Origin of the sequence: Streptomyces virginiae (assembly GCF_000720455.1) — a bacterium.
Lineage (GTDB): Bacteria > Actinomycetota > Actinomycetes > Streptomycetales > Streptomycetaceae > Streptomyces > Streptomyces virginiae.
The window spans coordinates 55,141-112,811 of sequence record NZ_JOAK01000019.1 but is presented as its reverse complement, the minus strand read 5'-3'; the positions used below and the strand labels follow the sequence as shown (position 1 = coordinate 112,811).

Sequence of the window (57,671 nt, the reverse complement as noted above, 5' to 3'; positions counted from 1 at the left end):
GCCGGTTCGTCTCGGACGTCAGCCACGAGCTGCGGACCCCGCTGACGACCGTACGGATGGCCGCCGACGTCATCCACGACGCCCGCGTCGACTTCGATCCGGTGACCGCGCGCTCCGCGGAGCTGCTCGCCGGCCAGCTCGACCGCTTCGAGTCGCTCCTCGCCGACCTGCTGGAGATCAGCCGCTTCGACGCCGGGGCGGCGGCCCTGGAGGCCGAGCCGATCGACCTGCGCGAGGTGGTGCGCCGCGTCATCGACGGGGCGGAGCCGCTCGCCGAGCACAAGGGCACCCGGATCCGGGTCCTCGGCGACTCCCAGCCGGTGATCGCCGAGGCCGACTCGCGGCGCGTCGAGCGGGTGCTGCGCAACCTCGTCGTCAACGCCGTGGAGCACGGCGAGGGCCGGGACGTGGTGGTGCGGCTGGCGTCCGCGGGCGGGGCCGTCGCCGTCGCCGTACGGGACTACGGCGTCGGGCTCAAGCCCGGCGAGGCGACCCGCGTCTTCAACCGCTTCTGGCGGGCCGACCCGGCGCGGGCGCGTACGACCGGTGGGACGGGCCTGGGCCTGTCCATCGCCGTCGAGGACGCCCGGCTGCACGGCGGCTGGCTGCAGGCGTGGGGCGAGCCGGGCGGCGGCTCGCAGTTCCGGCTGACGCTGCCGCGCACGGCCGACGAGCCGCTGCGGGGCTCGCCCATCCCGCTGGAGCCCGAGGACTCCCGGGCGAACCGGGCCAGGGCCGCGGCGGACGCCGCGGCGGCCTCGGGCAGTGCGGCGGAGCGGCAGACGGCCGATGCCGGGGACCGCTCGCCGATACCGCCGCGGTCGCCGGTCGCGGGCGCGACGTCGGTGCCCGCCGACCCGACGGCCCTGCCGGGGAACGGGGCCAGGGTCGTTGCCCGGCCGGCCGAGCAGGCACAACAGGAGGATCGAGCCGATGGACGGTGAGCCCGTGGACGCGCGGTGGGGGAGCGCACGGGTGAAGGGCCGGCGCCTGCGCACCTTGCGGGTGTACGCCTTCCCGGCGGCCGGGCTGCTCCTGGCCGGCTGCGCCTCGATGCCCGACAGCGGCGAGATCCGCGCGGTGCAGGCCTCGCAGGGCGTGGACTCGCAGGTGCGGGTGTTCGGCGTGCCGCCCGCGGACAAGGCCACACCGGCGGAGATCGTCGACGGCTTCCTGGAGGCGATGACCAGCGACGACCCGCAGCTGGAGACCGCCCGCAAGTACCTCACGCCGGCCGCCGCGAAGTCCTGGAAGCCCGGCTCGGCCGTCACGGTGCTGTCCTCCGGCCTAAGCCGGGTCGCGGTCCGCGGTGAGAAGGACCCCGAGGGGCCCCGCTGGAAGGTGACCGGCAAGAAGCTGGCGACCGTCGACGAACACAGCGCCTACCAGCCGCAGACCGGGGTCGGGGACTACGAGGAACAGCTGCAGCTCGTCCAGGACGAGGACAAGCAGTGGCGCATCTCGACCCCGCCGAGCGGTCTCGTGCTCAGCGAGTCCGACTTCCAGCGCATCTACATGCCGGTGAACAAGTACTACTTCGCGGGCGGCACGCTCGTCGCCGACCCGGTCTACGTACGCCAGCGCACCGACCCCGACTCGCGGATGGACCCGACCACACAGACCGTGCAGTCGCTGCTCGCCGGGCCGTCGCGGTGGCTGGCGCCGGTCGTGGAGTCCAGCTTCCCCACCGGTACGGAACTGCGTACGGGCACCAAGTCCCTTTCGTACGACGGCCAGAACACGCTGCGCGTGCCGCTCAACGACAAGGTGGGCAACATCGCGCAGCCGCAGTGCAAGAAGATGGCCACCCAACTCCTGTACACCGTCAAGGACCTGACGGGGTCGCGGCTGGACCAGGTCGAACTGCTGCGCTCCTCCGACGACAAGACGTCGTCACTGTGCTCGGTGACGTCGGTGAGCGCGGACGCGATCGCCAACCGGCCCAAGATCCCCGACTTCCAGTACTTCGTCGACAACGACAAGCGGCTGGTCCGGATGAAGCTCGACGTGAGCAGCGACGACCAGCAGACCCACACCGAGCCGGTGCCGGGGCCACTGGCGACGCTCCCGCTGTTCAAGGTCAGCTCGGCCGCCGTCTCGCACGACGAGCGGCGCGCGGCCGTGGTCTCCGAGGACGGGCACGGGCTGTACGTGGTGTCGATGTCCGGGGGCGGGCCGATGCCGGCGCAGGTGCCGATCGGCAGGGGCGGCAAGGCGGAGACGCTGACGGCGCCGAGCTGGGACGTCTCGGGCGACCTGTGGGTCGCGGACCGGGATCCGCAGCACCCGGGGCTGTGGCGGGTGCCGGGCGGGACCGGGACGCCCGAGAGGGTGCAGGTGGCGGGGCTCGACAACCGGCGGATCGCCTCGCTGAAGGTGTCCGCCGACGGCGCGCGGATCGCGCTGCTGCTGGAGGAGGACGCCAACAGCAAGATGCTCTACATCGGGCGGGTCGAGCGGCCCGACGCGAAGGGCGACGTCTCCGCGGTGTCGGTGCGCGAGTTGCGTCCCGCGGCCCCTCAGATGGCGAACGTGACGACGATGAGCTGGGCGCCGCGGGGCCGGCTGCTGGTGGTGGGCCGCGAGAAGGGCGGGGTGCAGCAGGCCCGCTACATGCTGGCGGACGGCTCGATGGTCGCGGCGAGCCTGCCGGGGGCAACGGGGCTGTCCGAGGTCGCGGTCGCGGCCGCGGAGGACGAGTCGAAGCCGAAGCCGGTGGTGGCGTTCTCGGAGGACGGCATCGTCTGGCTGCCGCCGGGGGCGCAGTGGCGCACGGTGGTCGCGGGCGGCGGGTCTCCGGTCTACCCGGGCTGAGGCGCGCCGCACCCCGGCCGGCCGGGGTGCGGCCCAGGCGCGGCCGGGCGTTGTCCACAGGGGTGGCGGGCCGGGGGCCGGGCCGCCAGGGTGGGAGCCATGCGGGGGTGGTGGCAGGAGCTCGCCGGGCTGGTCCTGCCGGTCGACTGCGCCGGGTGCGGTGCCGCCCGCGTGCTGGTGTGCGGTGAGTGCGGGGGCGCGCTCAGTGGGGCCGCGGCGGGGCTGGTGAGCCCGTCTCCGCGTCCCGCGGGGCTGCCGGTGGTACGGGCGGCCGCCGCCTACGAAGGGGCCGTACGCGCCGTCCTGCTGGCCCACAAGGAGCGCGGGGCGCTCCCGCTGGCCGGGGTACTGGGCGCCGCGCTGGCGGCGGCCGTCCTGGCGGGCGGTCCGGGGCCGGGGCGAGGTGAGCTGGCGCTGGTGCCGGTCCCGTCCGCGCGCCGGCAGGTGCGGGCGCGCGGGCACGATCCGGCGCGCAGGATCGCCCTGGCCGCGGCCGGACGGTTGCGGCGGGCCGGTGTTCCCGCGCGCGTGGCGCCCGTACTGGGGCTGCGGCGGGCGGTGGCGGACCAGGCGGGTCTGGGGGCCCGGCAGCGCCGGGAGAACCTCGCGGGGGCCCTGGCGGTGCGCCGGGACGGGGCGCGGCTGACGCGGGGCGCCCGGATCGTACTCGTGGACGACGTGGTCACCACCGGGGCGACGCTGGCCGAGGCGGCCCGGGCGGTGCGCGCGGCGGGCCTGGCGGCGGGATACCGGGCCGGATCCGGGGAAGGCGCGGAGGCGGGGCCGGACGGCGTGCTGCGGGCGGCGGTGGTGGCCGCGCCGGCGGACTCCTTCGCCTGCCCGCCCCGGCCTGGGGGCCATGACCTGCAACAGCGCCGGGGGGAAAATCCCGTGAATAGATTTGGAACTGGAGGGGAAGGCCCATCGTTGCAGGTAGTACGAGGGAACGGCCACTGGACTGGAAGTACAGGCCAGTAGCGGGTGCCGACAACCGTCATAGAGGGATATGTTCGGTTGTAAGGAACTCAGGAGGCTGTTCTCTCGACTCCGAAGTCGGTGGGGTGTAGATCTTGCCGATGGGGGAGGAGGAGGTGAAAGTCGCCAAGTCCGAGGCTCCGGCCTTCACCGGAGTCTGGTGCGAAAGGGAGACGCTTCGCCCCGTCGGGCGGAGCTATCCGGGAACGGAGTTCTGCGTGGACATCGTCGTCAAGGGCCGCAAGACCGAGGTGCCCGAGCGGTTCCGCAAGCACGTGGCCGAGAAGCTGAATCCGGAGCGGATCCAGAAGCTCGACGCCAAGGTGATCAGCTTGGACGTCGAGGTGTCCAAGGAGCACAACCCGCGCCAGGCCGACCGTTCCGACCGCGTGGAGATCACCCTGCATTCGCGGGGCCCGGTGATCCGGGCCGAGGCGGCCGCCGCCGACCCGTACGCGGCGCTGGACCTGGCTCAGGACAAGCTGGAGGCCCGGCTGCGCAAGCAGCACGACAAGCGCTACACCCGCCGCGGCAACGGCCGGATCCCGGCGGCAGAGGTCGCCGACGTCGTGCCGGGCGTCGCGTCGCTCAACGGCAGTGGCCAGCCGGTCAGCGAGGAGAAGACGGACGGGGTTCCGATCACCCGGATCGGATCCATCGAGGTGCAGGGCGAAGGCCCGCTCATCGTCCGCGAGAAGACCCACTCGGCCGCGCCCATGTCGCTCGACCAGGCTCTGTACGAGATGGAGCTGGTCGGCCACGACTTCTATCTGTTCGTCGACTCCGAGACGAAGTTGCCCAGTGTCGTCTACCGGCGTCACGCCTATGACTACGGCGTCATCCACGTGAACCCCGACGGGGCCTCCAGCTCGGAGGAGCCGCGGGGCGGCGCGGGTGGCGCGCTCGGCGGCTGAGCAGTCCGTTCGCTGCCCCCGCGGGGCGCTCCGGCGCCTCCGCGGGGGCACCTGCATGACGGGTATGCGCCAGGAGGTCCGCCGGCATCCCCCGCGCCGTGGTGCGGGCATGGAATCATGGCGGGCAGTCAACCGGTCGCGGAACGTGTCCGGTTGGCCCGGCAGCTCAGCACATGCAGGGGGAGGGACGATGGCGGACAGCTTCGGTCCGGTACGAGCGGACGACGGCGCGGCCTGCCGCGGGGCGGACCCCTCGGGGGAGACCGCCGGCCCGCCGGCCGGGGAGCCCATCCGGGTACTCGTGGTCGACGACCACGCGCTCTTCCGCCGGGGACTGGAGATCGTCCTCGCGCAGGAGGAGGACATCCAGGTCGTCGGCGAGGCCGGGGACGGCGCGGAGGCGGTGGACAAGGCGGCCGACCTGCTGCCGGACATCGTGCTCATGGACGTGCGGATGCCCCGGCGCGGCGGCATCGAGGCGTGCACCTCGATCAAGGAGGTGGCCCCCTCCGCGAAGATCATCATGCTGACGATCAGCGACGAGGAGGCGGACCTCTACGACGCGATCAAGGCGGGCGCGACCGGGTACCTCCTGAAGGAGATCTCCACGGACGAGGTGGCCACGGCGATCCGGGCGGTGGCCGACGGCCAGTCGCAGATCAGCCCGTCGATGGCGTCGAAGCTCCTCACCGAGTTCAAGTCGATGATCCAGCGGACCGACGAGCGGCGGCTGGTGCCGGCGCCGAGGCTGACGGACCGGGAGCTGGAGGTCCTCAAGCTGGTGGCCACCGGCATGAACAACCGTGACATCGCCAAGGAGTTGTTCATCTCCGAGAACACCGTGAAGAACCACGTCCGCAACATCCTGGAGAAGCTCCAGCTGCACTCCAGGATGGAGGCCGTGGTCTACGCGATGCGGGAGAAGATCCTGGAGATCCGCTAGGTCGTGTCGTGGCGATCAGGCCGGATACAGGGAGCCGGTCACCGTGAGCCCGGCCTGAGCTGGAAGACACGGCGCAGGTCGTGCGGCGGCGGCGCGGTCAGGTGCCCAGTGCGGTCAGCTCGGCCGTCACCGCCGCGGCCTCGGCGGCGTTCTGCGCGCGCTCCACGCGGACCGCGTCGCAGCCGACCCACTCCGCCGCCTCCCGCAGGGCCCGCGCCATCGCCGCCGCTGCCGCGGGCGAGGTCAGCGAGAGCTGCCGGGCGACCAGCGTGCTGCCCTCGCGGGCCGGGTCGACGCGGCCCTGGAGCCGGCCGCCCGCCAGCAGCGGCATGGCGAAGTACCCGTGTATCCGCTTGGGTTTGGGGACGTACGCCTCCAGCCGGTGGGTGAAGCCGAAGATCCGCTCGGTGCGCGGGCGGTCCCAGACGAGGGAGTCGAAGGGCGACAGCAGCGTCGTGCGGTGGCGGCCCCGGGGAGCCGTCGCGAGGGCCGCCGGGTCCGCCCAGGCCGGCTTGGCCCAGCCCTCGACCTCCACCGGGACCAGTCCGGAGTCCGCGACCACCGCGTCGAACTGGTCCCCCTTGAGCCGGTGGTAGTCGGCGATGTCGGCGCGGGTGCCGACGCCCAGGGACCGGCCGGCCAGGGCCACCAGGCGGCGCAGGCACTCGCGGTCGTCCAGGTCGTCGTGGAGCAGCGCGTCGGGCACGGCCCGCTCGGGGAGGTCGTAGACCCGCTTCCAGCCGCGGCGCTCGCTGCACACCACCTCGCCGGTGTCGAGGAGCCACTCCACCGCGATCTTGGTCTCGGACCATTCGAACCACTCGCCGCCGTTCTTGGCGCCGCCCAGCTCGGTGGAGGTCAGCGGACCGTCCGCTTTCAGCCGGTCCAGGACCGCCCGCGTCGAGTGCTGCTTGTCCTCCAGGATGTGCCAGCGGTGGCCGCGCGCCCGGTTGGCGCGGCGCCGGAACGCGAAATGCGGCCATTCCTCGATGGGCAGGATGCAGGCCGCGTGCGACCAGTACTCGAAGGCGTGCCGCTCGCTCCAGTAGGCCTTCTCCACGGCGTCCCGGCCGACCGCGCCGAGCCGTGCGTACGGGATCAGCTCGTGCGAGCGGGCCAGCACCGAGATGGTGTCGAGCTGGACGGCGCCCAGGTGGCGCAGGACCCCCCGGACCCCGCCGCGTCGGTCGGGGGCGCCGAGGAAGCCCTGCGCGCGCAGGGCGATCCGGCGGGCCTCGTCGGCGGACAGGGACACGGTCGGCGGCGGCAGGCTGCTCATGCGCCGAGCTTAGGGGCGGCCACTGACAACGGGCCCGGCTGCACGGCTCAGGCCGTGGGCGCCGACAGGTACGGCAGGTGTGAGGGCAGGCCGAGGTCGGACGGGAGCAGGGCGCCGACCCGGCAGTCGCGGAGGGTGCCGCGGTGGGAGATCCCGGCGCGCAGGGTCCCCTCGATCCGGAAGCCGGCCTTGTCGGCTACGGCCCGGGAGGCCGCGTTGCCGACGTCGGCCCGCCACTCCAGGCGGCCCGCGCCCAGCTCGGCGAAGGCCCAGCGGGCGGCGGCGCCGACCGCCTCGGTCACGTAGCCCCGGCCCCGGTGCTCCTTCACCGCCCAGAAGCCGATCTCGAACACGGACTCGCCGCGCGGATGTACGCCCAGGGCCGCCACCAGCGGGCCGCCGGCCCCGAGGCGGACCGCGAAGCTGTAGCCGGTGTCCCCGCGCCAGCCGGCCGGCACGGTCTCGTTCACCCAGGTGTCGGCGTGCGCGCGCCCGTAAGGGGAGGGGACCTCGTTCCAGCGCTGGATCTCGGGGTCCTGGCAGGCGGCGTACACCTCGGCGGCGTCCTCGGGGGCGAACGGCCCGAGCACGAGGCGTTCGGTGGTCAGTGTGGTGGGCTCCATGCGCGGATTCTGCTGCCGCCGCGGCGCCCGGAGCCAACACTTTTCGAGAATCCGCCCGGGCGATGCGGCACCTTCGGCGTCCCCCGTACGTTCTCAATACGGGCACCCGTGCCCTCTGGGAACGGCGGACCTCCCGACGCGGCCGAGTCCTCGCTTACGATGGCCGTTGCGGTGGGGCCCACCTGCCGTGCCCGTGTACGTACAGTGCCCAGGCCCGACCGGCAAGGAGACAAACCTCGGTGTCCGTCTTCAACAAGCTCATGCGTGCAGGCGAAGGCAAGATCCTGCGCAAACTGCACCGCATCGCGGACCAGGTCAACTCCATCGAAGAGGACTTCGTCAACCTCTCCGACGCCGAGTTGCGGGCGCTCACGGACGAGTACAAGCAGCGCTACCAGGACGGTGAGAGCCTGGACGACCTGCTGCCCGAGGCCTTCGCGACCGTGCGCGAGGCGGCCAAGCGCGTCCTCGGCCAGCGCCACTACGACGTCCAGATCATGGGTGGCGCGGCGCTGCACCTCGGCTACGTCGCAGAGATGAAGACCGGTGAGGGCAAGACCCTCGTCGGCACGCTCCCCGCGTACCTGAACGCGCTGTCCGGCAAGGGCGTCCACCTGATCACGGTGAACGACTACCTGGCCGAGCGCGACTCCGAGATGATGGGCCGCGTCCACAAGTTCCTGGGCCTGTCCGTCGGCTGCATCCTGGCGAACATGTCGCCGGCGCAGCGTCGCGAGCAGTACAGCTGCGACATCACCTACGGCACGAACAACGAGTTCGGCTTCGACTACCTGCGCGACAACATGGCGTGGTCGCAGGACGAGCTGGTCCAGCGCGGCCACAACTTCGCCGTGGTCGACGAGGTCGACTCGATCCTCGTCGACGAGGCCCGCACCCCGCTGATCATCTCCGGTCCCGCGGACCAGGCCACGAAGTGGTACGCGGACTTCGCCAAGCTGGTCACCCGCCTGACCAAGGGCGAGGCCGGCCAGCCGCTCAAGGGCATCGAGGAGACCGGCGACTACGAGGTCGACGAGAAGAAGCGCACCGTCGGCATCCACGAGGCCGGTGTCGCCAAGGTCGAGGACTGGCTCGGCATCGAGAACCTCTACGAGTCGGTGAACACCCCGCTCGTCGGCTACCTGAACAACGCCATCAAGGCGAAGGAACTGTTCAAGAAGGACAAGGACTACGTCGTCATCGACGGCGAAGTCATGATCGTCGACGAGCACACCGGCCGTATCCTCGCCGGCCGCCGCTACAACGAGGGCATGCACCAGGCGATCGAGGCGAAGGAAGGGGTGGACATCAAGGACGAGAACCAGACCCTCGCCACGATCACCCTGCAGAACTTCTTCCGCCTGTACTCGAAGCTGTCGGGCATGACCGGTACGGCCATGACCGAGGCAGCCGAGTTCCACCAGATCTACAAGCTCGGCGTGGTCCCGATCCCGACCAACCGCGCGATGGTCCGCAAGGACCAGCCCGACCTGATCTACCGGACCGAGGTCGCGAAGTTCGCCGCCGTCGTCGACGACATCGCGGAGAAGCACGAGACGGGTCAGCCGATCCTCGTCGGTACGACGTCGGTCGAGAAGTCCGAGTACCTCTCCCAGCAGCTCTCCAAGCGCGGCATCCCGCACGAGGTGCTCAACGCCAAGCAGCACGACCGTGAGGCGACGATCGTCGCCCAGGCCGGCCGCCGCGGCGCGGTCACCGTCGCCACGAACATGGCCGGCCGTGGTACCGACATCAAGCTCGGCGGCAACCCGGACGACCTCGCCGAGGCGGAGCTGCGCCAGCGCGGCCTGGACCCCGAGGAGCACATCGAGGAGTGGGCGCACGCCCTGCCCGAGGCGCTCACCCGGGCGGAGTCGGCCGTGAAGGCGGAGTTCGAGGAGGTCAAGGGGCTCGGCGGGCTGTACGTGCTGGGCACCGAGCGCCACGAGTCGCGCCGTATCGACAACCAGCTGCGCGGCCGTTCCGGCCGACAGGGCGACCCGGGCGAGTCCCGCTTCTACCTGTCGCTGGGTGACGACCTGATGCGCCTGTTCAAGGCGCAGATGGTCGAGCGGGTCATGGCGATGGCGAACGTGCCGGACGACGTGCCGATCGAGAACAAGATGGTGACGCGCGCGATCGCGTCGGCCCAGTCGCAGGTCGAGACCCAGAACTTCGAGACGCGCAAGAACGTCCTGAAGTACGACGAGGTCCTCAACAACCAGCGCGAGGTCATCTACGGCGAGCGCCGCCGCGTCCTGGAGGGCGAGGACCTCCAGGAGCAGGTGCGCCACATGATGGACGACACGATCGACGCGTACATCGCGGCCGAGACGGTCGAGGGCTTCGCCGAGGAGTGGGACCTGGAGCGCCTGTGGAGCGCCTTCCGGCAGCTCTACCCGGTGAAGGTCACCATCGAGGAGCTGGAGGAGGCCGCGGGCGACCGGGCCGGGATCACCGCCGAGTTCATCGCGGAGTCCGTCAAGGACGACATCCACGAGCAGTACGAGGCCCGCGAGAAGGCCCTCGGCTCGGAGATCATGCGTGAGCTGGAGCGGCGCGTGGTGCTGTCGGTGCTGGACCGCAAGTGGCGCGAGCACCTGTACGAGATGGACTACCTGCAGGAGGGCATCGGCCTGCGGGCGATGGCCCAGAAGGACCCGCTGGTCGAGTACCAGCGCGAGGGCTTCGACATGTTCAACGCCATGCAGGAAGGCATCAAGGAGGAGTCCGTCGGCTACCTGTTCAACCTGGAGGTCCAGGTCGAGCAGCAGGTCGAGGAGCTTCCGGTGCAGGACGCCGCGCCGTCGCTGACGAAGGAGCCGGTGCCGGCCGCGCGTCCGGAGATCCGGGCGAAGGGGCTGGACGCGCCGCAGCGTCCGGACCGGCTGCACTTCTCCGCGCCGACGGTCGACGGGGAGGGCGGCGTGATCGAGGGTGACTTCGACAGCGACGCCGCCGGTGACGGGATGACGCGGGCCGAGCGCCGCAAGGCGCAGAAGGCCGCGGGCGGGCGTCGCCGCAAGAAGTAACCCGCTGCCGGGTTGAGCCGTCGGCCGGGGCCGGACACCTTGTGGGTGTCCGGCCCCGGCCGTTTCGCCGTCCGGCTCCCGCGGGGGTTGCCGTGTGGTGCCGGGTGCGGCGCCGAGCGGGGGCGCTGCCCCCGGGCCCCCGCGCCTCGAACGCCGGCGGCGCTGGGGTCACGGGCGGGGGCCTTGGATTTCGACCGCCGCGCAGCGCCAGCGGAGGTCCGGGCCCTGTTCCAGGCGGAAGGCCATGGCCGTGACGCGGTCGCCGGTGGCGATGCGGGCGAAGGCCTCGATGACGCCCGGGCCGGGGATGAAGCGGCCGCACTGGCGGACGACCGGTGACAGGCGCTCGCGCAGCGCCAGCTCGGCGGGAGCCAGGTTCACCAGCTGCTGGTAGGCCGGGCCGATGGTGTGGCCGAGGAGCGAGTGGACCGGGCGCCGGCCGCTGACGACGGCCAGCAGGCGTTCGGCGAACCAGTGGTGCGGACCGGGGCGCACGGTGGGCGCGGGACCCGCCGGGCGTCGCTGGTCGCGCCGCCCGGCGGGGCGGGTTCCGGAGCGGCCCGCGGGCCGGCGGCGGCCTCCGTTGCTGCCGATCGTGCCGCGCGTCGTGGTGTCCATCGCGATCTGCCCCCGAACAGGCCGGGCCCGGAGCGGTACCGGGCGGTAACTTGATGGGGACCTTCTACGGTCGGCGAACACGCTCCGCAACCACGGCCGGGCCACGGCCCGCCGCGCGCCCGGTTCACCTATCCGAGTGCGTGCCCCGCCGCCCCCGCGCGGGCCCGGTCCCGGCCCCGGATCAGCGGGTGGACGGGCGCCCGGCGCGTCCCGGCAGCCCGATGGGGTACGGCGGCCGTCACCCTGCCGGACCCCTGCCGGCCCCCTCCGAGTCGTATCCTGGGTGCGTTTCCGACTACCGAAAGCAGCCGGCCATGCGTGTGTACGTCCCCCTGACCCTCCCCGCGCTCGCCGAGGTGCACAAGGCGGGTGAGCTGGGCCCGGCCCCGCTGCGGGCGTACGCCGTCACCCCCGGCCTGCGCGAGTGGTACGTCTCGGACGACATCGAGGAGCTGGAGTACGCGGCCCTGGGCCGGGCCGCGGCCGCCTCGCTGCGGCTGCTCGCCGCCGACCCCGGCGCGCCCCGCCGACGCGTCGTCGTCGCCCTCGACGTGGACGACAAGGCCGCCACCGCCACCCCGGGGGTCGACGAGGCCACCCTCGGCCAGGTGAGCCTCGCGGCCGCCGTGCGCCTCACCGTGGCCGCCGCGGTGCACGTGGACGCCGACGACGCCGACGAGGACGTCGCCGCCGCCGCGCTGGCCCTGCCCGCCGCCGACGGCGGGGACGAGGACGCGCGGTTCACCGTCGACGGCGCCGAGGACCACGAGCTGCTCTGGTTCGGCGTGCAGGAGATCCCGGGACTGCTGAAATGACGCACACGAACCACATCGTCTGGGACTGGAACGGCACGCTGCTCCACGACATCGACGCCGTCATAGCCGCGACGAACGCCTCCTTCGCCGAGCTCGGCTTCGCGCCGATCACGCTGGAGACGTACCGCGAGCTGTACGTCGTACCGGTGCCGAAGTTCTACGAGCGCCTCATGGGACGGCTGCCCACCGAGGCGGAGTGGCTCGTCATGGACGAGACCTTCCACCGCCACTACTGGGCCGCCGCCGCGGACGCCGGGCTCACCGAGGGCGCCAGGGAACTGCTCCGGGAGTGGCAGCTCGGCGGGCTCACCCAGTCCCTGCTGTCCCTCGCGCCCCACGACAGGCTCGTCCCGCTCGTGCGCGAGCACGGCATCGACGTGCACTTCCTGCGCGTCGACGGGCGGACCGGCCCCTCCCACACCTCCAAGGCGGGACATCTCGTACGCCACATGGAGGCCCTCCACGCGACGGGGGTGACCGCCGACCGTACGGTCCTCATCGGGGACGCGGTGGACGACGCACTCGCCGCCGCCCACGTCGGCGCCCGCGCGGTCCTCTACACGGGCGGTTCGCACAGCCGCCGCAGTCTGGAATCAGCCGGAGTACCCGTCGTGGACAGCCTGGCCGAGGCCGTTCTGACAGCTCGCGAGCTGGCCGAATAGCGACTGGCCGGGCCGCTGCACGGACGGCCTGCCACGTCGCTGGCCAGAGTGTCAAAGTTCCACCCCAAGATTTGTACAGATGCAGCGAATGACGACTTGGGGGTAGGTCGGGATAGCCTTGTACCCGTGATCAGCGCGATATCCATCGGGGGCACTGGAGCCTCCGGCCTGCGCCCGGCGCACGACAGTGCCCGGGCCATCGCTGATCCCCGCCACCGGGATCGCCAGCCGATCTTGGCTCATTCCCTCCCGGTCGGCTCTCACGACGGCATAGCGTCGATTCAGAACGGACACCCCGCCTCGCGGCGCTATGTCATTCCTTCCTTCACCTACGTCACGCAATGGCGCGCGACAGGAGCCAGAGGACATGCAGACCAAGCTGGACGAAGCAAAGGCCGAGCTGCTCGCACGGGCGGCCCGGGTAGCTGAGCACAGCCCGGCCGGGGGGCTACTTCCGACTGGGTCCGAGCAGGGAGAGCGTCCGGACCAGGACGCGGTCCTCTCCTACCTCCAGCGCTACTACCTGCACACGGCGCCCGAGGACCTCACGGACCGGGACCCGGTCGATGTATTCGGAGCCGCGCTCTCCCACTACCGACTGGCCGAGAACCGGCCGCAGGGCACCGCGAACGTACGCGTGCACACCCCCACGGTGGAGGAGAACGGCTGGACCTCCAGCCACTCCGTCGTCGAGGTCGTCACCGACGACATGCCCTTCCTCGTCGACTCCGTGACGAACGAGCTGTCCCGCCAGGGCCGCGGCATCCACGTCGTGATCCACCCGCAGGTCGTCGTCCGGCGTGACGTCACCGGCAAGCTGATCGAGATCCTCGGCCCGGACTGCGACGCCCACGGCCCCCGCACCGCGCGCCCCCACGACTCCCTCGTCGAGTCCTGGATCCACGTCGAGATCGACCGCGAGACCGACCGCGCCGACCTCAAGCAGATCAACGCCGACTTGCTGCGCGTCCTGTCCGACGTACGCGAGTCCGTCGAGGACTGGGAGAAGATGCGCGACGCCGCGCTGCGCATCGCCGAAGGCCTGCCCGACGAGCCCACCGCCCCGGACCTGCGCGAGTACGAACTCGAAGAGGCCCGCGAGCTGCTGCGCTGGCTCGCCGACGACCACTTCACCTTCCTCGGCTACCGCGAGTACAACCTCGTCGACGGCGACTCCCTGGCCGCCGTGCCCGGCACCGGCCTCGGCATCCTGCGCTCCGACCCGCACCACAGCGGCAAGGACGACGGCCACCCGGTCTCGCCGTCCTTCAACCGGCTGCCGGCCGACGCCCGCGCCAAGGCCCGCGAGCACCGCCTGCTGGTGCTGACCAAGGCCAACAGCCGCTCCACCGTGCACCGCCCCTCGTACCTCGACTACGTCGGCGTCAAGAAGTTCGACGCCGACGGCAACGTCATCGGCGAGCGCCGCTTCCTCGGCCTGTTCTCCTCCGCCGCGTACACCGAGTCCGTGCGCCGCGTGCCGGTCATCCGCCGCAAGGTCGCCGAGGTCCTGGAGCGGGCCGGCTTCTCGCCGTCCAGCCACGACGGCCGCGACCTGACGCAGATCCTGGAGACCTACCCGCGCGACGAGCTGTTCCAGACCCCGGTCGACCAGCTCCAGTCCATCGTCACCTCGGTCCTCTACCTCCAGGAACGCCGCCGGCTGCGGCTGTACCTGCGCCAGGACGAGTACGGGCGCTACTACTCCGCGCTGGTCTACCTGCCCCGCGACCGCTTCACCACCGGTGTGCGGCTGCGCCTGATGGACATCCTGCGCGAGGAGCTCGGCGGCATCAGCGTCGACTTCACCGCCTGGAACACCGAGTCGATCCTCTCCCGCATCCACTTCGTCATCCGCGTCCCGCAGGGCACCGAGCTGCCCGTGCTGACCGACGGCGACGTCGAGCGCATCGAGGGCCGTCTCGTCGAGGCCGCCCGCTCCTGGGCCGACGGCTTCGACCAGGCCCTCAACGCCGAACTCGGCGAGGAGCGCGCCGCGGAGCTGCTGCGCCGCTACGGCAGCGCCTTCTCCGAGGGCTACAAGGCCGACCACTCGCCGCGCGCCGCCGTCGCCGACCTCGTGCACCTGGAGAAGCTGCGCGGCAGCGACAAGGACTTCGCGCTGTCGCTGTACGAGCCCGTCGGCGCGGGCCCCGGCGAACGCCGCTTCAAGATCTACCGCGCCGGTGAGCAGGTCTCCCTGTCCGCCGTCCTGCCGGTCCTCCAGCGCCTCGGCGTCGAGGTCACCGACGAGCGCCCGTACGAGCTGCGCTGCGCCGACCGCACGAACGCGTGGATCTACGACTTCGGTCTGCGGCTCTCGGCGGGCGACCTCGGCGACGACGCCCGCGAGCGCTTCCAGGACGCCTTCGCGGCCGTCTGGAACGGCCAGGCCGAGAACGACAACTTCAACACCCTCGTGCTGAGCGCCGGCCTGACCTGGCGGCAGGCCGTCGTCCTGCGCGCGTACGCCAAGTACCTGCGCCAGGCCGGCTCCACCTTCAGCCAGGACTACATGGAGGACACCCTCCGCAACAACGTCCACACCACCCGGCTGCTGGTCTCGCTCTTCGAGGCCCGGATGTCGCCCGTCCGCCAGGCCGCGGGCAGCGAGCTCGTGGACGCCATGCTGGAGGAGCTCGACGGGGCCCTGGACCAGGTCGCCTCGCTCGACGAGGACCGCATCCTGCGGGCCTTCCTCACCCTCATCAAGGCGACCCTGCGCACGAACTTCTTCCAGCTCGACTCCCAGGGCGAGCAGCACGCCTACGTGTCGATGAAGTTCGACCCGCAGGCCATCCCGGACCTTCCGGCGCCGCGCCCGGCGTACGAGATCTGGGTGTACTCCCCGCGCGTCGAGGGCGTCCACCTGCGCTTCGGCAAGGTCGCCCGAGGCGGCCTGCGCTGGTCCGACCGCCGCGAGGACTTCCGTACGGAGATCCTCGGCCTGGTCAAGGCGCAGATGGTCAAGAACACCGTCATCGTGCCGGTCGGTGCCAAGGGCGGCTTCGTCGCCAAGAACCTCCCCGACCCGTCGGTGGACCGCGACGCCTGGCTCGCCGAGGGCATCGCCTCGTACAAGATCTTCATCTCGGCGCTGCTCGACATCACCGACAACATGGTCGCCGGCGAGGTCGTGCCGCCGCGGAGCGTGGTCCGTCACGACGAGGACGACACCTACCTCGTCGTCGCCGCGGACAAGGGCACCGCGACGTTCTCCGACATCGCCAACGGCGTGGCGGAGTCCTACGGCTTCTGGCTCGGCGACGCCTTCGCGTCGGGCGGCTCGGCCGGCTACGACCACAAGGGCATGGGCATCACCGCCCGCGGCGCGTGGGAGTCCGTCAAGCGGCACTTCCGCGAGCTCGGCCACGACACCCAGACCCAGGACTTCACCGTCGTCGGCGTCGGTGACATGTCCGGTGACGTCTTCGGCAACGGCATGCTGCTCTCCGAGCACATCCGCCTGGTGGCCGCCTTCGACCACCGGCACATCTTCATCGACCCGACTCCGGACGCGGCCACCTCGTACGCCGAGCGCCGGCGCCTGTTCGAGCTGCCGCGTTCCTCGTGGGCGGACTACGACGCCTCGCTGATCTCGGCGGGCGGCGGCATCCACCCGCGTTCCGCCAAGGCCGTCCCGGTCACCGCGCAGATGCGCGCGGCGCTCGGCATCGAGGCCGGCGTCACCAAGATGACCCCGGCCGAGCTGATGCAGTCGATCCTCAAGGCCCCCGTGGACCTGGTGTGGAACGGCGGCATCGGCACCTACGTCAAGGCGACCTCCGAGACCCACACCGACGTCGGCGACAAGGCCAACGACGCCATCCGCGTCAACGGCTCCGACGTGCGGGCGCAGGTCATCGGCGAGGGCGGCAACCTGGGCCTGACCCAGCTCGGCCGCATCGAGTTCGCCCGCAGCGGTGCCGGCGGCGAGGGCGGCAAGGTCAACACCGACGCCATCGACAACAGCGCGGGCGTGGACACCTCCGACCACGAGGTGAACATCAAGATCCTGCTCAACGCGGTCGTCGCCGACGGCGACATGACCGTCAAGCAGCGCAACAAGCTGCTCGCGCAGATGACCGACGAGGTCGGCCGCCTGGTACTGCGCAACAACTACGCGCAGAACACCGCGCTGGCCAACGGCTCGGCGCAGGCGCCCAGCCTGCTCCACGCCCAGCAGCGCTTCATGCGCCGCCTGGAGGGCGCCGGACTGCTCAACCGCGAGCTGGAGTTCCTGCCCACCGACCGGCAGATCCGCGAACTGCTGAACAACGGCAAGGGCCTGACCCAGCCGGAGCTGGCCGTCCTGTTCGCGTACACGAAGATCACGACGGCGGACGAGCTCATCGCCACCGAGCTGCCGGACGACCCGTACCTGCGCCGCCTGCTCTTCGCGTACTTCCCGGCGGCCCTGGGCGACAAGTTCTCCGAGCAGATCGACGCGCACGCGCTGCGCCGCGAGATCATCACGACGATCCTGGTCAACGACACCGTCAACACCGGTGGTTCGACCTTCCTGCACCGTCTGCGCGAGGAGACCGGGGCCTCCACGGAGGAGATCGTCCGGGCGCAGCTCGCGGCCCGCGAGATCTTCGGCCTCGCCGAGGTGTGGGACGCCGTGGAGGCGCTCGACAACAAGGTGGCCGCGGACGTCCAGACCCGGGTGCGCCTGCACTCGCGCCGCCTGGTCGAGCGCGGTACCCGCTGGCTGCTCAACAACCGGCCGCAGCCGCTCCAGATCACCGAGACCATCGCCTTCTTCGGGGAGCGCGTGGCCGGGGTGTGGGCGGAGCTGCCGAAGCTGGTGCGCGGTGCGGACCTGGATTGGTACCAGCTGGTCATGGACGAGCTGACCGGCGAGGGCGTGCCGGAGGAGCTGGCGGCGAAGGTCGCCGGGTTCTCCTCGGCCTTCCCGACGCTGGACATCGTCGCGATCGCGGACCGGACGGGCGTGGACCCGCTGGGTGTCGCCGAGGTGTACTACGACCTCGCCGACCGCCTGGACATCACACAGCTGATGGACCGGATCATCGAGCTGCCGCGTGCCGACCGCTGGCAGTCCATGGCCCGCGCGTCGATCCGTGAGGACCTGTTCGCGGCGCACGCGGCCCTGACCGCGGACGTGCTGTCGGTGGGCAACGGCGCCTCGACTCCCGAGGAGCGCTTCAAGGCGTGGGAGGAGAAGAACGCGGCGATCATCGGGCGGGCCCGGACGACCCTGGAGGAGATCCGGGGCTCGGACGACTTCGACCTGGCGAACCTGTCGGTGGCGATGCGGACGATGCGCAGCCTGCTGCGCGCGCACAGCTGACCGGGCTGCCGTAGCCGAACGTGAAACGGGCCGGGCCCGGGACCTTGTGGTCCCGGGCCCGGCCCGTTGCGGGGCTGGGGGTGCCGCCTCAAGCGCCGGCGCGGCTGGAGGCCTCGTAGGCGGCGCAGACTTCGTCCGCGGGGCCGTCCATGCGCAGGACGCCGGAGTCCAGCCAGATCGCGCGGTCGCAGGTCTCGCGGACCGTGTTGATGGCGTGGCTGACCAGGAAGACGGTGCCGGCGCGCTCACGGAGTTCCTCGATGCGGGCCTGGCTGCGCCGCTGGAAGGCCGCGTCGCCCGTGGCCAGGGCCTCGTCGATCATCAGGACGTCGTGGTCCTTGGCGGCGGCGATGGAGAACCGCAGCCGGGCGCCCATGCCGGAGGAGTACGTCCGCATCGGCAGGGAGATGAAGTCGCCCTTCTCGTTGATGCCGGAGAAGTCGACGATGTCCTGGTAGCGCTCGCGGATCTGCTGCCGGGACATGCCCATCGCGAGGCCGCCGAGGATGACGTTGCGTTCGCCCGTCAGGTCGTTCATCAGGGCGGCGTTCACGCCCAGCAGGGACGGCTGGCCGTGCGAGAAGATCCGCCCGCGGGCCACCGGCTGCAGGCCGGCGATGGCCTTGAGGAGGGTGGACTTGCCCGAGCCGTTGGAGCCGATGAGGCCGATGGCCTCGCCCTCGTAGGCGGTGAAGGAGACGCCCTTGACCGCGTGCACCTCGCGCATGCCGGGGGTGGCCCCGCGGGAGAAGATCCGGCTGAGCGCCGCCGTGGCGCCGCCCTTGCGGGCGCCGGTCCCGTGGACCTTGTAGATGACGTGGACCCCGTCCGCGATCACGGTGGGTACCCGGGTGTCGTCAGCCACGGCCGTACGCCTCCTCTGCCTTCCAGAAGTAGATGAATCCGCCGACGCCCGCGAGCAGCGCCCAGCCGGCGGCCAGCAGCCACACGTGGTGCGGGAGCGCGTGTGCGGGGAAGCTGTCGATCAGCGCGAAGCGCATCAGGTCGATGTAGACCGCCGGCGGGTTGGCCTTGAGGGCCGTCAGCACCCAGTGCGGCAGGTCGTTCTTGCCGAGCATCTGGTCGATCGACCACATGACGCCCGAGGAGTACATCCACGTACGCAGGACGAAGGGCATCAGCTGGCTGACGTCGGGGCTCTTGCTGCCGATGCGGGCCATGAGCATGGCGCAGCCGGCGGCGAAGAGGGCCGTCAGCAGGAGCGCCGGTACGGCCAGAAGCCAGGCCGCGCCGGGCCGCTGGCCGAAGGCCAGCAGCAGGATCACCAGGGCGGCCATGGAGACGAGCAGCTGCTGGAAGAGCTGCACGACGGTGGAGATGGGCAGGCTCGCGCGCGGGAAGTGCAGCGCGCGGACCAGGCCGAGGTTGCCGTGGACGGCGCGGGTGCCGGCGTTGACGGAGCTGCTGATGAAGTCCCAGACGAAGATGCCGGTGATCAGGAAGGGGACGTAGTCCGGCACGCCGTGGCTGGCCTTCAGCACGATGCCGAAGATGAAGTAGTAGACCGCCGCGTTGAGCAGCGGGGTCACCAGGTGCCAGACCTGGCCGAGCTTCGCCGTGCTGTACGTGGCCTGCATACGGGCGTTCGCGTACGCGGCCACGAAGTGGCGGCGCTGCCAGAGCTGCGCGATGTAGCGGGGGAGCGTCGGGCGGGCGCCGCTGAGCGTGAGGCCGTGGGCGGCGGCCAGCTGCGCGACCTCGGCGGAGGTGGCGGGCGCGGTCGTGGATGCGGTCGCGGTGGTCACTGGGTTCGCTTTCGACGTGGGTCGGGACGGGTCCGTATCGTCGCTACGGCGAGGTTATGGCGTGGGCCGACGGAACGCAACCGTATCGTCGTGACGGGCCGCGGCTATGCTCTGTCCATGACCACGGACCCCGCACCCTCCGCCTCCGCCCGCCGCGCCCCCGCCGGCGCCGCCGTCCTGCGCGAGGACGTGACGGAGGCGATCCGCAACGCGGTGCTGGAGGAGCTGGCCGCGGTCGGGTTCTCCCGGATGTCCATCGAGGGCATCGCACGGCGTGCCGGGGTCGGCAAGACGGCCGTGTACCGGCGGTGGAAGTCCAAGCTGCACCTGGTGCTCGACCTGGTCGGCGCCTTCGCGGTGGACGGCCTGCCGGTGCCGGCGACCGGCTCGCTCTACGGGGACGTACGCGCCCTGCTGGAGGTCATGTCACACGTGCTGCGGCACCCGGTGGCGTCCGCGGTGATCCCGGACCTCCTGGTCGAGGCCTCCCGCAACCCGGAGATCGCGGACGCCGTCCGCGGCGCGCTCCTGGACGGCCAGCACCGCATGGCCCAGGGCATCGTCTCGGACGCCGTCGCCCGAGGCGAACTCCCGGCGGACATCAGCCCCGACCACGCCCTGGACCTGCTGATCGGCCCGCTCTACTGGCGCCAGGTCGTCGTCCGCGACGCGGTCACGCCCGCCCACCTGGACACCCTGGCCCACCAGGTCGTCGCAGGCCTGAAGTCGGCCTCCGGCACCGCCTGACGGACCCTCCGGCTCCGGGCCGTGCGGCCGTGCGCACCTGCGGCTACGGCCAGACGTGGGCCAGGGTCGGCTCCGGGACGGGCGCCGGGGCCGGGGCCGAGGGGGTGGGGCTGCGGTCCGGGAGGGGAGTCACCGGTGGGGTCGGGGTCGCCTGGCCCAGGAAGACCCGGCGGACCACGCGCTCCGCCGCGTGGCCGTCGTCGTACGAGCAGAAGCGGGCGCGGAAGGCCGAGCGCAGCTGGGCGGAGCGGGAGCCCTGCCAGTGGCCCGTGGTGAAGATGTCCACCAGCTCGTCCTGGGTGCGGGCGATCGCTCCCGGCGGACACGACCGCAGGTCGAAGTACGTGCCCCGGGCCGCCTCGTACGCCTCCCAGTCGTCCGCGTGGATCACGATCGGCCGGTCCAGCGCCGCGTAGTCGAACATCAGGGACGAGTAGTCCGTGACCAGCGCGTCGGAGGCCAGGCACAGCTCCTCCACCGACGGGTGGGCGGAGACGTCCACGAGCCGCGGGTGGGGATCCCACGCGCGGTCGGTGTCCGCGTACGTCAGGTGCGTGCGGACCAGCAGCGTGAAGCGCGGGCCCAGGTCCCGCAGGAGCCGCTCGAAGTCCAGGTGGTCCGGCCTGCTGCGGCGGTAGTCGCGGTGGGTCGGCGCGTACAGGATCGCCGTCGAGCCCGCCGGGATGCCCAGCCGCTCGCGCAGCTCCAGCACCTGCGTGCGCGTCGCCCGGTGGAAGACGTCGTTGCGCGGATAGCCGTATTCGAGGGTGGTGTAGGAGGACGGGACCGCCTTCTCCCACACCAGCGTGGAGTGCCGGTTCGCGGAGAGCAGGTAGTCCCACTGGTCGGCGCCGCGCAGCAGGCCCGCGAAGTCCGTGGTCGGGGTGGCCGCCGGCCGGTCCTGGAGGTCGAGGCCGACCCGCTTGAGCGGGGTGCCGTGCTGCGTCTGGAGGAGGACCTGGCCGCGCCGCTTGACCAGCGCGCGGTCGAAGTTGACGTTCGTGACCAGGTACCCGGCCCGGGCCAGGGCGCTCCAGTACGCCGCCGAACCGGGGCGCAGCGCCACCGTCTCCCGCGGGAGCGTCGCCGCGTGCGCCGGGTCGCAGATCCACGCCGTCCGCATCCGGGGCGCCAGCTCCCGCAGCTTCGCCTCGATCGCCGCCGGGTTGCAGGCGTAGCCGCCGTGCCAGTACGCGGAGAAGACCGCGAGCTCCGGGCGCAGCGGCAGCAGCCGCTGGACCCGGTAGTGCAGCCGCAGCGAGGACTCGCGCAGGCCCCGCCCCAGGGCCGAGGCGGCCCGCCCCAGCGCCAGCCCCGCCGAGCGCAACACCGACAGCAGCCGGTAGCAGCGCCGGGCGCCCAGCCGCATCAGGGCGTGCCGGATCCGGTCGGTCCGCGACAGGGACAGCGGCAGCGAACTCCGGCCGCCCGGGGCGCGGTAGCGGCGCAGCAGGGCCGAGGCCCGGGCGAAGAACTCGGCCCGGCTGGCGCGGGGGAGGCGGCGCGGGTCGGCGTGGACGGCGCAGAAGTGCTCGGCCATCCGGCGGTGCAGGGTGGAGCGCCAGCGCTCCAGCTCGGGCCGCCCGGCGAGGTACCCGAAGACCCGGTCGTACTGGTCGAAGATCTCCAGGTGGCGGGCGGTGCGGGTGGTCAGGATCGATCCGGTGCGCCGCTGGCGGTAGTGCACGCAGACCCGGTCCAGGACGGCGACGGACTCCGCGGCCAGCAGCGCCGGGTAGGTCCAGGGGGTGTCCTCGTAGAGCCCCGGCGGGAAGGCGAGGCCCTCGCGCTCGACGTACTCACGGCGGTACGCCTTGTTCCACACCACCATCAGCATGGCGAGCAGGGCGGGGCGGTCGGCGAGCCGGAAGCTGGCCGGGCCCTCCTCGGACAGCCGGTGCGAGAGCCGGTTGCGCACGACGTCCCCGGACCAGTAGGCGCGCGCGTAGTCGTAGACCAGGACGTCGGGGGAGCCGGTGGCCTTCAGCCGGTCGGTGAGGGCCTGCAGGGCGCCCGGGGTGAGGGTGTCGTCGCCGTCGAGGAAGATCAGGTAGTCGCCGGTGGCCCGGGCCAGGCCCGCGTTCCGCGCCGGGCCCAGCCCCAGGTTGTGCGCCAGGTGCACCGCGGTCACCCGGGGGTCGCGGGCCGCGTACTCGTCGATGATCGAACCGCAGGCGTCGGGGGAGGCGTCGTCGACGGCGATCAGTTCCAGGTCCGGGTACGACTGCGTCAGGACCGAGTCCAGACTCTCCTGGAGATAGGCCTGGACCTTGTACGCGGGCACGATGACGCTGAACCGGGGCACGGCACATCCAGGGGTCGGCGCGGGCATATTGCCCAGGAACCCCCGGCGTGGCGATCGGGTTACGCACCGTGTGGCATTCGGGTTACGCAGTGTCAACGCCGCACGTCAGCCGGGGGTCTCGAGGCCTACTTGACCGCGCCGGCCATCACCCCCGTGACGAACTGCCGCTGGAACGCGAAGAAGACGACGAGCGGGACCGCCATCGACAGGAACGCGCCGGGCGCCAGCACGTCGATGTTGTTCCCGAACTGCCGTACCTGCTGCTGGAGCGCGACCGTGATCGGCGGGTTGGCCGAGTCGGCGAAGACCAGCGCCACCAGCATGTCGTTCCACACCCACAGGAACTGGAAGATGCCGAGCGAGGCGATCGCCGGGCCGCCCAGCGGCAGCACCACCCGCGTGAACAGCCGCAGTTCACCCGCCCCGTCGAGACGGGCCGCCTCCAGCAGCTCGCGCGGGATCTCCGCGAAGAAGTTGCGCAGCAGGAACACGGCGAAGGGCAGACCGAAGGTGGTGTGGAAGAGCACCACGCCCGCCGTGGTCTCGAACAGGCCGATGGTGCCGAAGAGTTCCGACACCGGGATCAGCGCCACCTGTACGGGTACGACGAGCAGCCCGACGACGACGAGGAAGAGCCAGTCCCGGCCGGGGAACTCCAGCCAGGCGAAGGCGTATCCGGCGAACGCGCCGAGGGCCAGCACGAGCAGGGTGGCCGGCACCGCGATCGCGAACGTGTTCAGCAGCGAACCGGTGATCGTGTCGTTGGCCAGCAGCCGCTCGTAGTTGTCGGCGGTCAGCCGCGAGGGCGCGCCGAACACCTGCCACCAGCCGCCGTCGTTCAGGTCGGTCGGGGCGACGAGGGAGGAGACGAGCAGCCCCAGCGTGGGCAGCAGCCAGAAGAGCGCCGCCACGACCAGGAAGACGCGCAACGCCCCACCGGCCAGACCGCCCGCGGCGCGCTCGGCCCACGTCGTCGCACGCCGGGTCCGGCGGGCCGGGTCGCCCGCGCCGCTCGGGCTGCCCCGTCCGGCTTCGCCGCCGCCGGACGGGGCGCGGTTCTCACGGACGGACGGGCGGAGTTCTCCCCTCGGGTCCGGCGCCGCGTCGGAACGGCTCATCGGGCCCCCTCCTTCCGCAGGCGGCGGATGTTCACGAGCATCACCGGAACCACCAGCACCAGCAGCAGCACGGCGATGGCGCTGCCCAGACCCGGATCGGCGTCGGTGCCGAAGGACGTCCGGTACAGCTGCAGCGCGAGCACGTTCGCGTCGTCCTGGACCGCACCCGGCGCGATCACGAAGACCAGGTCGAAGATCTTCATGACGTTGATGACGAGCGTGACCAGCACGACCACCAGCAGGGGCGCCAGCAGCGGGACGGTGATCCGCCGGAACACCTGCCACTCGTTCGCCCCGTCCACCCGCGCCGCCTCCAGCAGCTCGCGCGGCACGGCCGCCAGCCCGGCCCCGATCAGCACCATCGCGAAACCGGCCCACATCCACACGTACGCCCCGATGACCGCCGGGGTGACCAGCGCCGGGCCGAGCCACTCCACCCCGCCGTACGCCTCCCGGAAGTTGGCCGCGGGCAGCCGCAGCAGTGCCCCGTCCGCCTTCGCGGACAGGGTGAAGGTGCCGTCGGCGCGGGCCGTCGCCGTGTCGACCACCCGGCCGTCCTTGACCGCCTCGATCCGCATCCCGGAGAAGCCCTGCTCGCTCGGGTCGACCACGTTCGTCGCGCCGCCCCCGCCGCGGGTGAAGTCCTGCCAGACGGTGCCGGTGACCTTCCCCGGCTCGGCCTCCGGCGCGCCCGCCGTACGGGTCCCCTCCGGCAGCGCCTCCGGGGCCACGCCGACCAGCGGGAGCAGCACCGGGCTGCCCGCGCGGACCGGCTCGCGGGTCACGAAGGCGCCCCCGCCGGCGTCCGCCAGCGGCGAGTCGCGGCCCGGACGGGCCTTGGGGAAGGCCGAGGACTGCGCGAAGGTGTCGTGGACGCCGACCCAGACCGCGTTGGCGACGCCCCGGTCGGGGTCGTGGTCGTAGACGAGCCGGAAGATGATGCCCGCCGCCAGCATGGAGATCGCCATCGGCATGAACACCAGCAGCTTGAACGCCGTTCCCCAGCGCACCCGTTCGGTGAGCACCGCGAAGATCAGCCCGAGCGCGGTGGCCGTGGCCGGGGCGAGCACCACCCACACCGCCGTGTTCTTCAGGGCGGTGCGGATGCCGTCGTCGGTGAAGATCTCCCGGTAGTTGTCGCCGCCGACGAACACCTCGCCGGATCGGTCGAAGAAGCTGCGGTACAGCGAGTAGCCGATCGGGTGCACGACGAGCGCCCCGAGCAGCACCAGGGCCGGCAGGAGGAACGCCGCCGCCACCAGGCGGCGGCGCCGTGCCTCGGCGGACAGACCGTGCGCGGCGGAGGCCGTCACGGGATCAGTTCCCGTAGGCCTTGGCCGCGTCCGCCTCCAGTTTCGCCTGGGTGCCCGCCACGTCGGAGGGGTTCGCCAGGAAGTCCTGGAGCGCCTTCCACTCGCCCGCGCCCGGCGTCCCGCCGAAGGCCGCCGGTGCCTGGTCGGACATGTCGAAGCGGAAGTCGTCGCCCGCCGCGATCAGCGCCTTGGCGATGTTCCGCTGGATGTCGTTCGGGTACGCCGCCGGGTCGACCGCCTTGTTCGGGGAGACGAAACCGCCCTCGCGCGCCTGGATCTGCGCCGCGTCCGCCGACGCCAGGAAGGTCAGCAGTGCCTGCGCGCCCTTCGAGGGCTTCAGCGCGACGGCCACGTCACCGCCCGAGACCACCGGCGCCTTGGCGCCGACCGCCGGGAAGGGGAAGACCAGGGCGTCCTCGCCGACCTTCGCCTCGGTCTGCCCGATGTTCACCGCGACGAAGTCGCCCTCGAAGACCATCGCGGCCGCCGGCCGGTCGCCGCCCGTGAAGGTCTGCGTCACCGACTTCGGGAACTCGGTGGCCAGCGCGCCGCTCGTACCGCCCGCCAGGAAGTCCTTGCGCCCGAACAGCTCGGCGAGCGTGGTCAGGGCCTGCTTGACGCTGTCGTCGGTCCACTTGATCTGGTGCTTGGCCAGCTGGTCGTACTTCTCCGGGCCCGCCTGGGAGAGGTAGATGTTCTCGAACCAGTCCGTCAGCGTCCAGCCGTCCGCGCCCGCGACCGACACCGCCGGGGTGCCCGACGCCGACAGCGTGTCCGCCGCGGCGATCAGTTCCTTCCAGGTCTTGGGCGGCTTGACGCCCGCAGCCTCGAAAGCCTTCGCGTTGTACCAGATCAGCGACTTGTTGGCGGCCTTGTAGTAGACGCCGTACTGGGTGCCGCCGACCGCGCCCAGCGACTTCCAGCCCGCCGAGTAGTTCTTGTCGAGCTGAGCCTGCGCCTGTGGGCCCACCGGCTGCGCCCACTTGTTCTGGACCGCCGAGACCAGCGCCCCGACCTGCGGCAGCAGCGCGACGTCCGGCGGAGCCCCGCCGGCGATCTTCGTGCCGAGGAAGGTGACGATCGGGTCCTGGGCCGGGACGAAGGTGACGGTGGCCCCCGTCCGCTTCTCGAACTCCTTGAGGACCTTGGTGAAGTTCTCCTGCTCGGGCCCCGTCCAGACCGCCGCGACCTGGAGCTTCTCCCCGTCCAGCTTCGGTAACTCCACCCCCGGCGAGGCCGTGGCGCCCTGCGGCGCCGACGGCTCCTCGTCGGCGTCGCCCCCGCAGGCGGTGAGCGCCAGCGCGCCCGCGACGGCCAGCGCCGCCCACTTGAGATGCGTACGGCCCGTTCCGTGCTCGCGCATGGCTCTGCCCCCGATACCCGTGGTGTGTCCCGGACCACAAGGTCTACGCCGACCCGCGCGCCCCCGCAATACCGCGTCGGGGGGACGCTAGGTCGTGTCCGCAAGGTCCCGCCTGCGCGGCGCCCGCCCTCCGGGCGGCCGACGCTACTGTGCGGACACTCCCTAGGGCGCCGGCGGGAACAGCACGGGTATCGCCGAGACCAGGTGCGCGGCCCGGTCCAGGGCGCTGGCCAGCAGCGCGAGGTCGGTCGGGCCGTTGCCCAGCTCGCGGACCGGCCGGCGGGCCGGCGGATCGCCCATCCGCTCCCACTCCACCGGGACCACCGTCGGCCGCAGGGTCGCCGTCCGCGGGATCCGACCCGTGACCCGGCCCGCCTGGAACGGCACCGTACGGCCGTCCGCGAAGCGGAGCACGCCGCGGCCGGGCCCCGGCTGGTCCGGGGCTTCGAGCTCCACCCGCAGGGCCGCCAGCCGGGCCGGGCCGGTGTCGGCCGTACGGTCCGGGCGGGAGGTGCTCGCCACCAGGTGCACGCCGAGCCGGGCGCCGTCACGGGCCACCGCCTCCAGCGCCCGGACCACCGAACCGGCGGCGGGGCGGCCCGCGCTGCCCAGACCGGGCGCGACCAGCGCGTCGAGGTCGTCCACCAGCACCACCAGGCGCGGCAGCGGGCTCGGCCCGACCGGATCCGTACGGGTGGCGGAGGCGCGCAGCCGCAGCGTTCCCGTCCGTACCGGCTCGCCGTGGCCCGGCGAGCCGGAGGACGGGCCGCCGTCGCCGCGGACCTCGCCCGGGGCGGGCCGGCGCGGCGCGACCATCCGGCCGGACACCTCGCGCTGCGCGTGCCACTCGGCGAAGGGCACGCCGTCCAGCAGCTCGGCGCGCCGCTTGAGCTCCGTGCCCAGCGCCTGCGCGAACTCCCGCATGCGCAGCGGATCGGAGGCGACCAGGTGGGCGGAGACGTGCGGGAGTTCGGTGCAGGGCAGCAGCCCGTCGCCGCGCTCGCCGCCCGCCCCGTCGAGCAGGACCAGCCCGAGGCGGTCCGGACGGGCGCCCGCGGACAGCGACGCCGCCACCGAGCGCAGCAGCTCGGTACGGCCGCTCCCGGCGGGCCCCTCGACGATCAGGTGCGGGCCGTCGTGGACCAGCTCGGTGCCGACGGGACCGCGCCGCCCGCTGCCCAGCACGATCTCGGCCAGGCCGCCCTGGCCCTGCCCCTGGTCCGTGGCGGCCGCCCAGCGGGCCATCAGCGAGGCCGGGGTGGCCCGCGCCAGCCCCAGCTCGTCCAGCAGCCGAGCCGTGGCGGGCAGCGCGGCGGCCGTGGGACGGCTCGGCCCGACGGCCGCGCCGTCGGTGGGCCGCAGGGGCGCCAGTGCCCGGGCGAACCGCTCGGCCCAGGCGGTGGAGACGGCGTCGGAGACGGCGGTGCCCCCGGACGGGACCGGCACGCCGCCGCGGACCGCGAAGGTCCGTACGGCCGTGGCCACGTCCCCGCTGAGCAGGGCGACCGCACCGCAGTCCCGGAAGGCGGGGGTGGCCGCGCAGGCGGTCTCGTACGTCTCGGCGACCGGCGAGGCGGGGGTGGCCGCCGGGGCCTCGGCGAGCGCCAGGACGTGGATCCCGGCGGCCGGACCGTGCGAGGCGAGCCGGCCGGTGATGTCGCGCAGCGCGCCGGTCCCGGGATCGCCGTCGAGGACGAGGAGCGTGTAGGGGCCCTCGTAGGCGTCGGCCGCCTCCCGGACCCGTTCGGGGGCGGCGCTCGCCCAGTGCGCGCCGAGCGGTCCGTCGTCCAGGCGCCGGGTCAGCTCGGCCGTGCGGGCGGCGGCCTGGTCGCGGTCGTACGCGAGGAGCAGGCGGCAGTCCTGGCCGTGCCCGGGCCGTACGTGGGGCAGCCAGCCCAGCCAGCCCCAGTCGCGCCGCCGGTCGGCGAGCGGACGGGCCCGGTCGGCGCAGACGAGCACGATCTCCAGCTGCCCCGGGGCGTGCAGCCCCGCGAGCTGTGCGACCACCCAGCGGGCGGCCCCGGACAGCCGGGCCCGCGGGCCGGCGATGCCGAGGGCGCCGACGGAGGGCAGGGACACCCGGCTCCCGGCGCCGAGCCCGACCTCCAGCAGCGCGGCGTGACCGGCCCGCCCGGGCGTACGGGACCACAGTCGCCCGGTGGGGCCCATCGCGGCCAGCAGCAGCGCGGCCGGGTCGTCCGGGTGGGGTGCGGCGGCGGTGGCGACGGCCTCCGGGGCGGCCTGCCCGACGTCCTCCCCGCGCACCCATTTACGGGCCCACGCGCCGAGGCCCTTGCGGCGGCCGGATCCGGTCCGGGCCCCGTCCGGGCCGGGGCCGCCGGCGGGTTCGGGGGCACCCGGGTGGGCCGCGCCCGTCGCACCGGCCGGTCCGTAGGGCCCGGCGGTGCCCGCGGCCGTGCCGGAGGCGCCCGGCGCCCCGCCGGGGACGGCGGACGGCGCGTGCGGGCCGGGCGGCCCGTACGGCCCGGCGCCGGCCGGGCCGCGGGCACCCGCCGCCGTGTGCGTGCCGTCGGGGAAGGCCCCCGTGGGGCCGTCGGGGCCGGCGGGGCCGGTGGGTGCGGCGGGTGCGGCGAGGGCCAGGTGCCCCTCCTGGTCCGGGGTCACCGGCAGCGCGGGCGCGCCCGCGGGCGCCAGCCGCAGGGTGGACTCGCCGACCCGCAGCAAGGCCCCCGGGGGCAGGGCGACCGGCTGGGTCCCGACCGGGGAGCCGTCGAGGGTGGTGCCGTTCGTGGAGTCCAGGTCGGCGACGGCGACCCGGCCGTCGCGGATCACCGTCACCGCGCAGTGCATCCGGGACACGTCGGGGTCGTCCAGCGGCACGTCGGCGTCGCCGGACCGGCCGATGCGGATCTGCCCGTCGTGCAGCAGGTGCACCCCGCCCGCGTCGGGTCCGGCCACGACGTGCAGCTGGGGTGCGCCGAGGCCGTCCTCGGGCAGCACGTCCGGCATCGGCGAGTGCAGCGCCAGCACCGCGCCGTCCACCAGCGGCGGCTCGCCCAGCACCCGCCGCTGGAGGTCGAGGCGCTCGGAGCCCGCGTACAGCACGACCGTGCCCCCGGTGTCGGGGCCGCCGACGGTGGCCGCGAGCCCGGAGGCGACCGCGGCGAGCGCGGTGCCGGCGGGCGCGGTGACGAGCACGTCACAGCTCGCGGGGGCGGTCGCGGTCTGGTGGCCGCTGCGCGACCCGAGGACGGTCAGCCGGATCTGCATCGCCGTCAGCGGTCCCTTCTGCGCGGTGCGCGGTGTGTGCGCCCGGCAGGGGATCGTCGTGACATGACTGCCCGATCGCCCCCCGCCCGGCACGGACGCGTCGTCCGGTCAGGTCTGCCCGGAAGGCGGGGCTCCCGTCCCGTGCCGTTCCGTACGGGTGCATCCTCGCACCTGTCGCGGACAACACGCCCGGCACCCGGCAATAAATGATCTTGTACTGTCGCGGGCCGGCCCGGGGCCCGATCGAAACCGGACCGCGAGCGGGGGAAAGAGGGGGAAAATCGCCTCCGGCATACCCCGGAAACGTCACCCTCCGTACATATGTGCGGCAACCAACCTCGGCGGACCGGCGTCTTCCGGGGGGACACCCCCTAGAGTGGGCCGGAAAAACCACTCGACGGAACGACCACAGCAGACGACAGCAGGGGAGCGCGAGACGTGCGGCCAGTCGGCAGTAAATACCTGCTCGAGGAGCCGCTCGGGCGCGGCGCCACGGGCACCGTCTGGCGCGCCCGCCAGCGGGAGACCGCCGGCGCGGAGGCGGCCGTCGCAGGCCAGCCCGGCGAGACCGTGGCCATCAAGGTCCTCAAGGAGGAGCTGGCCCAGGACGCCGACATCGTCATGCGCTTCCTGCGGGAGCGCTCGGTCCTGCTGCGCCTGACCCACCCCAACATCGTGCGCACCCGCGACCTCGTCGTCGAGGGCGACCTGCTGGCCCTGGTCATGGACCTGATCGACGGCCCGGACCTGCACCGGTACCTGCGCGAGAACGGCCCCTTCACCCCCGTCGCCGCGAGCCTGCTGACCGCCCAGATCGCGGACGCGCTCGCCGCCAGCCACGCCGACGGAGTGGTGCACCGCGACCTCAAGCCGGCCAACGTGCTGCTCGACGAGCGCGGCGGGCAGATGAAGCCGATGCTGACCGACTTCGGCATCGCCCGCCTCGCCGACTCCCCGGGCCTGACCCGCACGCACGAGTTCGTCGGCACCCCGGCCTACGTCGCCCCCGAGTCCGCCGAGGGCCGCCCGCAGACCTCCGCCGTCGACATCTACGGCGCCGGCATCCTGCTCTACGAGCTGCTCACCGGCCGCCCGCCGTTCGCCGGCGGCACCGCGCTCGAAGTGCTCCACCGCCACCTCAGCGAGGAGCCGCAGCGCCCCTCGACCGTGCCCGAGCCGCTGTGGACGATCATCGAGCGCTGCCTGCGCAAAGAGCCGAACGAGCGCCCCAGCGCCGCGAACCTGGCCCGCGGCCTGCGCGTGGTCGCCGCCGGCATCGGCGTGCACTCCACGGGCGCCGAGGTGGAGGCCGCGCTCGGCGTGGGCGCCCTCCTCGCGCCCGACCCCTCGCCGGCCCCGGTCCCCGAGACCCCCGGCGCCGCGGACCCGACCCAGGTGCTGCCCTCCGGGGCGGGCTCCCCGATGGGCGCCTACGACCCGAACGCCATGACCAGCGTCATGCCGCCGGTCGGCGCCGCCGACGCCACGTCGGTGCTGCCGAGCGCGGGAGGCCCCGGCGCCGACCCGACCTCGGTCATGCCGCCCGTGCAGCAGCCGGACGCGCCGCACCCGTGGCAGACGCAGATGGCGGCCGCCCGCGACCGCAACGAGCAGACGCAGATCCAGTACCTCGACCCCGAGGACGACCCGCTGCGCCGCCGTCCGCAGCGCCAGGCGCCCCCGCCGCCGCAGCACCGGCCCCAGCAGCCGCAGCAGTACCGGCAGGGCCCGCCGCCGCAGCAGTACCAGCAGCCGCAGCAGCCCCAGTACCGCCAGCCCCAGCAGCCTCCGCAGCAGCAGTACGCGCCGCCGCCCCCGCCGCAGCACTACCAGCCGCAGCAGCGCCAGCCCCAGCAGTACCAGCAGCCCCAGCAGCCGCAGTACCGCCAGCCGCAGCAGCCCCAGCAGGCTCCGCCGCAGCCGCCGGCCCCCCGGGAGCCGCGCGAGCCGCGCCGCCGCAGCGCCAACCCGGTGCGGATCCCCGGCCTCGGCTGCCTCAAGGGCTGCCTGGTGCTGATCCTGGTGTTCTTCGTGGCCGGCTGGCTCGTCTGGGAGCTGACCCCGCTCCAGGAGTGGATCGGCACCGGCAAGGGATGGTGGGACCAGGTGTGGACCTGGGGCACCGGCATCGTCGACTGGGTCACCACGATCGGCGACTCGGCGGGCTCCTCCGGCTCTTCCGGCTCCTCCGCACCCTAGGGGGCGTCCCGTAGCGCCGACTTCGTGGATTTGTCGACATCCAGGACGTGATTTCGCCCGCAGAAGTGAAGGTCGTCGCGAATCGGGCCCCCTGCTGGCCTCCGAAGCCCACGCGGCCGCGTAGCTTTGGGGCGTACGCCAGCCACTGAGGGAGCAGTCGTGGCACGGAAAATCGGCAGCCGGTACACCGCGCACCAGATCCTGGGACGCGGCAGCGCGGGCACGGTGTGGCTGGGCGAGGGGCCTGACGGGCCCGTCGCCGTGAAACTGCTGCGCGAGGACCTCGCCTCCGACCAGGAACTGGTCGGACGCTTCGTCCAGGAGCGCAGCGCCCTGCTCGGCCTGGAGCATCCGCACGTCGTCTCCGTCCGCGACCTCGTCGTGGACGGCAACGACCTCGCCCTCGTCATGGACCTCGTACGCGGTACGGACCTGCGCACGCGGCTCGACCGCGAGCGCCGGCTCGCCCCAGAGGCGGCCGTGGCGATCGTCGCGGACGTGGCCGACGCGCTGGCCGCGGCGCACGCGGCGGGGGTCGTGCACCGGGACGTCAAGCCGGAGAACGTCCTGCTGGACATGCAGGGCCCGCTCGGCCCGGGCGGCTCGCACCCGGCCCTGCTGACCGACTTCGGCGTCGCCAAGCTGATCGACTCACCCCGGCGGGCGTCCGCGGGCCGGGCCACGGCCCCGACGACCCGCATCATCGGCACCCCGGACTACCTGGCCCCGGAGATCGTGGAGGGCCTGCCCCCGCGTGCGGCGGTGGACATATACGCCCTGGCCACCGTCCTGTACGAGCTCCTGGCCGGATTCACCCCCTTCGGCGGCGGCCACCCGGGCGCGGTCCTGCGGCGGCACGTGACGGAGACGGTCGTCCCGCTGCCGGGGATCCCCGACGAGCTGTGGCAGCTGATCGTGCAGTGCCTGGCCAAGGCCCCGGCCTCACGGCTGCGGGCCTCGGAGCTGTCGGTCCGGCTGCGGGACCTGCTGCCGATGCTGGCCGGGATGCCGCCGCTGGACGTGGACGAGCCCGACGACGCGGAGCCGGAGCCGCAGGCCTCGGAGGAACCGTCCGCCGACCCGGTGCGGCGCCGGGGCGTGGTCCCGCTGGTGCCGGGGTCCGCGACCGACTCCAACCGGGACACCCACACCTCGATGCGGGTCCCGGGGCCGGACGAGCTGGCCGGCGGGGCGCTGGGCACGGCCCGCGTGCCGCGGCCGGCCGGCGGCCACCGGCCCGGCTCCGCCCGCCACCGGGCCGAGGCCGCCCGCAAACGGCGCCTGACCCTGTCCGCGGTCGCGGTGGCCCTGGCCGCCGCCGTCGGCCTGGGCACGTGGCTCGCTGTCTCGGGCGACGACCCGGAGCCCCGGCCCCAGGACAACAAGCAGCAGTCCGTTCCCCGGGTGCCGTAGCCGTCTGCGGCACCGCGCTCGGGGGCCCCGCCCCCGACCCCGGCGTTCGAGGACCGGGGTCCGGGGCGGAGCCCCGGTATGTCAGCCCCGCCGGCGAGAGAGGCGCGGGTCCGGGCGGATCCCGGGAAGCCCCCGGTCATGTCACCCCGCCCGGGAGGGCCTGGGTCGTGTCCGCGAAGTCCCGCCTGCGCGGCGGGGTCCCTAGGCCGCGACCAGTTCCGGGTGCCAGCGCCGTGCGACGGCCGGGTGGGCGCGGACCCAGCCCTTGAGCTCGTTGCGGCCGTACTCGGCGTGCAGCGGGTTCGACGCGTCGTGCGCCACCCCGGGCGCCGAGCGCAGGTAGTCGCCCGGCACGGTCTCCACCACCGCGTCCAGCCGCGGGTTGTAGAAGAACGGCACCGAGAACCGCTCCACCGCGCCCGGCGGGCTGACCACCCGGTGGTCGGTCGCCGTCAGGTAGCCCTCGGTCGCGATCTCCAGCAGTTCGCCCAGGTTCACCACGAAGGCCCCCGGCATCGGCGGCACGTCCACGTAACCGCCGTCCCGGACCACCTGGAGGCCGCCCACCGAGTCCTGCAGCAGGAGCGTGAGGAAGCCGTAGTCCTTGTGCGCCCCGACCCCCTGGTCGGCGCCCGACGGAGCCGACCCCGGGTAGCGGATCAGCTTGGTGTGCAGGTGGGGCCGGTCGGCGAAGGCCGCGTCGAAGAAGTCCGCCGGGGCGCCGATCGAGACCAGCAGCTCCTGGAGCAGGCGGTGCGCCACCGCCGCCAGGCGGGCCTGCCAGTCGAGGACCACCGTACGGAGCTCGGGGAGGGCGGCGGGCCACTGGTTGGGGCCCTCCAGCCACAGGTACGCCGGGTCGTCCGGGCCCACCACCGGTGCCGGCCGTTCCGCACCCACGTCCAGCTGGTCGCGCCAGTCGGAGGCCCCGCCGGTCAGCTCGTGCCCGATCCGGGTGTAGCCGCGGAAGTGCGGGGAGTTCAGATTGCTCACGGCGAGCCGGTCGGCCTCCGGGAGGGCGAAGAAGGTCCGGGTCACCTCCAGGATGCGGGCGCTCTCGGCGGCGGTGACGCCGTGCCCGGTCAGGTGCAGGAAACCGGTGTCCCTGGCCGCTGCGTGCAGCTGCTTCAGGAAGTCGGCCCGCTGGGCCGGGTCGTCGGCCTGGGAGAGGTCCAGGACGGGGAGAGAGTGCGCGGACGGCATGACGGCTCCGTTTCGGATGTCACGGGGTCCTGTTCCCCAGAGGTGGCGGGGCCGCGGGTGGGGCGGGGTCGCCGGCAGGGTTGGCGCCGGGACCGCTGGGGCCGCGTTACAGGACCAAGTCGGATCGGGGTGGATCAGGCTTGGGTGAGGTCCGGCGGCTGACAGCTCGTCGTCGTGACGCGCATGTAGTCCACATGGCGGCGCTTGACGAGGAGAACGGTCATACGGTGAGCGTACGCCCGTCCGAGCCTTCATCAGAACGGGTGATCCGGCCTGCCCGGACGGGCTTGCCCGGGGACCGGCTACGCTGGACCCGTGGCAGTCGTCGATGTTTCCGAAGAGCTGAAGTCCCTCTCCTCGACCATGGGGTCGATCGAGGCCGTCCTGGACCTCGACAAGCTGAGGGCAGATATCGCCGTGCTCGAGGAGCAGGCCGCCGCGCCGTCCCTGTGGGACGACCCGGACGCCGCCCAGAAGATCACGAGCAAGCTTTCGCACCTCCAGGCCGAGGTGCGCAAGGCCGAGACCCTGCGCGGACGCATCGACGACCTCGGGGTGCTCTTCGAGCTCGCCCAGGAGATGGACGACGCGGACACCCTCGCCGAGGCCGAGACCGAGCTGACCTCCGTCCGCAAGGCGCTGGACGAGATGGAGGTCCGCACCCTGCTCTCCGGCGAGTACGCCGAGCGCGAGGCCCTGGTCAACATCCGTGCCGAGGCCGGCGGCGTCGACGCCTCCGACTTCGCCGAGCGCCTCCAGCGCATGTACCTGCGCTGGGCCGAGCGCCACGGCTACTCCACGGAGATCTACGAGACCTCGTACGCGGAAGAGGCCGGCATCAAGTCGACCACCTTCGTCGTCAAGGCCCCGTACGCCTACGGCACCCTCTCCGTCGAGCAGGGCACCCACCGCCTCGTGCGCATCTCGCCCTTCGACAACCAGGGCCGCCGCCAGACCTCCTTCGCGGGCGTCGAGGTGCTCCCGGTCGTCGAGACCAGCGACCACGTCGAGATCGACGAGTCCGAGCTGCGCGTCGACGTCTACCGCGCCTCCGGCCCCGGCGGCCAGGGCGTCAACACCACCGACTCGGCCGTGCGCATCACGCACATCCCGACCGGCATCGTCGTCTCCTGCCAGAACGAGCGCTCGCAGATCCAGAACAAGGCCAGCGCCATGAACGTCCTCCAGGCCAAGCTGCTGGAGCGGCGCCGCCAGGAGGAGCAGGCCAAGATGGACGCCCTCAAGGACGGCGGCAGCTCCTGGGGCAACCAGATGCGCTCCTACGTCCTGCACCCGTACCAGATGGTCAAGGACCTGCGCACGGAGTTCGAGGTCGGCAACCCGCAGGCGGTCCTCGACGGCGAGATCGACGGCTTCCTGGAGGCCGGCATCCGCTGGCGCAAGCAGCAGGAGCAGACCGCGTAGGACGCTCCCCGGACGAACGCGGGAAGAACGTGGGAAGGGCCCGGACACCGTCGAGGTGTCCGGGCCCTTCCGCTGTATGTGATCGGTACGCGGCGCGGGCACCGACGAGCACCGGCGCCGGGCCCCGCCCGCAGAGCGCCCGCTAGGCGGTCTGCTGGGCCACCAGGACCAGAGCTGCCACGAGGACCACCATGAGCACGATGAGCGCTACGGGGTTCAGGCCGGAGAAGGGGCCCTCCTGCTGGAGGCGCTCCCGGTTCGCCCGGCACACCGGGCAGCGGCCCTGGCTGACGGGTGCGGCGCAGTTCGCGCACACGAGCCGGTCATATGTCATGCGCTCCTCCTCTCGTCCCCTCGGTCTTTCCTACTGCCTATAACGGCGCGGGGAACCGGACCGTTCCCCCTACCACTGTGCCAGCTTCGCCGACATTCGGCGCGGCCCGTCCGGGCAATCGCGGTCCGGACCCTCCAGGACCGCGGGATAAAGCGGACAACTCCGGATGCCGGGTCCACACCTCGCGCCCGTTCGCGTATGGTCACGCACACCTACTCCCGGCGACCGTGGTGCACCCGTGATCCGATTCGACAGCGTCTCCAAGTCCTACCCGAAGCAGAGCCGTCCCGCACTCAGAGAAGTCTCCCTCGACATCGCGAAGGGCGAGTTCGTCTTCCTGGTCGGCTCGTCCGGCTCCGGCAAGTCCACCTTCCTGCGCCTCATCCTGCGCGAGGAGCGGGCGAGCCACGGCCAGGTGCACGTCCTGGGCAAGGACCTCGCCAAGCTCTCCAACTGGAAGGTCCCGCAGATGCGGCGCCAGTTGGGGACCGTCTTCCAGGACTTCCGCCTGCTGCCCAACAAGACGGTGGCCGAGAACGTCGCCTTCGCCCAGGAGGTCATCGGCAAGCCGCGGGGCGAGATCCGCAAAGCCGTCCCGCAGGTCCTGGAACTGGTCGGCCTGGGCGGCAAGGAAGAGCGCATGCCCGGCGAGCTCTCCGGCGGTGAGCAGCAGCGCGTGGCCATCGCCCGCGCCTTCGTCAACCGCCCGGCCCTGCTGATCGCGGACGAGCCCACCGGCAACCTCGACCCGCAGACCTCCGTCGGGATCATGAAGCTGCTGGACCGGATCAACCGGACCGGCACCACCGTGATCATGGCGACTCACGACCAGCAGATCGTCGACCAGATGCGCAAGCGCGTCATCGAACTCGAACAGGGCCGACTCGTACGCGACCAGTCGCGCGGCGTCTACGGCTACCAGCACTGAAAGGCCCTTGAGAGTCATGCGCGCCCAGTTCGTCATGTCCGAGATCGGCGTCGGCCTCCGCCGCAATCTCACCATGACCTTCGCGGTCATCATCTCCGTGGCCCTGTCCCTGGCCCTGTTCGGCGGCTCCCTGCTCATGAGCGAGCAGGTGGGCAGGATGAAGGGCTTCTGGTACGACAAGGCCAACGTCTCGATCTACCTCTGCAACAAGCAGGACGCCCAGGAGGCCGGCGAGGCCGCCAACAGCGGGGGAGGCGGCGCGGGAGGCGTGGCCACCTGCCGCAAGGGCGCCGTGACCGACGAGCAGAAGAAGCAGATCGAGTCCGAGCTCAAGGCGATGTCGCTGGTCAAGTCGGTGACGTACGAGTCCGCCGACGAGGCGTACAAGCACTACCAGGAGCAGTACGGCCACACCGCCCTGGCCTCCTCCATCACCCCCGACCAGATGCAGGAGTCCTTCCGGGTCAAGCTCAAGAACCCGGAGAAGTACAAGGTGGTCACCTCCGCCTTCGCGGGCCGGGACGGCATCCACACCGTCGACGACCAGCGCCAGGCGATCGACGACCTCTTCCGGATCCTCAACTACCTCAACATGGCGGCCGTGGGCATCATGGCGATCATGCTGATCGTGGCGCTGCTGCTGATCGTCAACACCGTGCGCGTCTCGGCGTTCAGCCGCAGGCGGGAGACCGGGATCATGCGGCTGGTGGGTGCCTCCAGTTTCTACATCCAGGTCCCCTTCATCATGGAGGCCGCCGTCGCCGGGCTCATCGGCGCGCTCTTCGCCTGCGTCATGCTCGTCTCCGGCCAGTACTTCGTGATCGACCACGGCGTCGGCCTGCGCGACAAGATCCAGCTGATCGACTTCATGGGCTGGGGATCGGTGCTGGCCAAGCTCCCGTACGTGCTGTTCATCGGCCTCCTGATGCCCTCCATGGCCGCCTTCATCGCCCTGCGCAAGTACCTGAAGGTGTGACAAGCGCCCCGCAAGCGGTCCGGCCAACCATCCGTACCGGCGCGGGGCTTGTCCTAGACTCGGCGCCATGCCGGGTCTGCCCGCCTTCTGTCTCCGGCCCCGCGACCCACGTCGCGGGGCCGTTTTGACGTTAGCCTTCGCCGCCGTCGTCGCCGTCGGCGCGTTCACCGGCTGCTGGGTCCCCGAGGACGGTGCCGCGGCCGCCGCCCGCACGGACGCCCCCGCGCCCGGGGCCCCGCGTGCGGAGGGCACCGCCGACCGCGAGGCGGTCGCCCGCGCCGCCGCCGAGGCCGTCGCCGAGGGCAAGTCCGGCAAGAAGGCCGCGCAGGAAGTGGTCAGCCGCAGCGGCGACCGCTGGGGCACCGTCTACGACCAGGGCGAGTACGCCGCCTTCGCCGAGGGCCTCGACGGGCACTGGACCGGCGTCGGGGTCTGGGCCGGGCGCTCCCACGACGGCGTGATCACGCTCGACGAGGTCCAGCCGGGCAGCCCCGCCGCACGGGCCGGCCTGCGCGCCGGGGACCGGCTGCTGAGCGTCGACGGGCACGCCGTGACCGGACTGGCCGTGGCCGACGTGGTCGCCCTGCTCCGCGGCACCGCCGGCACCCCCGTCGTGCTGAACCTCAGCCGGGACGGCGCCGACCTCACCGAGACAGTCCTGCGCCAGCGGCTGCGCACCGAGCCGGTGACCGTGCGGCAGCTCGCCGGCGACGTCACCGTCATCAAGGTGACCTCCTTCACCCGCGGCTCCGGCGAGCGCGTCAGGGCGGCCGTCCGCGCGGCCCCGCCCGGCGGTGGGGTCATGCTCGACCTGCGCGGGAACCGGGGCGGGCTGGTCGACGAGGCCGTCACCACCGCCTCCGCGTTCCTGGACGGCGGGCTCGTGGCGACCTACGACGTACGGGGCGAGCAGCGCGTCCTGAACGCGGCCCCCGGCGGGGACACGAAGCGCCCGCTGGTGGCCCTCGTCGACGGCGGCACGATGAGCGCCGCCGAGCTGGTGACGGGTGCGCTCCAGGACCGGGGCCGGGCGCTGGCGGTGGGCAGCAGGACCTTCGGCAAGGGCTCGGTGCAGATGCCGACCGAGCTCCCGGACGGCTCGGTGGCCGAGCTGACGGTGGGCACGTACCGCACACCGGCGGGCCGCAGCCTCGACGGGGGCGGCATCACCCCGGACGTACCGGCGGGCGACCGGGTCGAGGATCGGGCCGTCACGGTATTGGGTGGCCTCGGGGTGGGTCCGTAGTGCGAAAATGACCGCACTATGGCTAAGGAAAAAGGGCGCAAGCTGATCGCCCAGAACAAGAAGGCGCGGCACGACTACGCGATCCTCGACACCTACGAGTGCGGTCTCGTGCTCACCGGTACCGAGGTGAAGTCCATGCGCCAGGGCCGGGCCTCGCTGGTGGACGGCTTCGTGTCGGTGGAGGGCCGGGAGGCCTGGCTCTACAACGTGCACGTGCCGGAGTACAGCCAGGGCACCTGGACCAACCACAGCGCCCGGCGCAAGCGGAAGCTCCTCATGCACCGGGAGGAGATCGACAAGCTGGAGCGCAAGGCCGACGAGTCGGGTCACACGATCGTGCCCCTCTCCCTGTACTTCAAGGACGGCCGGGCGAAGGTCGAGATCGCGCTGGCGAAGGGCAAGAAGGAGTACGACAAGCGGCAGACGCTGCGGGAGAAGCAGGACACCCGCGAGACGAACCGTGCGATCTCGGCGATCCGCCGCAAGCAGCGCGGTACGGTTTAATCTCCCTGGCACGCGGTGGTCCACTTCGCGTACCATGGCGTCAGCACCCGCCGCTCGCGGTGGGAGCAGCTTGTTAACAAAACATGGGGATGATCGGTTTCGACAGCGGATGTCGATGCAGGGGAAGCGAGCCGAGGAAGCGGCAATGATCTCGCTAACCACATGTCGCAAAAAATAATCGCCAACTCCAAGAGCGATAACTCCCGCTTCACCCTCGCTGCCTAATAACAGTGAGCTGAAGCCTCTGTGAGGAGCGTCAGCCCGGAAGTGGTCCCGGTCCGGATCCTGGCGTCAACTAGGGATCTAAACCTCTAGCCCCGGTCACGGGGGTTGGAGGGAAACCAAACAGTGACTGAGCCCGTCGGAGACTTGTCCGTGTGATCTCCGGGGCTGAGAAAAGCGCAGCGGACTGCGCTCGGAGAAGCCCTGCTTCTGCACCGTTGGACGCGGGTTCGATTCCCGCCATCTCCACTCATCCCATGTGGGCGAAGGCCCCGCAGCCACTAGGCTGCGGGGCCTTCGTCATGCCCGCGCTCGTCATGCCCGCGCTCGTCGCGGCCCGCGGGAGGACCGGACGGGGTGCCGGCAGGTGCCCGGCCTCGCGGTCGATCGCCCGGTGAGCGCGATCGCCAGGGCGATCAGCGCGGCCGCGGCCGGCACCGCGTAGGCGGCGACCGGGCCGGCGCCCTCCACGACCGATCCCGCGCTCGCAGAACCGACCGCGATGCCCGCGAAGATGGCGGTGACCGCCAGGGTCATGCCCTCGTTGAGCCGCCCCTCCGGGGTGCGGGCGTGGACCTGCGACATCGCGGTGACCATCGTCGGGGCCGTGGCCATGCCGGCCAGGACGAGGGCGCAGGCCAGGGCGGGCACGGAGCCGGTGGCCGCCGCGACCCAGGGCAGGGTCATGAGGACGGCCAGAGCGCACACGCAGGCCTTCAGCGAGCGGGCGCGCACGGTGCCGTAGAGCAGGCCGGCCGCGCAGGACCCCGCCGCCTGGAGGGCCAGGACCAGGCCGGAGGCGGCGCCCAGGCCCTGGAAGTCGAGGTAGGCGATCGAAGCGACCTCCATCGAGCCGAAGACCACACCCGTGACGAGGAACAGCGGCAGCAGCGGGCCGAGGGCGCGCAGCGGGGAGCCGCGTCGCGGCGCCGCCGTCACGGGGGGCTGGGTGGCCCGGCAGGAAGTGAAGACCAGCATGCCGGTGAGCAGCAGGGCCGCCCCGGCGAGGGTGCCCGCCTCCGGGAAGAGCACGCCGCACAGGAAGGCCGCCAGGACCGGCCCGAGCATGAAGCACAGCTCGTCCGCGGCCTGTTCGAAGGACATCGCCGTGTGGTGGGCGGCTGGCGAGTCCCGCAGCAGGTGCGTCCAGCGCGCCCGGGACATGCCGCCGATGTTGGGGGTGGTGGCGGTCACGGCGTACGAGGCGAAGAGGGTCCAGGCGGGGGCGCCGGTACGGACGCACACGATCAGGGACAGTGAGCCGAGGACCGCGATCAGGGTGGCCGGTACGGCGATCCGGGCCTGGCCGTGGCGGTCGATCAGGCGGGCGGTCAGGGGCGCCACCACCGCCGTGGCCGCCAGGCCGGTCGCCGTGACCGCGCCGGCGAGGGCGTACGAGCCGCGCTGGCCGGCGATCATCATGACCGCGCTGACGCCGAACATGCCCATCGGGAGGCGGGCGATGAGGTTCCCGGCGGTGAACCCCCGGGTGCCGGGCAGCGCGAACAGCCGGCGGTACGGGCCGGCCGCCCGCCCGGCGGCACGGCGACGGGCGGCGGGAGCCGCGGCGGGAGCGGTGGCGGGGGCAGGGGAGGCGGCGGTGATGACGAGGGTGCTGCCGGTGACGGTCATGAGGGGCATGGACCCACCCTCGGCCGCGGCGGTGTGCGGCGTCCAACACCTGTTCCGAGGCCATTCACCCGTTCCCGTTGTTAGTCTCCGGGGGTGAATCCCCGTGATGTGGAACCCCGGCTGCTGCGCGGGTTCGTCGCCGTGGCCGAGGAGCTGCACTTCACCCGTGCCGCCGCCCGCCTGTACGTCGCCCAGCAGGCGCTGAGCAGGGACGTCCGGCGGCTCGAACAGGCCCTGGCGGCCAACCTGTTCGTCCGCACCACCCGCGCCGTCGAGCTCACCGCCGACGGGCACCGCCTGCTGCCCCTGGCCCGGCGCGTGCTGGCCGCGCACGAGGAGCTGGCGGGCGCCTTCGGAGCCGGGACGGCGGCCGGCGCCGCGCCCCGGCCGCTCCTCGTCGACCTGAACACCGACGGGCCCGGCACCGCACGCACCGTGCTGGAACGGGCCCGCGAACTCGCCCCGGACTGCGAGCTGATGGCCCGCTTCGAGAGCGGGCTCACCCACGCCGCCGCCGAGGTCGCGGCCGGCCGGCTCGACGTCGCCTTCGGGTACGCCGACGGCCTCGACCCCGTACTGCGGGCGCCGCTCGCGCAGCGGCCCGTCCGGTACGAACCGCTGGCCGTGCTGCTGCCCGAGGGGCACGCCCTGGCCGCACGGGAGTCCGTACCGCTGGACGCGCTGGCCGGGGAGACCGTGTACGCGGGCGCCGGGAACCCCCGGACGCTGGAGTGGACGGGCCTCGCACGCGAACTGTTCTCCGGGCGGGGGATCCTGATGGCCCCGCCCGCGCCGGTCGCGATGGGCAAGGAGGAGTTCCGCCGGGTCATGGTCAAGACCGGCAATCCGGTGCTGGCGACCGTCGGCTTCCTGGACATGCCGGGATGCGTGAAGCTCCCGCTGACCGACCCGGTGCCGCTGTCGCCGCTGTCGATGGTGTGGCGCAAGGGCTTCGCCCACCCCGGCCTGGACGCCCTGCACGCCGCGGCCGCCGCGCTGGCGGCCGAGCGGGGCTGGCTCGCCCCACCGCCCGGGAGCTGGCTGCCGGCGCCGCTCACACACGGCCCGGGCGGCGGGTGAGAGCAAGGTTTCCCGGCGGTCATCCGGCGGGGACCGGGGCCGAAACGCGCCCTTCCTACCGTCGTCACCACGGACGCGACAGCTGTGGAGGCCTGTGATGACCGGTACGACCGCACCGCGCAAGCGGGGCCGTTGGATCGAGCGGTGGGATCCCGAGGACGAGATTTTCTGGAAGGAGACCGGGGAGCGGATCGCCCGCCGCAACCTGCTGTACTCCGTGCTCTCCGAGCACATCGGCTTTTCCATCTGGTCCCTGTGGTCGGTGATGGTCCTCTTCATGGGACCCCAGTACGGCATCGACCCGGCCGGGAAGTTCTTCCTGATCGCGACCGCGACCTGCGTGGGCGCCCTGGTGCGGGTGCCGTACACCTTCGCCGTCGCCCGGTTCGGCGGCCGGAACTGGACCGTCGTCAGCGCCCTGATGCTGCTCGCGCCGACGGTCGCCGCGATCGTGGTGATGGAGCCGGGGACCTCGTACGGGACCTTCCTGCTCGTCGCGGCCCTCACCGGCGTCGGAGGAGGCAACTTCGCCTCCTCCATGACCAACATCAACGCCTTCTTCCCGCTGCGGAAGAAGGGCTGGGCGCTCGGCCTGAACGCCGGCGGCGGCAACATCGGCGTCCCCGTCGTCCAGCTGGCCGGGCTGCTGGTCATCGCCACCGCCGGAGCCGGCCACCCGCGGCTGCTGCTGGGCGCCTACATCCCGCTGGTCGTGATCGCGGCGATCCTGGCGGCCGTACGGATGGACAACCTGGCGCCCGTGCGCAACGACACCGGGGCGGTCCGCGAGGCCCTGAAGGACGCGCACACCTGGATCATGGCGTTCCTCTACGTCGGGACGTTCGGGTCCTTCATCGGCTACAGCTTCGCCTTCGGACTGGTCCTCCAGACCCAGTTCGGTCGCACCCCGCTCCAGGCCGCCTCGCTGACCTTCGTCGGACCGCTGCTCGGCTCGCTGATCCGGCCGGTGGGCGGGGCGCTGGCGGACCGCTACGGCGGGGCGCGGATCACCCTCGGCACGTTCGTGGCGATGGCCGCGGCGACCGGAGTGGTCGTGTTCGCCTCGCAGCGGGCCTCGCTGCCCGTCTTCCTCGTCGGGTTCGTGGCCCTGTTCGTCCTGAGCGGGCTCGGCAACGGCTCGACGTACAAGATGATCCCGGGGATCTTCCAGGCGAAGGCACTGGCGCGCGGGATGAGCGGCGAGAGCGCCGCGGCGTACGGCCGGCGGCTCTCCGGGGCCTCCATGGGGCTGATCGGCGCGGTCGGCGCACTCGGCGGACTGGGCATCAACCTGGTCTTCCGGGAGGCGTTCCGCAGCTCCGGATCCGGTACGACGGCCTTCGTCACCTTCCTGGGCTTCTACGCGCTGTGCTGCGCGGTGACGTGGGCGGTATACCTTCGCCGCCCGGCGGCGGTGACGGAGGAGGCGGCCGCGGCCCCGGCGAAACCGCAGCTCACGTCGGTGTAACCGGGGCGAAATACGGGTGAACCGAGTCCGACATGCCGAGTTGGCAGGCTCGGTCCACCCGTACCGCCCCCACATGCGTCAGTAGGCAGGTCACGATGGACGACAGGAACACCGGCCCGCTCGCGGGCTTCACCGTCGGGGTCACCGCCGCCCGGCGGGCGGACGAGCTCATCGCGCTGCTGCGGCGGCGCGGAGCGTCGGTGCTGCACGCGCCGGCACTGCGGATCGTGCCGCTCGCCGACGACACCGAACTGCTCGCCGCCACCAAGGAACTGATCGGCCGCCCGCCGGACGTGGCCGTCGCCACCACCGCGATCGGCTTCCGCGGGTGGGTCGAGGCCGCCGACGGCTGGGGGGTCGGCGAGGAGCTCCTGGCGACGCTGCGCTCCACCGAACTGCTCGCGCGCGGGCCGAAGGTGAAGGGCGCCATCCGGGCCGCCGGGCTCGTGGAGGAGTGGTCCCCGGAGTCGGAGTCGCTCGCCGAGGTACTGGAGCGGCTGCTGGCGGCGGGGGTCGCCGGCCGGCGGATCGCACTGCAGCTGCACGGGGAGCCGCTGCCCGGATTCGTCGAGGCGCTGCGGGCCGGCGGGGCCGAGGTGGTGGTCGTACCGGTGTACCGGTGGATGGCCCCGGAGGACCTCGCACCGCTGGACCGGCTGCTGGACGCCATCGCCGTCGGCGGTGTGGACGCCGTCAGTTTCACCTCCGCCCCGGCGGCGGCCTCGCTGCTGTCCCGCGCCGGGGAACGCGGGATGCGGGAGGCCGTACTGGACGCGCTGCGAGGCAGCCTGGTGTCCGCGTGTGTCGGACCGGTGACGGCGGTCCCGCTGCAGGCGCTCGGCGTGGACACGGTGCAGCCGGAGCGGTTCCGGCTGGGCCCGCTGGTGCAGCTGCTCTGCCGGGAGCTGCCCGGCCGGGCCCGGGTGCTGCCGGTGGCCGGGCACCGGCTGGAGATCCGCGGGCACGCGGTCCTCGTCGACGACGAACTGCGGGCGGTGCCGCCCGCCGGGATGGCCCTGCTGCGGGCCCTCGCCCGGCGGCCGGGCTGGGTGGTGGCCCGCGCGGAACTGCTGCGGGCGCTGCCGGGCGCGGGGCGCGACGAGCACGCCGTGGAGACGGCGATGGCCCGGCTGCGGGCGGCGCTGGGGGCGCCGAACCTCATCCAGACCGTGGTCAAGCGCGGGTACCGGCTGTCGCTGGACGCGGGCGGCGAGGACAAGTACGGGGGCCTCCCCCGGGACGCGGCGGTGACGGCCAGGGGAGTCCTGGGCTAGCGTGCCGGGATGATGATCATTGACGGGGTGGAGATGAGGGGCGTCGCGCCGGACGACGCCGCCGCGCTGGCCGAGGCGTTCGCGCGGAACCGGGCGAACATGGCGCCGACCGAGCCGGTCCGGCCGGACGCCTTCTACACGGAGCGGGGGCAGCGGGAGCGCATCGCACAGCAGATGGAGTCCCGGGAGGCCGGGCGGCTGCTGCCCTTCGTGTTCGTCGACGCCGCGACCGGGACGGCGCTGGGGACCATCAACCTGGGCAACATCCAGCACGGGCCGCTGAGCAGCGGCGGCCTCGGCTACTGGGTCGACGAGGCCTGCCGCGGCAAGGGGCTGGCCACGGCCGGCGCCGAGGAGGTCTGCCGGATCGCCCGCGACGAGCTGCGGCTGCACCGGGTGGAGGCCGGCACCCTGGTCGACAACCTCGCCTCGCAGCGGGTGCTGGCCAAGGCGGGCTTCGAACAGTACGGACTCGCGCCGCGCTACCTGCACATCAACGGCGCCTGGCGCGACCACTGCCTCTTCCAGCGCATCCTGCACGACGACCCTCCGGCCGCCTAGCCGATTCGGCTCCCGCCCGGCACCTTCAGCCACGCCGGAGGCGCTGAATTCGCCGGGCGGGCCCGGAACAGGCGCCTACTGCCGCCGGAGGCACCGGTTCGGGGGCTTCCCCAGCGGGGAGCGGACGGGCACTCTGGGGAGGCGCCCCACGACGCGAGGCGGTGACGGACATGCGGTTCGATTCCGGGCGGGTCTGCCTGGACCTGGTGGCCACCTTCGCCCCGCGCGAGGGGATCCCGGACGGCGACGAGCTGCGGCTGTGGCTCGCCGGGGCGGGGCTCGTGCCCGACCGGACGCCACTGGCCCGGGTCGGTGCCGACTGGGCCGAGGCCTTCCGCGCCCTGCGCGCCGACGTGGAGGCCCTCGTACGGGCGGAGCTGGCCGGCACCGAGCCGGACGAGAGCGCCCTGGCCCGGGTCAACGCGCTGGCTGCCGGACCACCCCCGGGGCTGTGCGCCGTACGGGACCAAGAAGGGCACCTCGTGCGGGAGTTGTGCGGCGGCGTGGAATGCGGCGCGCTGCTCGCCGCCGTCGCCCGCGACGCCGTCGAGCTGCTGACCGACCCCGGCGACCGCGCCCTGCTGCGGGCCTGCGCGGGCGACGGCTGCACCCGCGTCTACCTGGACACCTCCCGCGGCCACCGGCGCCGGTGGTGCTCCAGCGAGCTGTGCGGCAACCGCGAACGCGTCGCCCGCCACCGCCGGCGGCTCATGGCGTCCGGATCCCGGTAGTCGGCGTATCACTGAGCGAGACCCGTTCCGGAACGGGCGTGCGGACAGGGGGCCGGTTCGCGTACGGTTGACGGTCGCCCATGCACGTCAGAAGGGGGCCTTGGTGGCCGCGCAGAATGCCGCTGTCGACAGCACGGCGGATTCCGTCCGCGATCGGGAGATCGCGGTCGAGCAGACGCATCTCGACCAGGTGTACCGACGCCTCGAGGAGAAGATCCACGAGGCCGAGTTCCTCATGAACGACGCCGCCCAGCGCGGCCAGGTCGGTACCCCCGGAGCCCTGGCCGAGCGCGACGCGCAGGTCTTCCGGGCCGGCATCCACCTGAACCGGCTCAACAACGAGTTCGAGGACTTCCTCTTCGGCCGCATCGACCTGGTGCTCGGCAAGGACGGCGAACGCGGCCCGGACGGCGCGTACACCTCCGTCGAGCCCGCCGACGCGGCGATCCGCGAGGACCTCACGGCCGACATCGCCGAGACGCTCCACATCGGCCGCATCGGGGTCCTGGACTCCGACTACGCGCCGCTGGTCATCGACTGGCGCGCACCGGCCGCCGCGCCCTTCTACCGCTCCACCCCCAAGGAGCCCGGCCGCGTCGTGCGCCGCCGCGTCATCCGCTCCAAGGGCCGCAAGGTGCTGGGCGTCGAGGACGACCTGATGCGCCCCGAGGTCACCGCCTTCCTCGACGGCCGCGAGCTCCCCGCCATCGGCGACGGCGCGCTCATGGCCGCCCTCGGCCGGGCCCGCACCCACTCGATGCGCGACATCGTCTCCTCCATCCAGGCCGAGCAGGACCTGGTCATCCGGGCCCCCGCCGCCTCCGTCGCCGAGGTCGCCGGCGGCCCCGGCACCGGCAAGACCGCCGTCGCCCTGCACCGCGCCGCGTACCTGCTCTACCAGGACCGCCGCCGCTACTCCGGCGGCATCCTCATCGTCTCCCCGACCCCGCTGCTCGTCGCCTACACCGAAGGGGTGCTGCCCTCTCTCGGCGAGGAGGGCCAGGTCGCCATCCGGGCGCTCGGCTCGCTGGTCGACGGCGCCGAGGCGACCACGTACGACGACCCGGCCGTGGCCCGGATCAAGGGCTCCTCCCGGATGCGGCAGGTCCTGCGCAAGGCCGTACGGGGCACCCTGGAACTGGGCGACCAGCAGGGCCCGGCGCCCGACCGGCTGCGCGTGGTGGCCTTCGGCCGCCGCCAGGAGCTGGAGGCCGACGAGCTGAACCGGATCCGGCAGAACGTGCTCGGCGGCACCGCGCCCGTGAACCTGCTGCGCCCGCGCGCCCGCAAGCTGCTGCTCGACGCCCTGTACGCCAAGACCGGAGCCTCCGGCCGGCACAGCGACCCCGAACTCGCCGCCGAACTGCGCTCCGCCTTCGACGAGGACATCTCCACCGAGGACGCCTTCATCGGCTTCCTGAACGCGTGGTGGCCCGAGCTGACCCCGCGCCGGGTGCTCGCCGCGATGGCCGACGAGCGCAAGCTCGGCCGCTGGTCGCGCCGGGACCTGAACCCGCGCGAGACCCGCCAGCTGGCCCGCTCGCTGCGCCGGGTGGGCCCGGACGGCAAGGGCCCCCTGTCGGTGCACGACGTGGCGCTGCTCGACGAGCTCCAGCAGCTCCTCGGCGCCCCCGCCCGGCCCAAGCGGAAGCGGGAGTTGGACCCGCTGGACCAGCTCAGCGGGCTGGAGGAGCTGATGCCGACCCGTGAGGAGACCCAGTGGGAGCGGGCCGAGCGGCTCGCGGCGGAGCGCACCGAATACGCGCACGTCATCGTCGACGAGGCCCAGGACCTGACGCCCATGCAGTGGCGGATGGTGGGCCGCAGGGGCCGGCACGGCACCTGGACGGTCGTCGGCGACCCGGCGCAGTCCTCCTGGACCGACCCGGAGGAGGCGGCCGCCGCCCGCGACGAGGCCCTCGGGTCCCGGCCGCGCCGGCGCTTCACGCTCACGGTGAACTACCGCAACCCGGCCGAGGTCGCCGAGGTCGCCTCCCGGGTGCTGCGGCTGGCGATGCCCGGGATGGAGCCGCCGTCGGCGGTGCGTTCCACGGGACTTCAGCCGCGGTTCACGGCCGCCGGGGGCGAGCTGGGCGACGTGGTGCGGGAGGAGACCCGGAGGCTGCTGGAGCAGGTGGACGGCACCGTCGGCGTGGTCGTGGCCATGGACCGGCGCGCGGAGGCCGCGGGCTGGCTCGCCGACCTGGGCGAACGGGCCGTGGCGCTGGGCAGCCTGGAGGCCAAGGGCCTGGAGTACGACGCCACCGTCGTCGTCTCCCCGGCGGAGATCGCGGACGAGTCCCCGGCGGGCCTGCGGGTGCTGTACGTGGCGCTGACGCGTGCGACGCAGCAGCTGACGGTGGTCTCGGCCGAAGGGGACAAGCCGGACGCGAACGGAGTGCCGGAGCTGCTGCTGCCGTAGGGGTGTCCCGTCGATCGGGCCGGCCCGGGGCCGCGTACGGCCGGATGGTCCGCGGCCGGGCGCGTGGTCCCCGGAACGGACCGCGAGCAGGGGGATCACATTCGGCGATCCTTTGTTAGCCTGGGTACGGCACCGACTCGATCCAAGCCCCCGGGCCCAACCTTCGTCGCTCAGAGCGACCACTTGCCGCGAGGCGAGCATGGCGGGTCGGTGTCATAAACGTATGAGAAACCAGGTCCGCGCCCCCCACCTGTGGGGGGCGCGGACCTGTTTCGTATGACCCCACCATTCCGAAGCCCCCTCAAATCTCGTATGGTGGAAGAGTCTTTCCGAAATTTGTAGCTGGTTACCTTGTACCGGCTGGTAGGTGGGACGATCGGACAACAGGTCCTGCCGCACCTGCTGCGGAGCGCGGGCCCTGTGTGTTAAGCGAACCAGGGACAGAAGAGGAAACACGGCCATGGCAACGGCGCCCAGCGTCTCGTATTCGATGACGGTCCGCCTGGAAGTGCCCGCGAGCGGAACCGCGGTCTCCCAGCTCACCACCGCCGTGGAGTCCTCCGGCGGCTCGGTCACCGGTCTCGACGTGACCGCTTCCGGCCACGAGAAGCTGCGGATCGACGTCACCATCGCCGCGACCTCCACCGCGCACGCCGACGAGATCGTGGAGAAGCTGCGCGGCATCGAGGGCGTCAGCCTCGGCAAGGTCTCCGACCGTACGTTCCTGATGCACCTCGGCGGCAAGATCGAGATGTCGTCGAAGCACCCCATCCGCAACCGTGACGACCTCTCGATGATCTACACCCCGGGCGTCGCCCGCGTGTGCACCGCCATCGCCGAGAACCCCGAGGACGCGCGCCGCCTCACCATCAAGCGCAACTCCGTCGCAGTCGTGACGGACGGCTCCGCCGTGCTGGGCCTGGGCAACATCGGCCCGATGGCCGCGCTGCCCGTCATGGAGGGCAAGGCGGCCCTCTTCAAGCGTTTCGCCGGCATCGACGCCTGGCCGATCTGCCTCGACACGCAGGATTCCGACGAGATCGTCGCGATCGTCAAGGCCATCGCCCCGGGCTTCGCCGGCATCAACCTGGAGGACATCTCCGCGCCGCGCTGCTTCGAGATCGAGGCCCGGCTGCGCGAGGCCCTCGACATCCCCGTCTTCCACGACGACCAGCACGGCACCGCGATCGTCGTGCTCGCGGCCCTCACCAACGCACTGCGCGTGGTGGGCAAGGCGGTTGAGGACGTCAAGGTCGTCATGTCGGGCGCCGGCGCGGCCGGTACCGCCATCCTCAAGCTGCTCCTCGCGGCGGGCGTGAAGAACGCCGTCAGCGCCGACATCCACGGCGTCGTGCACGCGGGCCGCCCGGACCTCGTCGACGCGGCGGCGGACTCCCCGCTGCGCTGGATCGCCGACAACACCAACCCCGAGGGCTACACCGGCACTCTGAAGGAGGCCGTGGTCGGCGCCGACGTGTTCATCGGCGTCTCGGCCCCCAACGTGCTGTCCGGCGAGGACGTCGCCGCCATGGCGGAAGGCGCCATCGTGTTCGCGCTCGCGAACCCGGACCCGGAGGTGGACCCGGCCGTGGCCCGCCAGACGGCCGCCGTGGTCGCCACCGGACGCTCCGACTTCCCGAACCAGATCAACAACGTGCTGGTCTTCCCGGGCGTCTTCCGCGGTCTGCTGGACGCCCAGTCCCGCACGGTGAACACCAGCATGATGCTCGCCGCCGCGACCGCGCTGGCGGACGTCGTCGGCGAGGACGAGCTGAACGCCAACTACATCATCCCGTCGGTGTTCAACGACAAGGTCGCCGGCGCGGTGGCGGGCGCCGTCCGCAAGGCCGCCTCGGCCGCGCAGAACGGGTCTGTGACGGGCCTCACGGCTCCCTGATCCCCGGCGCGTCGCGAGATGCGGGCCCGCCGGGCCGCCTCTAGGGTTTGCGGGGATGCCAACGAGCTCCGCTGTTCGCATCCCACGGATGCGGACGGAGCGTCACCGGGGCGTGACTGTGGCGCTTTTCGTGTGACCCCGGCGGGTGCCGGATTGGCTTTCCCGCCGCTGGTGGGGGCAGGATGCGTAACCGGGCGAGAGGGTCTGACGTTCAGACCCGGGTCCGGGGACTGTCCTAGGGCCCTGGCAGCATCGGCTTCGATCTCACGCCTCTAAGGCAAGTTGAACACGGGAGTACAACATGAACCGCAGTGAGCTGGTGGCCGCTCTGTCCGAGCGCGCCGAGGTGACCCGCAAGGACGCCGACGCCGTTCTGGCCGCGCTCGCCGAGACCGTCGGCGAGATTGTCGCCAAGGGCGACGAGAAGGTCACCATCCCCGGCTTCCTGACCTTCGAGCGCACCCACCGTGCCGCTCGCACCGCGCGCAACCCGCAGACCGGCGACCCCATCCAGATCCCGGCCGGCTACAGCGTGAAGGTCTCCGCGGGCTCCAAGCTCAAGGAAGCCGCCAAGGGCAAGTAAGTCCTGCCCCGGCGCCGGAGGCCGCGCAGGTCCTCGGAAACGTCGAGCACGGCTGAATGCAGCAGTAGTACGTAGAACGGTGAAGGGCGGCCACCCCGGGCGGGGAGGCCGCCCTTCTGCCTGTCCGGGGACGCCCGGCCCGTCCCGCCGTCTCCCCGGCCCGCGGGCCCCGCCAGGCCCTGTGAGGCCCCGTCAGGGCCCGTCAGAGGCCTCCGGGGCGCATCGGGGGGCCGCCCGGGGGTTCCCGGACGGTTCCCGGACGCGGCGGGGGGTGCGAAAGCCCCCCGGGCCCTTGCGGGGCCCGGGGGGCTTTCGGTGTCCGTACGGGCGTACGGGCGTACGCCGCCAGGGGCTAGACGAGGTCGCCGCCCGGGAGCTCGACCTTCGCACCGAGCTCCACGAGCTTCTCCATGAAGTTCTCGTAGCCGCGGTTGATCAGGTCGATGCCGTGGACCCGCGAGGTGCCCTCGGCGGCCAGCGCCGCGATCAGGTACGAGAAACCGCCGCGCAGGTCGGGGATGACCAGGTCGGCGCCCTGCAGCTTGGTCGGGCCCGAGACGACCGCCGAGTGCAGGAAGTTGCGCTGGCCGAAGCGGCAGGCCGAGCCGCCCAGGCACTCGCGGTACAGCTGGATGTGAGCACCCATCTGGTTGAGCGCCGAGGTGAAGCCGAGCCGGGACTCGTAGACCGTCTCGTGGACGATCGAGAGGCCGGAGGCCTGCGTCAGGGCCACGACGAGCGGCTGCTGCCAGTCGGTCTGGAAGCCGGGGTGCACGTCCGTCTCCAGCGCGATGGCGTCGAGCGGGCCGCCCGGGTGCCAGAAGCGGATGCCGTCGTCGTCGATCTCGAAGGCGCCGCCGACCTTCCGGTACGTGTTCAGGAAGGTCATCATCGAGCGCTGCTGGGCGCCGCGCACGTAGATGTTGCCGCCGGTGGCGAGGGCCGCGGAGGCCCAGGACGCGGCTTCCAGACGGTCCGGGAGGGCCTTGTGGTTGTAGCCGCCGAGCCGCTCCACACCGGTGATCCGGATGGTGCGGTCGGTGTCCATGGAGATGATGGCGCCCATCTTCTGCAGCACGCAGATGAGGTCCTCGATCTCCGGCTCCACGGCGGCGTTGCTGAGCTCGGTGACGCCCTCGGCCAGGACGGCCGTCAGCAGCACCTGCTCGGTCGAGCCGACGGAGGGGTAGGGCAGGCGGATCTTGCAGCCGCGCAGCCGCTGCGGAGCCTCCAGGTACTGGCCGCCCTCGCGCTTCTCGATGGTCGCGCCGAACTGGCGGAGCACGTCGAAGTGGAAGTCGATCGGCCGGCCGCCGATGTCGCAGCCGCCGAGGCCCGGGATGAAGGCGTGGCCGAGACGGTGCAGCAGAGGACCGCAGAAGAGGATCGGGATGCGCGAAGAGCCCGCGTGGGCGTCGATGTCGGCGACGTTCGCGCTCTCGACGTGGGTCGGGTCGAGCACCAGCTCGCCCGGCTCCTCGCCGGGGCGGACCGTCACCCCGTGCAGCTGGAGCAGCCCGCGTACGACACGCACGTCACGGATGTCGGGAACGTTGCGCAGCCGGCTGGGTCCGCTGCCGAGCAGAGCGGCGACCATGGCCTTGGGCACGAGGTTCTTCGCACCGCGGACACGGATCTCGCCCTCGAGCGGGGTGCCGCCGTGGACAAGCAGTACATCGTCACTGATGCCGGTCATGAATCTCGCGTTCCGGAGAGGGGTGGGCAGGGGGCCAGGGAAAAGGGTAAGGGCCACCACCCCCTTGTTCGTAAGGCCGACGTGGCCGTAGGACTGTCATGAATTCGGTACAACACCCTCCGTATCCACCGCATGGCGGAGTGTTGCGTTCCGCCCACTTCGTCCGTACGCGCTCCTCGCTGCTGCCGTGCGCCCTGAGCTGCGGGCGATCCGATCTCCCCGCCCGCTCCCCGGAAACGGCAGATGTGCGGGATCATGGCGGCATGACCGAGGTGTCCTCCCTCACAGGGCGGCTGCTCGTGGCCACCCCCGCCCTCGCGGACCCGAACTTCGACCGCGCGGTGGTGCTGCTGCTCGACCACGACGAGCAGGGCTCCCTCGGCGTGGTCCTCAACCGGCCGACCCCGGTGGGCGTCGGCGACGTCCTGCTGCCCTGGGCGCCGCTCGCCGGAGCCCCGGGCGTGGTGTTCCAGGGCGGGCCGGTGGCGCTGGACTCGGCCCTGGGGCTGGCCGTCATCCCGGGCGAGGAGGGGCCGCTCGGCTGGCGCCGGGTGCACGGGGCGATCGGACTGGTCGACCTGGAGGCGCCGCCGGAGCTGCTGGCCTCGGCCCTGGGGGGCCTGCGCATCTTCGCCGGTTACTCCGGCTGGGGGCCGGGCCAGCTGGAGGAGGAGCTGGGCGAGGGTGCCTGGTACGTGGTGGAGTCGGAGCCCGGTGACGTCTCCTCGCCGGACCCGGAGCGGCTGTGGCGGTCGGTGCTGCGCCGCCAGCGCAGCGAACTCGCGATGGTCGCCACCTATCCGGACGACCCGTCGCTCAACTGACTGGCGCGGGGTTAAGTACCCTGGGTTCCATGAGCACTCTTGAGCCCGAGCGCGGGACTGGCACGGGGACCCTCGTAGAGCCGACGCCGCAGGTGTCGCACGGTGACGGCGACCACGAGCGCTTCGCCCACTACGTCCAGAAGGACAAGATCATGGCGAGCGCGCTCGACGGGACCCCCGTCGTCGCGCTCTGCGGCAAGGTCTGGGTACCGGGCCGGGACCCGAAGAAGTACCCGGTCTGCCCCATGTGCAAGGAGATCTACGAGTCCATGGGCCCCGGCGGGGACAAGGACAAGGGCGGCAAGGACAAGTAGGTCCGACCTGCTTCCCCCTCCCCTTCGCGGGACCGAGGCCCTCGGCGCACCACGGTGCGTCCGGGGGCCTTTGCCGTGCCTGCGGGGCGCGTTAGGGTCGGCGCGACGAGCACCCGGCGGAACGTGCGTTGCGCAGGGCGCAACATGCTGCCGCGAAGGGCTGACGCATGGACCTGATCCGCACGGGCCTGATCCCCGCACCCCGGGTCGCCGTCCCCCACGAGGGCGGGCGCCGCTACACCTTCGGCCCCGAACCGGCCCTGTCCGCCGGCCCGGGAACCGGGACCACCGCACGGTGGCTGCGGCGCGAGCTGGGCGCGGCCACCGGCTGGGAGCTGCCCCCGGCCGGACCCGGCCGGGCCGGGGAGCTGCGGCTGCGCCTCGACCCCGGTGCCGTCGGCGGCCTGGGCCCCGAGGCCTACCGGCTCGACGTCGGCCCGGACGGCGTGGAGCTGGCGGGAGCGACGGCGGCCGGCCTGTTCTGGGGCGCCCAGACCCTGCGCCAGCTGCTCGGACCCGGCGCGTACCGCAGGGCGCCCCTGCCGGGCGGGCCGGGGGCGTGGAGCCTGCCGCACGGCACCGTCGTGGACGGCCCCCGCTTCGGCTGGCGCGGGCTCATGCTCGACGTGGCCCGGCACTTCATGCCCAAGGACGGGGTGCTGCGCTACATCGACCTGCTCGCCGCCCACAAGCTCAACGTCCTCCACCTGCACCTGACGGACGACCAGGGCTGGCGGGTCGAGATCAAGCGCCACCCGCGCCTCACGGAGGTCGGGGCCTGGCGGGAACGCAGCCGGTGGGGCCACCGGGCCTCGCCGCAGTGGAACGAGACCCCGCACGGCGGCTTCTACACGCAGGACGACGTCCGCGAGATCGTCGCCTACGCCGCCGAGCGGCACGTCAGCGTGGTCCCGGAGATCGACGTCCCCGGCCACTCGCAGGCCGCGATCGCCGCGTACCCGGAGCTGGGCAACACCGACGTCGTCGACACCACGGCGCTCGGGGTGTGGGACGACTGGGGGATCTGCGAGAACGTGCTCGCGCCGACCGAGGCCGTGCTGCGCTTCTACGAGGGGGTCTTCGAGGAGCTGCTGGAGCTGTTCCCGGCGGAGGTCTCGCCCTTCGTGCACGTGGGCGGCGACGAGTGCCCCAAGGAGCAGTGGAAGGCCTCCGCCGCCGCGCAGGAGCGGATCCGCGAGCTGGGCGTGGACGGGGAGGACGGGCTGCAGTCCTGGTTCGTCCGGCACTTCGACGGCTGGCTCGCCGAGCGCGGGCGGCGCCTCATCGGGTGGGACGAGATCCTGGAGGGCGGGCTCGCGCCGGGCGCGGCCGTGTCCTCGTGGCGCGGCTACGCGGGCGGCATCGCCGCCGCCGAGGCCGGGCACGACGTGGTGATGTGCCCCGAGCAGCAGGTGTACCTGGACCACCGTCAGGCGGGCGGCACGGACGAGCCGATGCCCATCGGGTACGTGCGCTCGCTGGAGGACGTCTACCGCTTCGAGCCGGTGCCGCCGAAGCTGTCACCGCAGGCCGCGGCCCATGTACTGGGCGCCCAGGCCAACATGTGGACCGAGGTGACGCAGGACCGGGGACGGGTCGACTACCAGGTGTTCCCGCGGCTCGCGGCCTTCGCGGAGGTGGTGTGGTCGCGGCTGCCGGAGCCACCGGAGCGCGACTACGCGGACTTCGAGGAGCGAATGGCCCCGCACTACGCGCGGTTGGACGCGCTCGGCGTCGGATACCGGCCGCCCGGTGGCCCGTTGCCGTGGCAGCGGCGGCCCGGGGTCCGGGGGCGCCCGATCGAGGGCGCGCCCCCGAACGTGTGACACGGGGGCGCGGGCGCGACCTGAACGGAAAGGGAGCGGGTCCGGAACTCTGGCTGGATTTCCCGCTATACGGGGAAAATCGGACGTTCGGGGGCGAGGGGGAAGAGGTCCGGCGAAGCCGTCACCCCGCCCCGTACGGGACGCGGCGGCAGGCACCGGACGGCCGGGCGGGGGCCGCGCGGCGGCGGGGAGCGCGGGGCGCGGGGGAGGCGGGTGCACCGGGAGGACCCTCGCGCCGGGCGGCCCGGAAGATGTGCCAGAGTTGCCACGTCCCGGCGGTGAGCACGTACCGTACGGCGGACAGGCGTGAGCGCCAGGACCGGGACATCGGGAAGGGGCAGCTGGGTTGACCACGCACGCACCGCACGCACCGCACGCACCTGATTCACCTCAGGGGGCTCAGGGGCAGCAGGCGGCGCAGTCCGTGACGCTGCCGGCCTCGCTCGACGAGGCCGTCGCGGCGCTCACCGCCATGCCCGCCGCCGTTCCCGTCGCGGGCGGCACCGACCTCATGGCCGCGGTCAACGCGGGGCTGCTGCGGCCCGCCGCGCTGGTCGGCCTGGGCCGGATCAACGAGATCCGCGGCTGGCAGTACCAGGACGGCCACGCGCTGCTCGGCGCCGGCCTCACCCACGCCCGGATGGGCCGGCCGGACTTCGCCGCCCTGATCCCCGCGCTCGCGGCCGCCGCGCGCGCCGCCGGGCCGCCGCAGATCCGCAACGCCGGCACCCTCGGCGGGAACATCGCCACCGCCGCGCCCACGGGGGACGCGCTGCCCGTGCTGGCCGCGCTGGAGGCCGTACTGGTCATCGTCGGCCCGGGCGGGCAGCGCGAGATCCCGGTCTCGCACCTGCTGGCCGGGCGGGAGATGCTGCGCCCCGGTGAGCTCATCGGCTTCGTGCGGGTGCCGCTGCTGCACGCCCCACAGGTGTTCCTCAAGGCCACCGGGCGTACCGGGCCCGGACGCGCGGTGGCGTCCGTGGGGCTCGTACTGGACCCGGCGCGACGGGGCGTGCGCTGCGCGATCGGCGCCGTGGCCCCGATGCCGCTGCGCCCCCTTGAGGCCGAGCAGTGGGTG

Annotated in this window: 43 protein-coding genes and 1 other RNA gene (2 of these 44 only partly in view); 30 read left to right on the top strand and 14 right to left on the bottom strand. The window is 72.7% G+C overall.

Features of this window, described 5'->3' with window-relative positions; translation table 11 throughout:
• From mtrB to IG86_RS0125970, 5 genes are all read left to right on the top strand, one after another.
• Positions 1-944, top strand: the 3' portion of a protein-coding gene (gene mtrB / locus IG86_RS0125990; protein ID WP_037848677.1) for an MtrAB system histidine kinase MtrB. The gene continues 916 nt to the left of window position 1, outside the view; only the last 944 of its 1,860 coding nucleotides appear in the window; its start codon lies off the left edge, out of view; it ends in the stop codon at positions 942-944.
• Positions 934-2,814, top strand: a complete 1,881-nt coding sequence (locus IG86_RS0125985) for an LpqB family beta-propeller domain-containing protein (RefSeq protein WP_045936553.1) — start codon at positions 934-936, stop codon at positions 2,812-2,814. The genes mtrB and IG86_RS0125985 overlap by 11 nt, the downstream gene beginning before the upstream one ends.
• Positions 2,815-2,913: 99 nt before the next feature.
• Positions 2,914-3,792 carry a ComF family protein gene (locus IG86_RS0125980; RefSeq protein ID WP_063761568.1) on the top strand — a complete coding sequence of 293 codons (879 nt, stop codon included), beginning with the start codon at positions 2,914-2,916 and terminating at the stop codon, positions 3,790-3,792.
• A 215-nt stretch (positions 3,793-4,007) separates the two neighbouring features.
• The gene (gene hpf, locus IG86_RS0125975) at positions 4,008-4,703 is read left to right on the top strand and encodes a ribosome hibernation-promoting factor, HPF/YfiA family (protein ID WP_030825449.1); all 696 of its coding nucleotides are present in this window, start codon (positions 4,008-4,010) and stop codon (positions 4,701-4,703) included.
• A gap of 190 nt (positions 4,704-4,893) precedes the next feature.
• Entirely contained in the window at positions 4,894-5,646 is a 753-nt protein-coding gene (locus tag IG86_RS0125970; protein ID WP_030825446.1) for a response regulator, read from the top strand.
• 97 nt (positions 5,647-5,743) lie between these two features.
• Here the strand turns inward: IG86_RS0125970 and IG86_RS0125965 are convergent, their stop codons facing one another.
• Both IG86_RS0125965 and IG86_RS0125960 read right to left on the bottom strand, forming a co-directional pair.
• A complete protein-coding gene (locus IG86_RS0125965) occupies positions 5,744-6,925 on the bottom strand; it encodes a winged helix-turn-helix domain-containing protein (RefSeq protein WP_030825443.1) in 1,182 nt (393 codons plus the stop codon).
• Positions 6,926-6,972: 47 nt separating this feature from the next.
• On the bottom strand, positions 6,973-7,548 hold the full coding sequence (locus IG86_RS0125960; RefSeq protein ID WP_030825440.1) for a GNAT family N-acetyltransferase: 576 nt from the start codon (positions 7,546-7,548) through the stop codon (positions 6,973-6,975).
• Positions 7,549-7,787: 239 nt separating this feature from the next.
• Between IG86_RS0125960 and secA the strand changes: the two genes are divergently transcribed.
• Positions 7,788-10,580, top strand: a complete 2,793-nt coding sequence (gene secA, locus IG86_RS0125955; protein WP_030825436.1) for a preprotein translocase subunit SecA — start codon at positions 7,788-7,790, stop codon at positions 10,578-10,580.
• A 168-nt stretch (positions 10,581-10,748) separates the two neighbouring features.
• Here secA and IG86_RS0125950 read toward each other — a convergent pair whose 3' ends face one another.
• Entirely contained in the window at positions 10,749-11,198 is a 450-nt protein-coding gene (locus IG86_RS0125950) for an Rv3235 family protein (RefSeq protein WP_234349058.1), read from the bottom strand.
• 314 nt (positions 11,199-11,512) lie between these two features.
• On the opposite strand from IG86_RS0125950, the gene IG86_RS0125945 reads away from it, so the two are divergent.
• From IG86_RS0125945 to IG86_RS0125935, 3 genes are all read left to right on the top strand, one after another.
• Positions 11,513-12,013, top strand: a complete 501-nt coding sequence (locus IG86_RS0125945) for a DUF6912 family protein (RefSeq protein WP_030665029.1) — start codon at positions 11,513-11,515, stop codon at positions 12,011-12,013.
• A complete protein-coding gene (locus IG86_RS0125940; protein ID WP_030900060.1) occupies positions 12,010-12,675 on the top strand; it encodes an HAD family hydrolase in 666 nt (221 codons plus the stop codon). Before IG86_RS0125945 ends, IG86_RS0125940 begins: the two co-directional genes overlap by 4 nt.
• Positions 12,676-13,042: 367 nt before the next feature.
• Complete coding sequence (locus IG86_RS0125935; RefSeq protein ID WP_030825424.1) at positions 13,043-17,992, top strand: NAD-glutamate dehydrogenase; 4,950 nt, start codon at positions 13,043-13,045, stop codon at positions 17,990-17,992.
• 88 nt (positions 17,993-18,080) lie between these two features.
• Here the strand turns inward: IG86_RS0125935 and IG86_RS0125930 are convergent, their stop codons facing one another.
• On the bottom strand, positions 18,081-18,857 hold the full coding sequence (locus IG86_RS0125930; protein ID WP_030825421.1) for an ABC transporter ATP-binding protein: 777 nt from the start codon (positions 18,855-18,857) through the stop codon (positions 18,081-18,083).
• Positions 18,850-19,758, bottom strand: a complete 909-nt coding sequence (locus IG86_RS0125925) for an ABC transporter permease (protein WP_030900056.1) — start codon at positions 19,756-19,758, stop codon at positions 18,850-18,852. The genes IG86_RS0125930 and IG86_RS0125925 overlap by 8 nt, the downstream gene beginning before the upstream one ends.
• A gap of 117 nt (positions 19,759-19,875) precedes the next feature.
• Here IG86_RS0125925 and IG86_RS0125920 point away from each other — a divergent pair, with 117 nt between their 5' ends.
• Positions 19,876-20,505, top strand: a complete 630-nt coding sequence (locus IG86_RS0125920; protein WP_030665012.1) for a TetR/AcrR family transcriptional regulator — start codon at positions 19,876-19,878, stop codon at positions 20,503-20,505.
• 43 nt (positions 20,506-20,548) lie between these two features.
• On the opposite strand, the gene IG86_RS0125915 is transcribed toward IG86_RS0125920, so the two are convergent.
• The 5 genes from IG86_RS0125915 to IG86_RS0125895 form a co-directional block, all read right to left on the bottom strand.
• Positions 20,549-22,810, bottom strand: a complete 2,262-nt coding sequence (locus IG86_RS0125915) for a bifunctional glycosyltransferase/CDP-glycerol:glycerophosphate glycerophosphotransferase (protein WP_037943041.1) — start codon at positions 22,808-22,810, stop codon at positions 20,549-20,551.
• Positions 22,811-22,935: 125 nt separating this feature from the next.
• Positions 22,936-23,928: a carbohydrate ABC transporter permease gene (locus tag IG86_RS0125910; RefSeq protein WP_078906034.1), complete on the bottom strand. Its 993-nt coding sequence runs from the start codon at positions 23,926-23,928 to the stop codon at positions 22,936-22,938.
• Entirely contained in the window at positions 23,925-25,241 is a 1,317-nt protein-coding gene (locus tag IG86_RS0125905) for a carbohydrate ABC transporter permease (RefSeq protein ID WP_051785402.1), read from the bottom strand. Before IG86_RS0125905 ends, IG86_RS0125910 begins: the two co-directional genes overlap by 4 nt.
• A gap of 4 nt (positions 25,242-25,245) precedes the next feature.
• A complete protein-coding gene (locus tag IG86_RS0125900; protein ID WP_030900047.1) occupies positions 25,246-26,604 on the bottom strand; it encodes an ABC transporter substrate-binding protein in 1,359 nt (452 codons plus the stop codon).
• 162 nt (positions 26,605-26,766) lie between these two features.
• Positions 26,767-29,835, bottom strand: a complete 3,069-nt coding sequence (locus IG86_RS0125895; protein WP_030900045.1) for an FHA domain-containing protein — start codon at positions 29,833-29,835, stop codon at positions 26,767-26,769.
• Between the two features lie 438 nt (positions 29,836-30,273).
• Here IG86_RS0125895 and IG86_RS0125890 point away from each other — a divergent pair, with 438 nt between their 5' ends.
• Together IG86_RS0125890 and IG86_RS0125885 are read left to right on the top strand one after the other, a co-directional pair.
• Complete coding sequence (locus IG86_RS0125890; protein ID WP_030825400.1) at positions 30,274-32,034, top strand: serine/threonine-protein kinase; 1,761 nt, start codon at positions 30,274-30,276, stop codon at positions 32,032-32,034.
• Positions 32,035-32,193: 159 nt separating this feature from the next.
• Positions 32,194-33,447, top strand: coding sequence for a serine/threonine-protein kinase (locus IG86_RS0125885; RefSeq protein WP_030825397.1), 1,254 nt, complete (start codon positions 32,194-32,196; stop codon positions 33,445-33,447).
• Positions 33,448-33,648: 201 nt separating this feature from the next.
• On the opposite strand, the gene IG86_RS0125880 is transcribed toward IG86_RS0125885, so the two are convergent.
• Positions 33,649-34,650 (bottom strand): isopenicillin N synthase family dioxygenase, encoded by a 1,002-nt coding sequence (locus IG86_RS0125880; protein ID WP_030825394.1) that lies wholly within the window; start codon positions 34,648-34,650, stop codon positions 33,649-33,651.
• 315 nt (positions 34,651-34,965) lie between these two features.
• On the opposite strand from IG86_RS0125880, the gene prfB reads away from it, so the two are divergent.
• Entirely contained in the window at positions 34,966-36,075 is a 1,110-nt protein-coding gene (gene prfB, locus IG86_RS0125870) for a peptide chain release factor 2 (protein WP_030825391.1), read from the top strand.
• A 142-nt stretch (positions 36,076-36,217) separates the two neighbouring features.
• Here prfB and IG86_RS0125865 read toward each other — a convergent pair whose 3' ends face one another.
• Positions 36,218-36,409 carry a hypothetical protein gene (locus IG86_RS0125865; protein WP_030662818.1) on the bottom strand — a complete coding sequence of 64 codons (192 nt, stop codon included), beginning with the start codon at positions 36,407-36,409 and terminating at the stop codon, positions 36,218-36,220.
• A 238-nt stretch (positions 36,410-36,647) separates the two neighbouring features.
• Here IG86_RS0125865 and ftsE point away from each other — a divergent pair, with 238 nt between their 5' ends.
• From ftsE to ssrA, 5 genes are all read left to right on the top strand, one after another.
• Positions 36,648-37,337: a cell division ATP-binding protein FtsE gene (gene ftsE, locus IG86_RS0125860; RefSeq protein ID WP_030011324.1), complete on the top strand. Its 690-nt coding sequence runs from the start codon at positions 36,648-36,650 to the stop codon at positions 37,335-37,337.
• 16 nt (positions 37,338-37,353) lie between these two features.
• Positions 37,354-38,313, top strand: coding sequence for a permease-like cell division protein FtsX (gene ftsX, locus IG86_RS0125855; RefSeq protein WP_030662815.1), 960 nt, complete (start codon positions 37,354-37,356; stop codon positions 38,311-38,313).
• 67 nt (positions 38,314-38,380) lie between these two features.
• Positions 38,381-39,559 carry a S41 family peptidase gene (locus IG86_RS0125850; protein WP_030825387.1) on the top strand — a complete coding sequence of 393 codons (1,179 nt, stop codon included), beginning with the start codon at positions 38,381-38,383 and terminating at the stop codon, positions 39,557-39,559.
• Positions 39,560-39,577: 18 nt separating this feature from the next.
• Positions 39,578-40,063 (top strand): SsrA-binding protein SmpB, encoded by a 486-nt coding sequence (gene smpB, locus IG86_RS0125845; protein WP_030028291.1) that lies wholly within the window; start codon positions 39,578-39,580, stop codon positions 40,061-40,063.
• A gap of 85 nt (positions 40,064-40,148) precedes the next feature.
• Positions 40,149-40,537: a transfer-messenger RNA gene (gene ssrA, locus IG86_RS40600) on the top strand.
• Between the two features lie 63 nt (positions 40,538-40,600).
• Here the strand turns inward: ssrA and IG86_RS0125840 are convergent.
• Positions 40,601-41,917: an MFS transporter gene (locus tag IG86_RS0125840; protein ID WP_045936558.1), complete on the bottom strand. Its 1,317-nt coding sequence runs from the start codon at positions 41,915-41,917 to the stop codon at positions 40,601-40,603.
• Positions 41,918-42,010: 93 nt separating this feature from the next.
• Between IG86_RS0125840 and IG86_RS0125830 the strand changes: the two genes are divergently transcribed.
• The 8 genes from IG86_RS0125830 to IG86_RS0125795 all read left to right on the top strand — a co-directional run bounded on the left by IG86_RS0125830 (position 42,011) and on the right by IG86_RS0125795 (position 51,933).
• The gene (locus IG86_RS0125830; protein ID WP_030662797.1) at positions 42,011-42,997 is read left to right on the top strand and encodes a LysR family transcriptional regulator; all 987 of its coding nucleotides are present in this window, start codon (positions 42,011-42,013) and stop codon (positions 42,995-42,997) included.
• Between the two features lie 97 nt (positions 42,998-43,094).
• Positions 43,095-44,465, top strand: coding sequence for a nitrate/nitrite transporter (locus IG86_RS0125825; protein ID WP_030825378.1), 1,371 nt, complete (start codon positions 43,095-43,097; stop codon positions 44,463-44,465).
• A 95-nt stretch (positions 44,466-44,560) separates the two neighbouring features.
• Positions 44,561-45,739: a uroporphyrinogen-III synthase gene (locus IG86_RS0125820; protein ID WP_045936554.1), complete on the top strand. Its 1,179-nt coding sequence runs from the start codon at positions 44,561-44,563 to the stop codon at positions 45,737-45,739.
• A gap of 12 nt (positions 45,740-45,751) precedes the next feature.
• Entirely contained in the window at positions 45,752-46,300 is a 549-nt protein-coding gene (locus tag IG86_RS0125815; RefSeq protein ID WP_030825372.1) for a GNAT family N-acetyltransferase, read from the top strand.
• A gap of 170 nt (positions 46,301-46,470) precedes the next feature.
• Complete coding sequence (locus tag IG86_RS0125810; RefSeq protein ID WP_037848670.1) at positions 46,471-47,031, top strand: CGNR zinc finger domain-containing protein; 561 nt, start codon at positions 46,471-46,473, stop codon at positions 47,029-47,031.
• A gap of 103 nt (positions 47,032-47,134) precedes the next feature.
• Positions 47,135-49,453: a HelD family protein gene (locus tag IG86_RS0125805; RefSeq protein WP_030900040.1), complete on the top strand. Its 2,319-nt coding sequence runs from the start codon at positions 47,135-47,137 to the stop codon at positions 49,451-49,453.
• A gap of 460 nt (positions 49,454-49,913) precedes the next feature.
• Positions 49,914-51,350 carry an NAD-dependent malic enzyme gene (locus IG86_RS0125800; RefSeq protein ID WP_030662777.1) on the top strand — a complete coding sequence of 479 codons (1,437 nt, stop codon included), beginning with the start codon at positions 49,914-49,916 and terminating at the stop codon, positions 51,348-51,350.
• Positions 51,351-51,651: 301 nt separating this feature from the next.
• A complete protein-coding gene (locus IG86_RS0125795) occupies positions 51,652-51,933 on the top strand; it encodes an HU family DNA-binding protein (protein ID WP_007264399.1) in 282 nt (93 codons plus the stop codon).
• A 352-nt stretch (positions 51,934-52,285) separates the two neighbouring features.
• On the opposite strand, the gene murA is transcribed toward IG86_RS0125795, so the two are convergent.
• On the bottom strand, positions 52,286-53,629 hold the full coding sequence (gene murA / locus IG86_RS0125790; RefSeq protein WP_030900036.1) for a UDP-N-acetylglucosamine 1-carboxyvinyltransferase: 1,344 nt from the start codon (positions 53,627-53,629) through the stop codon (positions 52,286-52,288).
• 263 nt (positions 53,630-53,892) lie between these two features.
• Here murA and IG86_RS0125785 point away from each other — a divergent pair, with 263 nt between their 5' ends.
• The 4 genes from IG86_RS0125785 to IG86_RS0125770 all read left to right on the top strand — a co-directional run.
• Positions 53,893-54,453 (top strand): YqgE/AlgH family protein, encoded by a 561-nt coding sequence (locus IG86_RS0125785; protein WP_030662771.1) that lies wholly within the window; start codon positions 53,893-53,895, stop codon positions 54,451-54,453.
• A 29-nt stretch (positions 54,454-54,482) separates the two neighbouring features.
• On the top strand, positions 54,483-54,767 hold the full coding sequence (locus IG86_RS0125780; RefSeq protein WP_030010729.1) for a DUF3039 domain-containing protein: 285 nt from the start codon (positions 54,483-54,485) through the stop codon (positions 54,765-54,767).
• Positions 54,768-54,934: 167 nt separating this feature from the next.
• A complete protein-coding gene (locus tag IG86_RS0125775; RefSeq protein ID WP_030900032.1) occupies positions 54,935-56,593 on the top strand; it encodes a beta-N-acetylhexosaminidase in 1,659 nt (552 codons plus the stop codon).
• 346 nt (positions 56,594-56,939) lie between these two features.
• Positions 56,940-57,671 carry the 5' portion of an FAD binding domain-containing protein gene (locus tag IG86_RS0125770; protein WP_078658922.1) on the top strand. The gene runs 186 nt beyond the window's last position, so the window shows 732 of its 918 coding nt (coding positions 1-732); it begins with the start codon at positions 56,940-56,942; the stop codon falls past the right edge of the window.

Coding starts and splice junctions, on each gene's coding strand:
- IG86_RS0125985 (WP_045936553.1), top strand. CDS start 934: ATGGACGGTGAGCCCGTGGACGCGCGGTGGGGGAGCGCACGGGTGAAG.
- IG86_RS0125980 (WP_063761568.1), top strand. CDS start 2,914: ATGCGGGGGTGGTGGCAGGAGCTCGCCGGGCTGGTCCTGCCGGTCGAC.
- IG86_RS0125970 (WP_030825446.1), top strand. CDS start 4,894: ATGGCGGACAGCTTCGGTCCGGTACGAGCGGACGACGGCGCGGCCTGC.
- IG86_RS0125965 (WP_030825443.1), bottom strand. CDS start 6,925: ATGAGCAGCCTGCCGCCGCCGACCGTGTCCCTGTCCGCCGACGAGGCC.
- IG86_RS0125960 (WP_030825440.1), bottom strand. CDS start 7,548: ATGGAGCCCACCACACTGACCACCGAACGCCTCGTGCTCGGGCCGTTC.
- IG86_RS0125950 (WP_234349058.1), bottom strand. CDS start 11,198: ATGGACACCACGACGCGCGGCACGATCGGCAGCAACGGAGGCCGCCGC.
- IG86_RS0125945 (WP_030665029.1), top strand. CDS start 11,513: ATGCGTGTGTACGTCCCCCTGACCCTCCCCGCGCTCGCCGAGGTGCAC.
- IG86_RS0125940 (WP_030900060.1), top strand. CDS start 12,010: ATGACGCACACGAACCACATCGTCTGGGACTGGAACGGCACGCTGCTC.
- IG86_RS0125935 (WP_030825424.1), top strand. CDS start 13,043: ATGCAGACCAAGCTGGACGAAGCAAAGGCCGAGCTGCTCGCACGGGCG.
- IG86_RS0125920 (WP_030665012.1), top strand. CDS start 19,876: ATGACCACGGACCCCGCACCCTCCGCCTCCGCCCGCCGCGCCCCCGCC.
- IG86_RS0125910 (WP_078906034.1), bottom strand. CDS start 23,928: ATGAGCCGTTCCGACGCGGCGCCGGACCCGAGGGGAGAACTCCGCCCG.
- IG86_RS0125900 (WP_030900047.1), bottom strand. CDS start 26,604: ATGCGCGAGCACGGAACGGGCCGTACGCATCTCAAGTGGGCGGCGCTG.
- IG86_RS0125895 (WP_030900045.1), bottom strand. CDS start 29,835: ATGCAGATCCGGCTGACCGTCCTCGGGTCGCGCAGCGGCCACCAGACC.
- IG86_RS0125880 (WP_030825394.1), bottom strand. CDS start 34,650: ATGCCGTCCGCGCACTCTCTCCCCGTCCTGGACCTCTCCCAGGCCGAC.
- IG86_RS0125865 (WP_030662818.1), bottom strand. CDS start 36,409: ATGACATATGACCGGCTCGTGTGCGCGAACTGCGCCGCACCCGTCAGC.
- ftsX (WP_030662815.1), top strand. CDS start 37,354: ATGCGCGCCCAGTTCGTCATGTCCGAGATCGGCGTCGGCCTCCGCCGC.
- IG86_RS0125850 (WP_030825387.1), top strand. CDS start 38,381: ATGCCGGGTCTGCCCGCCTTCTGTCTCCGGCCCCGCGACCCACGTCGC.
- smpB (WP_030028291.1), top strand. CDS start 39,578: ATGGCTAAGGAAAAAGGGCGCAAGCTGATCGCCCAGAACAAGAAGGCG.
- IG86_RS0125840 (WP_045936558.1), bottom strand. CDS start 41,917: ATGACCGTCACCGGCAGCACCCTCGTCATCACCGCCGCCTCCCCTGCC.
- IG86_RS0125825 (WP_030825378.1), top strand. CDS start 43,095: ATGACCGGTACGACCGCACCGCGCAAGCGGGGCCGTTGGATCGAGCGG.
- IG86_RS0125820 (WP_045936554.1), top strand. CDS start 44,561: ATGGACGACAGGAACACCGGCCCGCTCGCGGGCTTCACCGTCGGGGTC.
- IG86_RS0125815 (WP_030825372.1), top strand. CDS start 45,752: ATGATCATTGACGGGGTGGAGATGAGGGGCGTCGCGCCGGACGACGCC.
- IG86_RS0125810 (WP_037848670.1), top strand. CDS start 46,471: ATGCGGTTCGATTCCGGGCGGGTCTGCCTGGACCTGGTGGCCACCTTC.
- IG86_RS0125800 (WP_030662777.1), top strand. CDS start 49,914: ATGGCAACGGCGCCCAGCGTCTCGTATTCGATGACGGTCCGCCTGGAA.
- IG86_RS0125795 (WP_007264399.1), top strand. CDS start 51,652: ATGAACCGCAGTGAGCTGGTGGCCGCTCTGTCCGAGCGCGCCGAGGTG.
- murA (WP_030900036.1), bottom strand. CDS start 53,629: ATGACCGGCATCAGTGACGATGTACTGCTTGTCCACGGCGGCACCCCG.
- IG86_RS0125785 (WP_030662771.1), top strand. CDS start 53,893: ATGACCGAGGTGTCCTCCCTCACAGGGCGGCTGCTCGTGGCCACCCCC.
- IG86_RS0125780 (WP_030010729.1), top strand. CDS start 54,483: ATGAGCACTCTTGAGCCCGAGCGCGGGACTGGCACGGGGACCCTCGTA.
- IG86_RS0125775 (WP_030900032.1), top strand. CDS start 54,935: ATGGACCTGATCCGCACGGGCCTGATCCCCGCACCCCGGGTCGCCGTC.